This window comes from Mesorhizobium sp. B3-1-8, assembly GCF_006439495.1.
Taxonomy (GTDB): domain Bacteria; phylum Pseudomonadota; class Alphaproteobacteria; order Rhizobiales; family Rhizobiaceae; genus Mesorhizobium.
This window is the reverse complement of record NZ_VFTK01000042.1, coordinates 1-55906: the sequence shown is the minus strand read 5'-3', so window position 1 is coordinate 55906 and position 55906 is coordinate 1. Positions and strand designations below refer to the sequence as shown.

General features: G+C 63.6%; 57 protein-coding genes. 15 read left to right on the top strand and 42 right to left on the bottom strand.

From position 1 onward, the window contains the following. The first annotated feature begins 301 nt into the window (after positions 1-301). Entirely contained in the window at positions 302-1144 is an 843-nt protein-coding gene (locus tag FJ424_RS28880; RefSeq protein ID WP_140657263.1) for an alpha/beta hydrolase, read from the top strand. 51 nt (positions 1145-1195) lie between these two features. Further along, on the top strand, positions 1196-1606 hold the full coding sequence (locus tag FJ424_RS28875; protein ID WP_246677371.1) for a methyltransferase domain-containing protein: 411 nt from the start codon (positions 1196-1198) through the stop codon (positions 1604-1606). Here the strand turns inward: FJ424_RS28875 and FJ424_RS28870 are convergent. From FJ424_RS28870 to FJ424_RS28850, 5 genes are all read right to left on the bottom strand, one after another. Then, on the bottom strand, positions 1603-2013 hold the full coding sequence (locus FJ424_RS28870; protein ID WP_140657261.1) for a hypothetical protein: 411 nt from the start codon (positions 2011-2013) through the stop codon (positions 1603-1605). The genes FJ424_RS28875 and FJ424_RS28870 overlap by 4 nt on opposite strands. A gap of 3 nt (positions 2014-2016) precedes the next feature. Beyond that, a complete protein-coding gene (locus FJ424_RS28865; protein ID WP_140657259.1) occupies positions 2017-2892 on the bottom strand; it encodes an aldose 1-epimerase family protein in 876 nt (291 codons plus the stop codon). A gap of 182 nt (positions 2893-3074) precedes the next feature. Then, on the bottom strand, positions 3075-3791 hold the full coding sequence (locus FJ424_RS28860) for a Bax inhibitor-1/YccA family protein (RefSeq protein WP_140657257.1): 717 nt from the start codon (positions 3789-3791) through the stop codon (positions 3075-3077). A 35-nt stretch (positions 3792-3826) separates the two neighbouring features. Next, positions 3827-4600 carry an anti-sigma factor gene (locus FJ424_RS28855; protein ID WP_140657255.1) on the bottom strand — a complete coding sequence of 258 codons (774 nt, stop codon included), beginning with the start codon at positions 4598-4600 and terminating at the stop codon, positions 3827-3829. Beyond that, a complete protein-coding gene (locus tag FJ424_RS28850; RefSeq protein ID WP_246677370.1) occupies positions 4597-5118 on the bottom strand; it encodes a sigma-70 family RNA polymerase sigma factor in 522 nt (173 codons plus the stop codon). Before FJ424_RS28850 ends, FJ424_RS28855 begins: the two co-directional genes overlap by 4 nt. A gap of 146 nt (positions 5119-5264) precedes the next feature. On the opposite strand from FJ424_RS28850, the gene FJ424_RS28845 reads away from it, so the two are divergent. Both FJ424_RS28845 and mazG read left to right on the top strand, forming a co-directional pair. Beyond that, a complete protein-coding gene (locus FJ424_RS28845; RefSeq protein WP_140657251.1) occupies positions 5265-6449 on the top strand; it encodes an amino acid aminotransferase in 1185 nt (394 codons plus the stop codon). Positions 6450-6519: 70 nt separating this feature from the next. Continuing rightward, positions 6520-7356, top strand: a complete 837-nt coding sequence (mazG, locus tag FJ424_RS28840) for a nucleoside triphosphate pyrophosphohydrolase (RefSeq protein WP_140657249.1) — start codon at positions 6520-6522, stop codon at positions 7354-7356. Here mazG and hflX read toward each other — a convergent pair. The 8 genes from hflX to dusB form a co-directional block, all read right to left on the bottom strand. Further along, a complete protein-coding gene (hflX, locus tag FJ424_RS28835; protein WP_140657247.1) occupies positions 7353-8738 on the bottom strand; it encodes a GTPase HflX in 1386 nt (461 codons plus the stop codon). The two genes, mazG and hflX, sit on opposite strands and share 4 nt — an antisense overlap. After that, the gene (gene hfq, locus FJ424_RS28830; RefSeq protein WP_006202172.1) at positions 8739-8984 is read right to left on the bottom strand and encodes an RNA chaperone Hfq; all 246 of its coding nucleotides are present in this window, start codon (positions 8982-8984) and stop codon (positions 8739-8741) included. It lies immediately after the preceding gene. 143 nt (positions 8985-9127) lie between these two features. Then, positions 9128-9991: a D-amino-acid transaminase gene (locus FJ424_RS28825; RefSeq protein ID WP_140657245.1), complete on the bottom strand. Its 864-nt coding sequence runs from the start codon at positions 9989-9991 to the stop codon at positions 9128-9130. A 171-nt stretch (positions 9992-10162) separates the two neighbouring features. Then, entirely contained in the window at positions 10163-11524 is a 1362-nt protein-coding gene (locus FJ424_RS28820) for a sigma-54 dependent transcriptional regulator (protein WP_140657243.1), read from the bottom strand. Then, positions 11514-13805: a PAS domain-containing sensor histidine kinase gene (locus FJ424_RS28815; RefSeq protein ID WP_140657241.1), complete on the bottom strand. Its 2292-nt coding sequence runs from the start codon at positions 13803-13805 to the stop codon at positions 11514-11516. Before FJ424_RS28815 ends, FJ424_RS28820 begins: the two co-directional genes overlap by 11 nt. Before the next feature lie 121 nt (positions 13806-13926). Next, positions 13927-15387, bottom strand: coding sequence for a nitrogen regulation protein NR(I) (ntrC, locus tag FJ424_RS28810; RefSeq protein WP_140657239.1), 1461 nt, complete (start codon positions 15385-15387; stop codon positions 13927-13929). Next, on the bottom strand, positions 15384-16526 hold the full coding sequence (locus tag FJ424_RS28805; protein WP_140657237.1) for a nitrogen regulation protein NR(II): 1143 nt from the start codon (positions 16524-16526) through the stop codon (positions 15384-15386). The genes ntrC and FJ424_RS28805 overlap by 4 nt, the downstream gene beginning before the upstream one ends. After that, positions 16523-17551: a tRNA dihydrouridine synthase DusB gene (gene dusB, locus FJ424_RS28800; RefSeq protein WP_140657235.1), complete on the bottom strand. Its 1029-nt coding sequence runs from the start codon at positions 17549-17551 to the stop codon at positions 16523-16525. Before dusB ends, FJ424_RS28805 begins: the two co-directional genes overlap by 4 nt. A gap of 140 nt (positions 17552-17691) precedes the next feature. On the opposite strand from dusB, the gene FJ424_RS28795 reads away from it, so the two are divergent. Both FJ424_RS28795 and FJ424_RS28790 read left to right on the top strand, forming a co-directional pair. Continuing rightward, positions 17692-18921, top strand: coding sequence for a bifunctional 2-C-methyl-D-erythritol 4-phosphate cytidylyltransferase/2-C-methyl-D-erythritol 2,4-cyclodiphosphate synthase (locus FJ424_RS28795; protein WP_140657233.1), 1230 nt, complete (start codon positions 17692-17694; stop codon positions 18919-18921). After that, on the top strand, positions 18918-19406 hold the full coding sequence (locus tag FJ424_RS28790) for a CinA family protein (RefSeq protein ID WP_140657231.1): 489 nt from the start codon (positions 18918-18920) through the stop codon (positions 19404-19406). Before FJ424_RS28795 ends, FJ424_RS28790 begins: the two co-directional genes overlap by 4 nt. On the opposite strand, the gene FJ424_RS28785 is transcribed toward FJ424_RS28790, so the two are convergent. From FJ424_RS28785 to FJ424_RS28700, 19 genes are all read right to left on the bottom strand, one after another. Continuing rightward, positions 19403-19858 (bottom strand): type II toxin-antitoxin system RatA family toxin, encoded by a 456-nt coding sequence (locus FJ424_RS28785; RefSeq protein WP_140657229.1) that lies wholly within the window; start codon positions 19856-19858, stop codon positions 19403-19405. The two genes, FJ424_RS28790 and FJ424_RS28785, sit on opposite strands and share 4 nt — an antisense overlap. Before the next feature lie 6 nt (positions 19859-19864). Next, positions 19865-20830, bottom strand: a complete 966-nt coding sequence (lipA, locus tag FJ424_RS28780) for a lipoyl synthase (RefSeq protein ID WP_140657228.1) — start codon at positions 20828-20830, stop codon at positions 19865-19867. Positions 20831-20948: 118 nt separating this feature from the next. Then, on the bottom strand, positions 20949-21206 hold the full coding sequence (locus tag FJ424_RS28775; protein WP_140646236.1) for a GlsB/YeaQ/YmgE family stress response membrane protein: 258 nt from the start codon (positions 21204-21206) through the stop codon (positions 20949-20951). Between the two features lie 156 nt (positions 21207-21362). Continuing rightward, positions 21363-22829, bottom strand: a complete 1467-nt coding sequence (gene lpdA, locus FJ424_RS28770; protein ID WP_140657225.1) for a dihydrolipoyl dehydrogenase — start codon at positions 22827-22829, stop codon at positions 21363-21365. An 18-nt stretch (positions 22830-22847) separates the two neighbouring features. Next, positions 22848-23486, bottom strand: a complete 639-nt coding sequence (locus FJ424_RS28765) for an SGNH/GDSL hydrolase family protein (RefSeq protein ID WP_140646238.1) — start codon at positions 23484-23486, stop codon at positions 22848-22850. Next, positions 23483-23908 (bottom strand): hypothetical protein, encoded by a 426-nt coding sequence (locus FJ424_RS28760; protein WP_140657223.1) that lies wholly within the window; start codon positions 23906-23908, stop codon positions 23483-23485. Before FJ424_RS28760 ends, FJ424_RS28765 begins: the two co-directional genes overlap by 4 nt. Positions 23909-23922: 14 nt before the next feature. Beyond that, positions 23923-25299, bottom strand: coding sequence for a pyruvate dehydrogenase complex dihydrolipoamide acetyltransferase (locus FJ424_RS28755; RefSeq protein ID WP_140657221.1), 1377 nt, complete (start codon positions 25297-25299; stop codon positions 23923-23925). Positions 25300-25317: 18 nt separating this feature from the next. Next, entirely contained in the window at positions 25318-26712 is a 1395-nt protein-coding gene (locus tag FJ424_RS28750) for a pyruvate dehydrogenase complex E1 component subunit beta (protein WP_140657219.1), read from the bottom strand. A gap of 15 nt (positions 26713-26727) precedes the next feature. Continuing rightward, positions 26728-27765 (bottom strand): pyruvate dehydrogenase (acetyl-transferring) E1 component subunit alpha, encoded by a 1038-nt coding sequence (pdhA, locus tag FJ424_RS28745; protein ID WP_140657217.1) that lies wholly within the window; start codon positions 27763-27765, stop codon positions 26728-26730. Between the two features lie 175 nt (positions 27766-27940). Next, on the bottom strand, positions 27941-28264 hold the full coding sequence (locus tag FJ424_RS28740) for a septum formation initiator family protein (protein ID WP_140657215.1): 324 nt from the start codon (positions 28262-28264) through the stop codon (positions 27941-27943). Positions 28265-28419: 155 nt separating this feature from the next. Next, positions 28420-29694 carry a phosphopyruvate hydratase gene (gene eno, locus FJ424_RS28735; RefSeq protein WP_140657213.1) on the bottom strand — a complete coding sequence of 425 codons (1275 nt, stop codon included), beginning with the start codon at positions 29692-29694 and terminating at the stop codon, positions 28420-28422. 389 nt (positions 29695-30083) lie between these two features. Then, positions 30084-30449, bottom strand: a complete 366-nt coding sequence (locus FJ424_RS28730; RefSeq protein WP_095818099.1) for a PRC-barrel domain-containing protein — start codon at positions 30447-30449, stop codon at positions 30084-30086. A 70-nt stretch (positions 30450-30519) separates the two neighbouring features. Then, positions 30520-30726, bottom strand: coding sequence for a dodecin family protein (locus FJ424_RS28725; protein WP_140657211.1), 207 nt, complete (start codon positions 30724-30726; stop codon positions 30520-30522). Between the two features lie 86 nt (positions 30727-30812). Beyond that, positions 30813-31658: a 3-deoxy-8-phosphooctulonate synthase gene (gene kdsA, locus FJ424_RS28720; RefSeq protein ID WP_140657209.1), complete on the bottom strand. Its 846-nt coding sequence runs from the start codon at positions 31656-31658 to the stop codon at positions 30813-30815. Beyond that, on the bottom strand, positions 31655-32539 hold the full coding sequence (locus FJ424_RS28715; protein WP_140657207.1) for a VOC family protein: 885 nt from the start codon (positions 32537-32539) through the stop codon (positions 31655-31657). The genes kdsA and FJ424_RS28715 overlap by 4 nt, the downstream gene beginning before the upstream one ends. A 70-nt stretch (positions 32540-32609) precedes the next feature. Continuing rightward, entirely contained in the window at positions 32610-32900 is a 291-nt protein-coding gene (locus FJ424_RS28710; RefSeq protein WP_140657205.1) for a Dabb family protein, read from the bottom strand. 101 nt (positions 32901-33001) lie between these two features. After that, positions 33002-33130, bottom strand: coding sequence for a hypothetical protein (locus FJ424_RS34395; RefSeq protein ID WP_264296002.1), 129 nt, complete (start codon positions 33128-33130; stop codon positions 33002-33004). A gap of 143 nt (positions 33131-33273) precedes the next feature. Continuing rightward, entirely contained in the window at positions 33274-35262 is a 1989-nt protein-coding gene (locus FJ424_RS28705) for a bifunctional 2',3'-cyclic-nucleotide 2'-phosphodiesterase/3'-nucleotidase (RefSeq protein WP_140657203.1), read from the bottom strand. A 141-nt stretch (positions 35263-35403) separates the two neighbouring features. Continuing rightward, a complete protein-coding gene (locus FJ424_RS28700) occupies positions 35404-36669 on the bottom strand; it encodes an NAD(P)/FAD-dependent oxidoreductase (protein ID WP_140657201.1) in 1266 nt (421 codons plus the stop codon). Between the two features lie 173 nt (positions 36670-36842). Here FJ424_RS28700 and FJ424_RS28695 point away from each other — a divergent pair, with 173 nt between their 5' ends. Next, positions 36843-37499: a 5-formyltetrahydrofolate cyclo-ligase gene (locus tag FJ424_RS28695; RefSeq protein ID WP_140657199.1), complete on the top strand. Its 657-nt coding sequence runs from the start codon at positions 36843-36845 to the stop codon at positions 37497-37499. Here FJ424_RS28695 and FJ424_RS28690 read toward each other — a convergent pair. Next, entirely contained in the window at positions 37496-37969 is a 474-nt protein-coding gene (locus FJ424_RS28690) for an Lrp/AsnC family transcriptional regulator (protein ID WP_140657197.1), read from the bottom strand. The genes FJ424_RS28695 and FJ424_RS28690 overlap by 4 nt on opposite strands. Before the next feature lie 203 nt (positions 37970-38172). On the opposite strand from FJ424_RS28690, the gene ald reads away from it, so the two are divergent. Continuing rightward, the gene (gene ald / locus FJ424_RS28685; RefSeq protein ID WP_040982961.1) at positions 38173-39288 is read left to right on the top strand and encodes an alanine dehydrogenase; all 1116 of its coding nucleotides are present in this window, start codon (positions 38173-38175) and stop codon (positions 39286-39288) included. Between the two features lie 425 nt (positions 39289-39713). Here ald and FJ424_RS28680 read toward each other — a convergent pair whose 3' ends face one another. The 6 genes from FJ424_RS28680 to FJ424_RS28655 form a co-directional block, all read right to left on the bottom strand. Next, positions 39714-40181, bottom strand: coding sequence for a DUF1203 domain-containing protein (locus FJ424_RS28680; protein ID WP_140657196.1), 468 nt, complete (start codon positions 40179-40181; stop codon positions 39714-39716). A gap of 143 nt (positions 40182-40324) precedes the next feature. Then, positions 40325-40882, bottom strand: coding sequence for an OmpA family protein (locus tag FJ424_RS28675; protein ID WP_140657195.1), 558 nt, complete (start codon positions 40880-40882; stop codon positions 40325-40327). A 129-nt stretch (positions 40883-41011) separates the two neighbouring features. Next, positions 41012-41575 carry a GNAT family N-acetyltransferase gene (locus tag FJ424_RS28670; RefSeq protein ID WP_140657273.1) on the bottom strand — a complete coding sequence of 188 codons (564 nt, stop codon included), beginning with the start codon at positions 41573-41575 and terminating at the stop codon, positions 41012-41014. Beyond that, positions 41575-42426 carry a 3-mercaptopyruvate sulfurtransferase gene (sseA, locus tag FJ424_RS28665; RefSeq protein WP_140657194.1) on the bottom strand — a complete coding sequence of 284 codons (852 nt, stop codon included), beginning with the start codon at positions 42424-42426 and terminating at the stop codon, positions 41575-41577. Before sseA ends, FJ424_RS28670 begins: the two co-directional genes overlap by 1 nt. 32 nt (positions 42427-42458) lie before the next feature. Further along, positions 42459-43202: an alanyl-tRNA editing protein gene (locus FJ424_RS28660; protein WP_140657271.1), complete on the bottom strand. Its 744-nt coding sequence runs from the start codon at positions 43200-43202 to the stop codon at positions 42459-42461. Then, positions 43202-44236 (bottom strand): cysteine synthase A, encoded by a 1035-nt coding sequence (locus FJ424_RS28655; RefSeq protein WP_140657193.1) that lies wholly within the window; start codon positions 44234-44236, stop codon positions 43202-43204. Before FJ424_RS28655 ends, FJ424_RS28660 begins: the two co-directional genes overlap by 1 nt. Positions 44237-44427: 191 nt before the next feature. Here FJ424_RS28655 and FJ424_RS28650 point away from each other — a divergent pair, with 191 nt between their 5' ends. Both FJ424_RS28650 and FJ424_RS28645 read left to right on the top strand, forming a co-directional pair. Continuing rightward, positions 44428-45276, top strand: a complete 849-nt coding sequence (locus FJ424_RS28650) for an SDR family NAD(P)-dependent oxidoreductase (RefSeq protein ID WP_140657192.1) — start codon at positions 44428-44430, stop codon at positions 45274-45276. 69 nt (positions 45277-45345) lie between these two features. Further along, positions 45346-46335, top strand: a complete 990-nt coding sequence (locus tag FJ424_RS28645) for an alpha/beta fold hydrolase (protein WP_140657191.1) — start codon at positions 45346-45348, stop codon at positions 46333-46335. Between the two features lie 72 nt (positions 46336-46407). On the opposite strand, the gene FJ424_RS28640 is transcribed toward FJ424_RS28645, so the two are convergent. Beyond that, entirely contained in the window at positions 46408-47832 is a 1425-nt protein-coding gene (locus FJ424_RS28640) for a DEAD/DEAH box helicase (RefSeq protein ID WP_140657269.1), read from the bottom strand. Between FJ424_RS28640 and FJ424_RS28635 the strand changes: the two genes are divergently transcribed. From FJ424_RS28635 to waaF, 4 genes are all read left to right on the top strand, one after another. Next, complete coding sequence (locus tag FJ424_RS28635) at positions 47831-48178, top strand: hypothetical protein (protein ID WP_140657190.1); 348 nt, start codon at positions 47831-47833, stop codon at positions 48176-48178. The genes FJ424_RS28640 and FJ424_RS28635 overlap by 2 nt on opposite strands. Before the next feature lie 63 nt (positions 48179-48241). After that, entirely contained in the window at positions 48242-49774 is a 1533-nt protein-coding gene (locus FJ424_RS28630; protein WP_140657189.1) for an acyl-CoA carboxylase subunit beta, read from the top strand. Positions 49775-49832: 58 nt separating this feature from the next. After that, positions 49833-50774, top strand: a complete 942-nt coding sequence (locus tag FJ424_RS28625; protein ID WP_140657188.1) for a glycosyltransferase — start codon at positions 49833-49835, stop codon at positions 50772-50774. Positions 50775-50834: 60 nt separating this feature from the next. Further along, a complete protein-coding gene (gene waaF / locus FJ424_RS28620; RefSeq protein ID WP_140657187.1) occupies positions 50835-51854 on the top strand; it encodes a lipopolysaccharide heptosyltransferase II in 1020 nt (339 codons plus the stop codon). A gap of 1 nt (position 51855) precedes the next feature. Here waaF and FJ424_RS28615 read toward each other — a convergent pair whose 3' ends face one another. Together FJ424_RS28615 and FJ424_RS28610 are read right to left on the bottom strand one after the other, a co-directional pair. Further along, positions 51856-53862 (bottom strand): hypothetical protein, encoded by a 2007-nt coding sequence (locus FJ424_RS28615; RefSeq protein WP_140657186.1) that lies wholly within the window; start codon positions 53860-53862, stop codon positions 51856-51858. Next, positions 53859-55376, bottom strand: coding sequence for an NAD(P)H-hydrate dehydratase (locus tag FJ424_RS28610; RefSeq protein WP_140657267.1), 1518 nt, complete (start codon positions 55374-55376; stop codon positions 53859-53861). Before FJ424_RS28610 ends, FJ424_RS28615 begins: the two co-directional genes overlap by 4 nt. A gap of 348 nt (positions 55377-55724) precedes the next feature. On the opposite strand from FJ424_RS28610, the gene FJ424_RS28605 reads away from it, so the two are divergent. After that, a partial coding sequence (locus tag FJ424_RS28605; protein WP_140700325.1) for a P-II family nitrogen regulator occupies positions 55725-55906 on the top strand: 182 nt, incomplete at its 3' end.

Below are 55906 nucleotides of genomic sequence, written 5' to 3'. Positions count from 1 at the left end.
TACGTCGACGCCAAGAAGCGCATCACTGTCGCATTTCTAACTGGCTGGCGGTGTCGCGTCTCTAAATCGCTTTGACATCTGATATGGCAACGGAGATGCCGAGAGCGCGATGTCACACAGCGCTGCTCGCCAGCCGCACGGAGTTGTTGCGCATTCGCACGCCGTCACCTTCCATTTCAAACACGCCTTCGTATTCCTGACGGGTACGAGCACAAGTCGGCCATCGTTGCGGCAACATCTCTGTTCGGAACTCAACCGCCGAACCTCGCGTTGGCCTGGTGAGCGGTTTGAGGACCTTTGCATGCGTTCACGGCTTGAGTTGGCGAGCGGCACGGAATTGTCTTTCCTCACGGCTGGAGAGCCCTCCAAACCGGCTCTTCTGTTTCTTCACGGTTTTCCGAGTTCCTCCAGGACCTTTCGCCACGTTATTCCCGCATTGTCGAAGGTGGCTTATGTGGTTGCTCCTGACATGCCTGGGTTCGGCATGTCCGATGCTCTGCCCGAGCCGTCTTTTGATGGTTTTGCCGATGCGATCTCGGAGTTGCTCGGCCACCTCTCGGTCGGCTCGCGCTACATCTACCTGCATGACTTTGGCGCGCCGGTCGGCCTGCGGATAGCCATGCAGGCTCCCGATGCGGTGTTGGGCTTGATCATCCAGAACGCCAACGCGCATCGGAGCGGAATGGGGCCATCATGGAAGGCGACGCAGGACTTTTGGGCCAATCCGAACCGCGACAATGAAGCGAAAGCCACCGCGCATCTGACCTTCGAGGGCACGCGCGATCAGTATGTGGCAGGTGTTCCCGACGATGTGGCCGCACAAATTCCGCAGGAGAACTGGGAGGAAGACTGGCGCGTGATGCAGCGCCCCGGAGGCATCGAGACGCAGCGCGCGCTTATTGCGGACTATGGCAACTACGTCGCTGGTTTCGACGCGATTGCCGACTATCTGCAGCGCCGGCAGCCTCGCGCCCTGATGCTGTGGGGTCGGCATGACACGTTCTTTGACCTGGCAGAGACGCTATCATGGATGCAGGCCCTGCCGAGGATGGAAGCACACATTCTCGACGGGCCTCATTTCCTGCTGGAAACGCATGCCAACCAAGCTGCGTCGTTGATGGTCGACTTCCTGGAACGGCAATAGAACAGTCCTTGAGGTCTGGCCGGCCCGAACGCGGCCGACGCCTGGGCTACATTGTCCGGCATCAATGTTCTGGCCACTGCCTGTCGGCCATTTCCGCTCGGCACCGTCTCGCTTGCCTGGCGCAGACCAGATTGGGTAATTTATTTCATGGCTGCCGGAATCTCAGATCGGATATCCGCCTTCGTCGAAGCGCTCCCATTGAAGCCGGGACTTCGCGTCCTGGAGATCGGATGCGGTCCCCGCGTTGCCGCTCGCAATGTCGCTTGCCGCATCGGCGATGGCTTCATTCTGGCCATCGACCGTTCGGAGAAGGCAATCCGATTGGCGCGGACGGGATCGGCGAATGAGATAGCTTGGGGCTGCCTCGATTTCAGGCATGCGGCAATCGAAGACTTCGCATTGAATGCTGACGAGGCTCTTTTTGACATCGCCTTCGCCATGAGATCCGATGGGGTGGTCTAGAAAAAGCTGTTCAGAAATGCCGATGCCTCGTCTGAAACACCAACGATCTTGTTGGTCGCCTGGCGGTAGAATTTGAAGTTGAGCTCGGTCTCGGGCCGGCCGTCCTGCCAATCCTTGAAGCGCTTGAGATCATCGCGACCCAAATGCCTCGTCGCCAAGGCGATGCGGCGGACGGAGATGCTGACCCGCGGCGTCTGCCGTACGAGATCGGAGCGTCTTGGGATAGCCGCCGAGGACGTCACGACGCCGCGGGCGACAAGCCCCTGCCCGCCTTCGTTCTCGCTGGCGAACAGGAAGACGACGTCGCCTTCAGCAATGGCCTTGCCGCCATACATGGTTTTCTGGGCGGCGAACACGAACGTCTCCGCCGCCGGGTCCTCGATCTGGGTCTTGATGGCGTATGCCATGCCCTACGGTTCCCGGCTGAGGCCTATCCGGTAACTCAGCACGCGCCGGCCGGCCGGCTCGATCAGCATGACGCCCGGCTTGTCGGCGAATTCGCCGTCGAAATCGACGGGACTGGCGATGCCGTGCCAGGGCTCGATGCACAGGAAGGGCGCGCCGCCGGGCTTGGACCAGATGCCCAGCTCGTTGAAACCCTGCCAGGACACCTCGATCGCCGGCCCCCGCGCCGCGGCATAGCGCACACTGGTGCTGGCCGGCTTGTCGAGGATGACGGCGTCATCGTCGAACAGTTTTTCGGAAAGCGGCAACGTCTTTCCCTCGATCGGTGTCGGTTGCAGGTCAGGCAGCAGCAGGCCGTCCTTCAGGCGGCGGACCGGCGCCGGCTCATCGTCTGCGAAGGTCAGCCGGTAGGCCTCCTTGGGCAGTTCCGGCAGCAGCGGCCAGTTGAACGCCGGATGCGCGCCGATCGAGGCGGGCAGCGGCTCGTCGCCCGTGTTGGCGATCTCGAAGGTCACGCCGAGCTGCCGGGGTTTCAGCTCGTAGCCGATGGCGAGGCGAAAGGCGAAAGGGTAGTGCGTCCGGGTCTCGGCGTCATCGGTCAGCACCAATGTGCAGGCGGACGGCCCCTGCTCCGTCCAGGCGAAGCTTCTGTCGCGCGCGAATCCATGCTGGGTCATCGGATAGGTTTGGCCGCGATGCCGCAGCTGGTCGCCCTTGAGCCGGCCGACGATCGGGAACAGGACGGGCGAATGACGGCGCCAGACGGGGCCTGCCTGCCACAGAAGCTCGGTGCCGTCGGCATCGCGCAGCGAGACCAGCTCGGCCCCCTGCCCGACGACGGTCGCCGAAATGCCGTCAGCGTGAAGCGTCAGTTGTTCCATTGCGTCCTCGCGGCTGGCTGGTCTGGCGGGCAGGCTAGCAAAAGGCCGCGCGTGAACTCAAGCGCGGCGGGCATACCGCGCCTCACCTTGCCCGTGAACGCCTCGATGCAGAGTCGAAAAAATGGCCGGAGGTTTCCCTCCGGCCATGCCGAGTTGAGCAGCGTTGCCTGCTACGGTCCGGCCTATTCGCGCTCGCCGGTGAAATTCAAGAGCAGCTGGAAGATGTTGATGAAGTTCAGATAGAGCGAGAAGGCGCCGAAGACAGCGAGCTTCTGCTGCGATTCCGCGTCGAAATTCTCCGCATACTGCTCCTTGATCGTCTGCGTGTCCCAGGCGGTCAGGCCGACGAAGACAGCAATACCGATCACCGAGATGGCGAACTGCAGCGCGGTCGAGCCGAGGAACAGGTTGACCAGGCTGGCGATGACCACGCCGATCAGGCCCATGATCAGGAAGGACGAGAACTGCGTCAGGTCGCGCCTGGTCGTGTAGCCGTAGAGGCTGGTGGCGCCGAACATCGTGGCGGCGATGAAGAAGGTGCGCGCGATGCTGGTCGAGGTGAAGACCAGGAACACCGAGGCAAGCGACAGGCCCATCACGGCGCAGAAGGCCCAGAACATCGCCTGCGCGCTCGCGGCCGACATGGTCTGCATCCTGAACGAGAAGAGCATGACGAAGGCGAGCGGCGCCAGCATCACCACCCATTTCAGCGGGCTGGAGAAGATCGGCACGTAGAGCGCGGGCGTCGAGGCCACGAAGAAGGCGACGAGGCCGGTGACGACGAGGCCGAGGCCCATATAGTTGTAGACGCGCAGCATGTGCTTGCGCAGGCCCTGGTCATAGACGGCTCCGGCCTGCACGCCGGCGCCCGTTCGGTATCCCAGATTGGGGCTGTTCATTTGGTTCTCCTTGGTTCTCAGTAGAGGGTCTGTTTTCAGTAGAGCGTTCTGGCGAGTTTCTCGGCGGCATGGTCGAGATTGCCGGCGCCGCTGCGTCCGACCACGGCATAGGCGACCTCGCCGATCTGGAAATACGCAGTCGAAATGTCATTGGAGGGCGCGACCGTGGGCTTCACGACGTCGAACGTGCCGGGTCTGATGGCGAACAGCGAGATGAGACCGAGATCCTTGGTCTCGACCGCCACCTCGACGCTCGGCCCGAATTGCGAGGGGTAGACCTGGACATCGCGGATTTTCCAGTCGTCGGGCAGCGACGGCATGACGATCGCGGTGGCGGCGCGGATCTCGTCGGCATCGTAGCCCGGCGCCTCCTGCTGCGACGGCATCGTCTCGCGCACCAAAGTCGTGCGGTGCGCCCTGACCGCATCCTCGACATAGGCCGGCGGCTGCGTCGAGGCGACCACCTTGGTCACCGCGATCGGCCCGAAAATGCCGTTGGCCAGCCAGCCCGCCGCGACCAGCACGGCCGCGGCCGCGGCCCGCTGCAGCACGACAAGGATACGTCCCCTGGCAAGTGCCCTTTCCAGCCGCCGCGCCGCTTCTGTCGTGGCCGGACGCGCCATGCCGATTGGGCCCGCAAGCGCGACTCGCAGTTCGTCGCGTGTCCTCAAATCGGACATCACGCGCGCCGCCGCTTCCGGGCGCGCGGCGAGGAACGCCTCGACCTCGATGCGGCGGGCGACATCCAATTGGTCGTCGACATAGGCGTCGAGGTCGGCATCGGTTACGGGGTCGACAATGGCGGTCATTGATCGTCTCCCACGATCCTGAGATGAGGCCTGGCCTTCGGCGCCGCGCCCTCTTCCACCTCGCGCAGCGCGGCACGCGCGCGGCCGATGCGCGACATCAGGGTTCCGAGCGGGATACCGATGACTTCGGCGGCCTGCTGATAGGATAGCCCTTCGATGGCGACGAGGTGCAGGGCGGAGCGCTGTTCCTCCGGGAGCGAGAGAAACGCTTCCCGGACCTGGGACAGGCGCACCGCATGGTCCTGCGATGCCGGCATGCTTTGGTCGGCAACGAAGCCGGCCTGTTCGATGCGCGCCGCCTCGGAGCGGCGCGAGCGCATGCGGTCGATGAAGATGTTGTGCACGATCGCCAGAAGCCAGGCACGCAAATTGCCGCCCGAGCGAAAGGTCGCGCGTCGCTCATAGGCGCGCACCAGCGCGTCATGGACGAGATCCTCGGCGTCGGCGCTGTCGCGCGTCAGCGAGCGCGCATAGCGCCGCAGCGACCCCAACTGCCCGACGATGTCGAAGCGTGCCATCGACCGTTTCATGCCCTGTTTACGGAGCATGTAGGGATTTTAATCCCCTGCCCGGCATTTCTTTTCGTGCCGCCCGTGTCTGAGGAAACCGCTGGCGCGGCGGGGTCGATTTGCGTATCACTCCGCCGCCATTGGAGTCCTTTTCGATGTTCGAGACCCTGCAGCCTGCCCCCGCCGACAAGATCCTTGCCCTGATCGGCCTCTATCGCAACGACCCGCGGCCCGGCAAAGTCGACCTCGGTGTCGGCGTCTACAAGGACATCGACGGCAGGACGCCGGTGATGCGCGCCGTGCGCGAGGCCGAGAAGCGGCTGCTGGCCAGCCAGGACACCAAGACCTATCTCGGCCTTGCCGGCGATACCGGCTTCAACGCCGCCATGATCAAGCTCGCCTTCGGCGAGAAGGCCGACCCTTCGCGCATCCGCGCGGCACAGGCGCCGGGCGGATCCGGCGCGCTCAGGCTGGTGGCGGAGCTTCTGCAGCGCACGCGCGCCGGCGCGACGGTCTGGCTGTCCGACCCGACCTGGCCGAACCATCTGCCGGTGATGCGCGCCGCCGGCCTGCAAGTCCGCGACTATCCTTATTTCGATGCTGCTTCCGGCGCTGTCCGCTTCGACGAGATGCTGGCGACGCTCAGGACGGCCAACAGTGGCGATGTCGTGCTGCTGCATGGCTGCTGCCACAACCCGACCGGCGCCAATCTCAATGCCGCGCAGTGGGCCAAGGTCGCCGATGTGCTGCTGGAGCGCGGCCTGTTGCCCTTCGTCGACATTGCCTACCAGGGTTTTGGCGAGGGCCTCGACGCAGACGCCGCCGGTCTGCGGCTCTTGGCCGGCAAGGTGCCGGAAATGGTCGTCGCCTCGAGCTGCTCGAAGAATTTCGCCGTCTATCGCGACCGCGTCGGCGCCGCGATGATCATGGCCAAGGACGGCGCCCAAGCCGACGTGGCGATGAGCCAGATGCTGGCGGCGGCGCGCGTGCTCTATTCGATGCCGCCGGACCATGGCGCGGCAGCCGTGCGCATGGTGCTGGAGGACGCCAGCCTGAGAAAGGATTGGGAGACGGAGCTCGAGGAGATGCGGCTGCGCATGCTCAGGCTGCGCGTCGCCTTCGCCGAAGCCCTCAGGCGTCAGTCCAACTCCGATCGCTTCGATTTCGTCGCCAGCCATCGCGGCATGTTTTCGCGGCTCGGCTTGACCGAGGCGCAAGTCGAACGCCTGCGCACCGAGCACGCCGTCTATATGGTCGGCGACAGCCGCATCAACGTGGCCGGCCTGCCGGAGGACGGCATGGACGACCTCGCCAAGGCGATCGTTTCGGTGCTTGACTGAGGCTGTGGACAACTCGTTTCAGTGTCCGGCCAGGATTGGTCGGACGCTGACCGCAGGATAGGCTCAATTCATGAAGCCCTCCAAGGACATTTCCCGGCTGATCGAGATCATGGCAGCGCTGCGAGCGCCGAAGACCGGCTGCCCCTGGGATATCGAGCAGAATTTTACGACCATCGCGCCCTACACGATCGAGGAGGCCTATGAAGTGGCCGACGCGATCGCGCGCGGCGATTTCGACGATCTGCGTGAGGAATTGGGCGATATGCTGCTGCAGGTCGTCTACCATGCGCAGATGGCCGAGGAGATCGGCGAGTTCGCTTTCGGCGATGTCGTCGAGGCCATCACCACCAAGATGATCCGCCGCCATCCGCACGTCTTCGGCGACGAGAAGGCGCGCAGCGCCGGCATGGCCAAGGGCATGTGGGAGAAGATCAAGGCGGTTGAAAAAGCCGAGAAGCGCGACGCCCGGCTCGCGCGCGGGCTCGATCCGGAAGATCACGGCAAAGGCTATCTCGACAGCGTCCCGGTCGCGCTCCCTGCCCTGACGCGCGCCCTGAAGCTGCAGGAGAAGGCAGCGCGCGTCGGCTTCGACTGGAGCGAGGCAGCCCCGATCCTCGACAAAATAGAGGAAGAGATCGGCGAATTGCGCGAGGCGCTCGCCACCGGTGACGCGGCACCGATCAAGGACGAGTTCGGCGACATGCTGTTTGCCGTCGTCAATCTCGGCCGCCACCTCAAGCTCGATTCGGAAGCGGCGCTCAGCGGCACCAACGACAAGTTCCGCTCGCGCTTTCACTATCTCGAGCAAGCTTTGGAGGCTTCGGGCGGTTCACTGGAGAAGGCAACGCTCGACGAAATGGAAGCGCTCTGGCAGCAGGCCAAAAGCGCCAAGGAATCAGCCGATTAGCTGCCCTTGCGATGCAGGCGGCTCTCGATTTCCCGCCTGGCGCTATGCGTGGCCGTGAGCGAGAGGGTGACGCTGCCGTCCTCATTGTCGGTGCGCGAAACGACGTCGCCGTTGCGGTAGAGCCAGTCGACCTGGCCGAGTTGAGCCGGGCTCAACGTCACGGCCATCGTTTCCAATTCGCCCGACACCCGCGTTTCGATGAGCGCTTTCAGCGTGTCCAGTCCTTCGCCTGTCACCGCTGAAATGGCTATCGGCGGAGACTTGCCGCTTGCCCCTTCGTCAAGCAGCCGCTCGCGATTACCTTCGTCGAGCAGATCGATCTTGTTCCAGACCTCGATCACGCGGTTCGCGTCGGCGGCGTCGACACCAAGATCGCCGAGGATGCGTTCGACGTCCTCGGCCTGGGCGGCCGTGTCCGGATCGGAGATGTCACGCAGATGAAGCACCAGATCCGCCTCGACGACTTCTTCCAACGTCGCCCGGAAGGCTGCCACCAGATGCGTCGGCAAATCGGAGATGAAGCCCACCGTGTCCGACAGGATGACCGGCGTGCCGTGCGGCAGCCGCACGCGCCGCAACGTCGGATCAAGCGTTGCGAACAGCATGTCCTCGGCCAGCACCCCTGCCCCGGTCAACCGGTTGAACAGCGTCGACTTGCCGGCATTGGTGTAGCCGACGATCGCCACCACCGGGAAAGGCACCTTCTTGCGCTTGGCGCGGTGCAGGTCGCGTGTGCGCCGCACCGTTTCCAGCTCGTGCTTCAGCTTGGTGATCTTGTCCTGCAGGATGCGACGGTCGGATTCGATCTGGGTTTCGCCGGGACCGCCGAGGAAGCCGGCGCCGCCGCGCTGCCGCTCGAGGTGGGTCCAGCTCCGCACCAGGCGGCCCTTCTGGTAGTTGAGATGGGCGAGCTCGACCTGCAGCGTGCCTTCCTTGGTGCGCGCCCGCTCGCCGAAGATCTCGAGGATGAGCCCGGTGCGATCGAGCACCTTGGCGTTCAGTTCCTTTTCGAGATTGCGCTGCTGCACCGGGGTCAGCGGATGGTCGACAATGACCAGTTCCGCCTTGCGTTCCTTCACGATATCCGCGAACTCGGCCACCTTGCCGCTGCCGAGCAGCGTGGCCGGCCGCGGATCGGCAACCGTCACCACCGCGGTGTGAACCGGGTTGAGATCGATGGCGCTGGCAAGGCCGACCGCTTCGTCGTGGCGTGCATCCGCCGAACGGCTCAGACGCGGGCGACTCGACTCATCGTCGCCGCGTGGCTGGCGGGTAAGCACCGGCACAATGACAACGGCCCGGGTCGGATCCTTGGATTCCGGCCCGAGTTGATGTCCTTGTTTCCCGCGAACGCTGCGGTCCGCGTCCTTATCACGTGCCAATCAGGCGCCCTGGCTTTCCTCGCCATCGAACATCTGAACCGGCTGGCTCGGCATGATCGTGGAAATGGCGTGCTTGTAGACGAGCTGGGAGTGCCCGTCACGCCGCAACAACACACAAAAATTGTCGAACGAAGTGACGACACCGGTCAGCTTCACGCCGTTGATGAGGAAGATGGTAAGTGGATTTTTGCTCTTGCGAACTGAATTCAGGAACAGGTCCTGAAGGTTTTGCGATCGTTCCGCCATTTTTCTTGTCTTTCGCCGATCCCCTTCGGTTTGCGGGCCAATGCGCCAAATTACGCGGCACCTGTCAAGCGAGCAAACCCCCTCTTGCCGACACAATGGCAAGCAGAATGAGATAGTTGAGGTTAATTCCAGTTGTGCGGTTATCAGGCTGGACTTTTTTCCGCAACGTCAAAAAAGGCCTGCCGCAACGAAAGTGTCATGGAACCAGGATGTCCATTTGCGATCGGCGCGCCGTCAATTTCGACCACCGGCATGGCGATTGTCGTCGCCGAACTGATGAACGCTTCCCTGGCCGCCTTGGCCTCGGTGACCGAAAAACCACGTTCTTCGATCTTGAGGCCGAGCTTTGCGGCGACGTCGAAAAGCGTCGTGCGGGTGATGCCGCGCAGGATGCCGTGCTCGGCCGGCCGGGTCACCAAGACGCCGTCCCGGGTGACGATCCAGGCGTTAGACGAGCCGCCTTCCTTGACGTTGCCGTCGGTGTCGACGAACCAGGCTTCCTGGGCGCCGGCTTCCTTGGCCTTCTGCTTGGCGAGCACATTGGGCAAGAGGCCCGTGCTCTTGATGTCTACGCGGTCCCAGCGATTCTCAGGCACCGTGATGACCTTGATGCCGGCTTCCACCCGCTTCGCCGCCGCGGCCGGATCGGCCTTTCTGGCGGTTATGACGAGGGAAGGCCTCGTGCCTGCCGGCGGAAACACGAACTCACGGCTGGCGACGCCGCGTGTCACCTGCACATAGACAAGGCCGTTGATAACGCCGTTGCGATTGACCACCTCGCGCAGCAGCATCGGCAGAACGCCTTCCGAGACCGGCCAGGCGATCGACAGTTCCTTCAGCGAGCGACTAAGCCGGGCAAGATGACGCGGCATGTCGACGATATGGCCGCGCGCCACTTCGCAGACCTCATAGACGCCGTCCGCGAACTGGTAGCCACGGTCCTCAATATGGACGCTGGCTTGGGCATGGACGACGTAACGCCCGTTGACATAGGCAATGCGCGGCATGGGCATCCTCAGGGAAATATCTGGCTTTCTTAGGCGATTCCGCCCCCGCCGTAATGAACAATCGCGTGGGCCAAGCCGGCCCTGGGGAGTCTTACGCAATTCCGGACGGACTGCTACGGCTACGGCGAAACCGCCGAGCCTAACCGCTGCGCACCTTTCCTGGAATTGCTTTTACACACCCAGCGACTTCAGCTTGCGGTGGAGCGCCGAGCGTTCCATGCCGATGAACTCGGCCGTCTTCGAGATGTTGCCGCCGAAGCGGTTGATCTGGGCGATCAGATAGTCCTTCTCGAATTGCTCGCGGGCCTCGCGCAACGGCAGCGCCATGATGTGCTGGTCCGACTGGTTGGGCGTGCGTGGCATCACGTCGCCGATCTCGGAGGGCAGAAGATCCGCGGTGATCGGCGCATCGGCCTCTTCGCCGCGCGCCAGAATCATCAATCGCTCGACATTGTTGCGCAGTTGGCGAACGTTGCCCGGCCAGTTATGCGCCTGCAGCACGGCCAGCGCATCGTCGCCGATGCGGCGCGGCTTGATGCCGGCCTGGCGCGCGATCTGTTTCATGAAATTGTCGACGAGATAGGGAATGTCCTCGCGCCGCTCGGCGAGCCCCGGCACGATGACCGGAACCACCGCCAGGCGATGGTAAAGGTCCTCGCGGAAGCGGCCGTCGGCGATCATCGCTTCGAGATTCTGCGAGGTCGAAGAGATGATGCGGACATCGACCTTGACGCGCTTGGTGCCGCCTACCCGCTCGAATTGCTGCTCGACCAGCACGCGCAGGATCTTGTTTTGCGTTTCGCGCGGCATATCGGCGACTTCGTCGATGTAGAGGATGCCGCGATGCGCCTCTTCCAGCGCGCCGACCTTGCGCTCGGTGCCGTTCGATTCTGTACCGAACAGCTCAACCTCCATGCGTTCGGGCGTGATGGTGGCCGCGCTCAGCGTCACGAACGGACCGGTCTTGCGCGACGAAAGCGTGTGGATGGCGCGCGCCGTCAGTTCCTTGCCGGAGCCTGAGGGACCGACGATCATGACGCGGCTGTTGGTGGGCGCGACGCGCTCGATGGTCTGCCGCAGCTGGCTCATCGCCGACGACATGCCGATCAGGTCGAAGGTCTCGCCGCTGCGCTGCTTGAGGTCGGAAACCTCACGCCGCAGCTTGGACGTCTCCAGCGCGCGCTCTGCGACCAGGATGAGGCGATCGGCCTTGAACGGCTTCTCGATGAAGTCGTACGCGCCGCGCCGGATGGCCGACACCGCCGTCTCGATGTTGCCGTGGCCGGAAATCATCACCACAGGCATGTTCGGGTGCATGGTCTTGATCTCGTCGAGCAACGCCAGGCCGTCGAGGCGCGAACCCTGTAGCCAGATGTCGAGGAAAATCAGCCGCGGCGCGCGATCGGCGATCGCCGCGAGCGCGCTGTCGGCATCATGCGCCGTGCGTGTTTCATGACCCTCGTCGCTCAGGATACCGGCGACAAGTTCGCGGATGTCTTCCTCGTCATCGACGATAAGAATGTCAGACGCCATTACCGACCTTTTCAGTTTCTCTTTCGTGTTCGCTTCGACCTTCACCGCGTGGCGGCGCGGCTACGATCATCGCCGGGGGCAGGATGATCGAGATCATCGCGCCCCGGCCGCCATGGAAATCCGCTGGCGCGTCGTGCAATTCGAGATGGCCGCCATGGTCTTCCACGATCTTCTTGACGATAGCGAGACCAAGCCCGGTGCCCTTCTCGCGTGTCGTCATATAGGGCTCGAGAAGCCTTTGGCGATTCTCGCGCGGCAGCCCCTTGCCGTTATCGATAACGTCGATTCGTATGGCGCCATCTTGGCGCCCGGCCTGAATCCGGATTGTGCCGTCCGAACGGTCCTGCGCATCAAGTCCGTCGATCGCCTCGGCCGCGTTCTTGATGACGTTGCCGAAGGCCTGCGCCATGAGGCGGCTGTCGAAAGTGCCTTTCAACGGCTCGCTGCCGAAATCACGTTCGAAGGCGATGTCGGAGCGGCTGACCTCGACCAGGAAGGACGCCTCGCGCAGCGATTCACGCAGGTCGATAGCCTTCATCTCGGGCTTCGGCATGCGGGCAAAGGCCGAGAATTCGTCGACCATGCGGCCGATGTCCTCGACCTGGCGGATGATGGTATCAGTGCACTGGTCGAAGACCTCGCGGTCCTCGGTGATGACCTTGCCGTAGCGGCGCTTGATGCGCTCGGCCGAAAGCTGGATCGGCGTCAGCGGGTTCTTGATCTCATGCGCGATGCGCCGCGCGACGTCGGCCCAGGCCGACGAGCGCTGCGCCTGGACGAGATCGGTGATGTCGTCGACCGTGACCACATAGGATTTCTCTTCCTCGCCGTCGTCAGCGGCTTCGACGGTGACCTGGACATTGAAGGTGCGCTCCAGACCGCTGCGGAAGAAGGTCACCTGCTCGCGATAGACCGGCTTGCCGGACTGCCGCCCGATCTCGAAGACGCGGCCGACAAGCGGCAGGACCGCCGAAAGGTTCTGGCCGAGCGTCGCATTTGCCGAAATCGCCAGCATGGTTTCGGCCGAGCGATTGACGATGGTGATGATGCCGTAAGGGTCGACGCCAATGACGCCGGCGGTGACACCGGCCAGCACGGCCTCGGAGAAGCGCCGCCGCTCGTCGATCAGATCCTTGGCCGAGAGCAGCTCGTTGCGCTGCGATTTGAGCTCCAGGATCATGTTGTTGAAGGTCTCGCCGAGCGAGGCGACGTCGCCATCGGACTGGCGCACCGGAACGGCTACGTCGAGATTGCCGGTCGCCACCTCATCGGCGGCGCCGATCAGCTGGCGGATCGGCCGCACGATCCGGTCGGCGACCGCGATGCCGGTCCAGATAGCCGAGAGCGTGATGATCAGCGTGAGCGACAGATAGGGCAGCGCGAAGGCGACCTGCGAGGTCCGGCGGTTGTCCTCGAGATTGCGGTATTCGTCGGTGTTGGACCTGACGATCTGGCGCGCCTTGATCACGTCGGGATCGACGAGCCGGATCGTATACAGGTAAAGCCCTTCGATCTCCCGCAGCTTGATGATGGCGCCCATGATGTTGCGGGTGCGCGGCTCGATCAGCACTGGCTTGCCATCGGACGCGGTGTCGACAGCGCCCGAGGGCGGCTCTGGCATGGGGAAATCGGCATCGGTCTTGGCGTTCATGACGAACGAGCCATCCGGCTTGATCAGGGCCGCATGCGCCAGTCCGCGCCCGACGGCTTCCTTGTTCAACAGGTCGAGGAAACCGCCCCGGTCGAGGCCGTAGAGCGTGCGCGAGGCGTCGAGATCGTACGCCATGGACAATGTCGTGCCCTGCAGGTTGCGCGCGTTCTCCTGCACATAGGCGTCGGCAATCGACAGCGACGAGTTGACGATCGTCTTGGTGCGGATTTCGAACCAGCGGTCGAGGCCGATGTCGAGCGTGATCGAGGCGATGATCGCCACCATGATGGCCGGAATGGCGGCAACCAGCGCGAACATGGCGACTATGCGCACATGCAACCGCGAGGCGGCCCTGCCGTGGCGCCGCGCCAGGACGATGCGGCGCACCTCGCGGGCGATCAAGGCGATGAGGAACAGGACAAAGACGGCATTAGCCGCGATCAAGGCCCAGGTCGCGTGGGCCGTCGGCGCGATCGGCGTTGCGCCGACCAGGATCGCGAACGAGATCGCCGCCGTGATCATCGCGCCGGCAATCGCGACGACGCCGGGCAACGCCAGCAACCGTCGCCCGTCGCGCGCGCCGGTCTGGTTGAAAAGCGGTTGGTTCAGGGTCGGAGCCTCAGCTGCCATGTCGCGGTACAGAGTCGATCATCGCGTCGGATGTATGCAACGCATTGTGGCGATTATGCAACAAGTGTGGCCGGGAAGATAATCTTTCCCAGACAAAATTCACCGAAGGGACGAGGTGACGCTACGGCTGCCTGGCCGATTTGTAGACGTTGACGCCGAGTTCGCGGATCTTCTTGCGCAGCGTGTTGCGGTTGAGCCCCAAAAGTTCCGCCGCCTTGATCTGGTTGCCGCGCGTCGCCGTCATCGAGGCCAGCACCAGCGGATACTCGACCTCGGCAAGAATGCGCTGGTAGAGCCCGGCCGGCGGCAATTCGCCGGCGAAGGAGGCGAAATATCGCTGCAGGAAGTGCTCGACTGCCTGGCCGATCGACAGATCGTCGGGGATGAGCGCGCCGCCGTCGGGCACGACCGGCCTTTCGCCGGTTTTCAGCTCGGATTCGATGATTTCCGACGAAATTTCGTCCTGCGAGTAGAGGGCGGCCAGCCGGCGCACCAGGTTTTCCAGCTCGCGCACGTTGCCCGGCCAGGGGTAGCGCTTCATGAGCTCGATGCCGCCGGACGAAATGCGCTTGGTCTGCAAGCCCTCGCTGGCGCCCTGCTTGAAGAAGTGCCGCACCAGATCGGGGATGTCCTCGGAACGCTCGCGCAGCGCCGGCAGCCTCAGCGGCACGACATTGAGGCGATAGAACAAGTCCTCGCGGAAGAGGCCCTGGTTGATGAGCGTGCGCAGATCCTTGTTTGTAGCCGCGACGATACGCACGTCGGTCTTGATCGGCGTGCGGCCGCCGACCGTAGTGTATTCGCCCTGCTGCAGCACGCGCAGCAGCCGGGTCTGCGCTTCCATCGGCATGTCGCCGATCTCATCGAGGAACAGCGTGCCGCCCTCGGCCTGTTCAAAACGGCCGCTGGAGCGGTTCTGTGCCCCGGTGAAGGCGCCCTTCTCGTGGCCGAACAGTTCCGATTCGATCAGGTCGCGCGGAATCGCCGCCATGTTGATGGCCACGAACGGGCCGCCGCGGCGGCGGCCATATTCATGCAGCGCGCGCGCCACCAGCTCCTTGCCGGTGCCGGACTCGCCGCTGATCATGACCGTGAGGTCGGTCTGCATCATGCGCGCCAGCATGCGGTAGATATCCTGCATGGCGGCGGAGCGGCCGACCAGCGGCATCGTCTCCGGCTGGTCTTCCGCGCGGGCATCGAGCTTCGGCCGCTTCGGCTCGGCCAGCGCCCGGTTGACGATGTTGAGCAGCTCCGTCAGGTCGAACGGCTTCGGCAGATATTCGTAGGCGCCGGTCTCGGAGGCGCGGATGGCGGTCATGAACGTGTTTTGCGCGCTCATGACGATGACCGGCAGCTCGGGCCGCGCCTTCTTGATGCGCGGCAGCATGTCGAAGGCGTTTTCGTCCGGCATCACCACATCGGTGATGACGAGATCGCCCTCGCCCGCCGCAACCCAGCGCCACAGCGTCGAGGCATTGGAGGTGACGCGCACCTCGTGGCCGACCCGCGACAGCGCCTGGTTGAGCACGGTGCGGATGGCCGCATCGTCGTCGGCGACGAGAATATTGCCGCGAGCGGTCATGTGCGGTCTCCTTCAGCTTCCTCGCCTGCGCCGGGCGCGGTCTCCTTCCAGGCCGGAAGCAGGATGCGGAATGTCGTCCCGCGCGGCGTCGAATCGCATTCGATGATGCCGCCATGCTCGCCGACGATCTTGGCTACCAGCGCCAGCCCAAGTCCTGAGCCATTGGGTTTGGTGGTGATGAACGGATCGAACAGGATCGGCAGGATGTCCTCGGAGACGCCGGGCCCGTTGTCATGCACGCAGAACTCCAGCGGCAACGAGACGCGGTCCTGCGTGCCGGGCACGGAAACGCGGATGCCAGGGCGGAAAGCCGTCGAGAGCATGATCTCGCCCTGCGGGTCGGCGCCGATCGCCTCGGCGGCGTTCTTCACCAGATTGAGGAAGACCTGGATCAGTTGGTCGCGATTGGCGAAGACCGGAGGCAATGACGGATCATATTCCTCCAAGATCTTGATCCGCCTTGCAAAACCATTCTTGGCAATCGCCTTCACATGATCGAGCACGACGTGGATGTTGACCGGATAGCGCTCGATCGGCCGCTCGTCGGAAAACACCTCCATGCGGTCGACCAGCGAGACGATGCGGTCAGTCTCGTCGGTGATCAGGCGGGTCAGCGCGCGGTCCTCGTCGGAGGCCGACAACTCAAGCAATTGAGCGGCGCCGCGGATGCCGGAGAGCGGGTTCTTGATCTCATGCGCCAGCATGGCGGCCAGGCCGGTGACGGAGCGCGCGGCACCGCGATGCGTCATCTGGCGATCGATCTTGTCGGCCATCGACCGTTCCTGGAACATGACCACGATCGAGCCGGGAAACTCCGTCACCGGCGCGACATAGAGGTCGACCATCTTCTCGATGCCGAGGCGCGGCGACGAGACGTCGACGCGGTATTCGTTGACCGGCGCGCGGCGTTCGCGCACCTGGTCGACCAGCGTCAGCAGCGGGCTGCCGAACGGCACCAGCTTGGACAGCGTGTTGCGGGCAAGCATGGTCGCGCTGGAGCGGAAGAAGTCTTCGGCATCGGCATTGGCAAAAGTGATAAAGCCGTCGGGGTCGACCATGATGACCGGGCGGCGGATGGTGTTGAGCACGATATTGGCGGCATCCGCCATATCGGCCGGCTGGGGAACGTTGGCCTTCATGCCGCGCTCCGCAGGCTGATCGAGGACAAGCTGTCAGTGAACGCGCGGCGCAGCTCGGCGACGACTTCCCGCGGGTCGAAGGAAGTCAGAATGCGTTTGCGCTGCTCGGCTGAGACATCGGCCGTATGGCGGTCAAGATACCAGCCGAGATGCTTGCGCGCCTGGCGCAGGCCGCTTTCGATACCGTAGAGCGAGAGCATGTCCTCGTAGTGGGACACGACGTAGTCGGCGAGCGCCCGCGGCATGCGCGGAATTGCTTGCGCGCTTGCACCGGCGGCGGTTGTGGCAATGTCGCCGGCGATCCATGGTGCGCCATAGTGCGCGCGGCCGATCATCACCGCGTCTGCTCCGGACTGTTCGAGGATTGTCGCCGCCTCTTCCGGCGAGCCGACATCGCCATTGGCCACCACGGGTATCGATACAGCTTCCTTGACGCGCGCGATGGCGCGCCAGTCGGCCTTGCCCTGGTAGAACTGGCAGCGCGTGCGGCCATGCACTGTCACCATCTTGACGCCGGCCTGTTCGGCGCGGCGGGCCAGCATCGGCGCGTTGAGCGCGCTTTCGTCCCAGCCGAGCCGCATCTTGACCGTCACCGGCACCGAGACGGCGCCGACCACCGCCTCGATCAGCGACAGCGCATGGTCGAGGTCGCGCATCAGTGCCGAACCGGCATAGCCGCCGGTCACCTTCTTCGCAGGGCAGCCCATGTTGATGTCGATGATGTCGGCGCCCTCGCCCGCCGCTATGCGTGCGCCCTCGCCCATATGGACGACCTCGCGGCCGGCCAACTGAACCATATGCACCGGCAGGCCGGAATGGCGGATGCGCAGGTCGCAGCCGGCCCTGCCCTTGGCCAGTTCGCCGCCTGCCACCATTTCCGACACGACCAGCCCCGCGCCATGCGCGTGGGCGCGCTGCCGGAACGGCTCGTCGGTGATGCCCGACATCGGCGCCAGGAAAACGCGATTGCGGATTCTTACGCCGCCGACATCGAGTGGCGATGCCAAAGTGGTCAGTTCAACCATGCACAAAAACCAAGCATGCTCAATCGTTGCACATTCTCTAGCCAGAAGTGTGGCATTGTGCAACGCGCAATGACGTCACATTAAGGCGCATTTTGGAAAATGCTGGCCTTCGGCCATCACGCCGACTAGGACCGATCGGAATGAGCGAGGCAAGCGAAAAACAAGCGGCGGGCCCAAGCGGTGGGATCGGGGTGGTGATCGTCGCCGCCGGACGCGGCGCGCGCGCCGGACAGGCCGACGGTCCGAAGCAATATCAGCGCATCGGCGGCCGTGCCGTCATCGCGCATACATTGGATATCTTCCTCTCGCATCCAATGATCGGCCCGGTGGTCGTGGCGATCCATGCCGACGATGCCGAACTCTTCCAACGCGCGGCCGAGGCGCATGGCGATCGTCTTGTCGCCGTGATCGGCGGCCCTTCGCGCCAGGCTTCCGTCCGGCTCGGCCTCCTGGCACTGAGGGAGCAGGCACCCGCAAAAGTGCTGGTGCACGATGCCGTACGCCCGTTCGTCGACGCCGGGCTGATCGACCGCACCATCGAGGCGATCGGCGAGCGCCAGGGCGCGCTGCCGGCGCTGCCCGTCGCCGATACGCTGAAGCGGGAATCGGCTGCCGGTATGATCGATGAGACGGTGTCGAGAGCCGGCCTTCATGCGGCGCAGACGCCGCAGGGCTTTCCGTTCTGGCCGCTGCTCGCCGCGCACGAAAAGGCGCATCATTTGGGGAAAACGGAATTCACCGACGACGCGGCGATCGCCGAATGGGCGCAGATACCGGTCAAGATCGTTCCGGGATCGCCGGACAACGTCAAACTCACCTGGGCAAGGGATATTGCATTGGCCGACCAGCGGCTCTTGAGCGCGCAGCAGCGCTTCCCGGATATTCGCACCGGCAATGGCTACGACGTGCATGCCTTCGAGCCCGGCGACCATGTAACGCTCTGTGGCGTCGCCATTCCCTACGAGCGAAAACTGTCCGGCCATTCGGACGCCGATGTCGGGCTGCATGCGCTGACCGACGCGTTGCTTGCCACCTGCGGCGCCGGCGACATAGGCACGCATTTCCCGCCGTCCGACCCGCAATGGAAGGGAGCGGCCTCGAAGATCTTCGTCGAGCATGCGGCAAAGCTGGTGCGCGAGCGTGGCGGCCGCATCGCCAATGCCGACATCACGTTGATCTGCGAGGCGCCGCGCGTCGGGCCGCATCGCGCCGCGATGACGGAGGCGCTTTCGGCCATGCTCGGCATCGCGCGCGAGCGTATTTCGATCAAGGCGACAACCAACGAGAAGCTGGGCTTTGTCGGGCGTGGCGAAGGCATCGCCGCGATCGCCACCGCCAGCGTCGTCTACCCGGGAGAGGTGCCGGCATGAGCAACGCCGAACTCGCAAATGCCCTGCTCCAGGCCTGTCAGCAGCGCGGCATCATGCTGGCGACGGCCGAAAGCTGCACCGGCGGCCTTATCATCGCGGCGCTGACCGACATCGCCGGGTCCTCCGCCGTGGTCGATCGCGGCTTCATCACCTATTCCAACGAAGCCAAGATGGAGATGCTCGGCGTCTCCGCCGCCACGCTTGAGGCACATGGCGCGGTCTCGCGCGAGACGGTGCTTGAGATGGCGGCAGGCGCCCTGGCGCATTCGCAAGCCAGCCTGTCGCTCGCCGTCGCCGGCATTGCCGGTCCGGGCGGCGGCTCGACAGACAAGCCGGTCGGCCTTGTCTGGTTCGGGATCGCGCTTGCCGGACAGCCGATCGTCGCGGAGCGGCAGTTGTTCGGCCAAAAGGGCCGTGAATTCATCCGGCACGAGACGGTGCGACACGCGCTGCAGCTTGGGCTGCGCGCGCTCGGTGAGCGTTAGACTTGCTTCACCCCATAGATGACGTCTGCCCGTTTCTCGAAGGCTTCCGAGAACATGCGGAAGGCGCGATCGAACATCGTGCCCATCACCGCGCCCAGGATGCGGCTCTTGAATTCGTAATCGATGAAGAAATGCACCTCGCAGCCGCCGCCAGCGGGATCGAAGCGCCAGATATTGCTGAGATATTTGAACGGACCGTCGATGTATTTGACATCGATGGCATGCTCGGCCGGATTGAGCAGCACCTGCGTGGTAAAGGTCTCGCGGATCGCCTTGTAGCCGATGCTCATGTCGGCAACCAGGATGGTGCGGCCGTCGCGCTCCTTGCGAGAGCGCACGGTGAGCGACTCACAGAGCGGCAGGAATTGCGGATAGGCTTCGATGTCCGCAACCAGCGCGAACATCTCTTGCGGTGTATGCGCGACGCGGCGTGTCGCCTCGAATTTCGGCATTGAAGGTCAGCTGGCCTTCGCGAGCTGCGCCTCGCGCGCCGCGCGCAACCTGGCGAAATCCTCGCCGGCGTGATGCGAGGAGCGGGTAAGCGGGCTCGAAGCCATCAGAAGGAAGCCCTTGGTCTTGCCTATCGTCTCATAGGACTTGAACTCGTCCGGCGGGATGAAGCGGATCACCGGATGATGCTTCTTCGAGGGCTGCAGGTACTGGCCGATGGTCATGAAGTCGACATTGGCCGAACGCAGATCGTCCATCAATTGCAGCACCTCGTTCCGCTCCTCGCCGAGGCCGACCATGATGCCGGATTTGGTGAAGATCGACGGGTCGAGTTCCTTGACCCGCTGCAAAAGCCGGATCGAATGGAAATAACGCGCGCCGGGACGGACCGTCAGGTAATTCGACGGCACGGTTTCGAGATTATGGTTGAAGACGTCGGGCTTGGCCGCGACGACGATCTCCAGCGCGCCGTCCTTGCGCAGGAAGTCGGGCGTCAGGATCTCGACCGTCGTCGAGGGCGTCGCCGCGCGGATGGCGCGGATGACGTCGGCGAAATGCTGCGCGCCGCCATCGGCCAGGTCATCGCGATCGACGGACGTGATGACGACGTGGCTCAGCCCCATCTGCTTGACGGCGTGCGCGACGCGCGCCGGCTCATCCGCATCGAGCTCGGTCGGGATGCCGGTCGCGACATTGCAGAAAGCGCAGGCGCGAGTGCAGATCTCGCCCATGATCATGAAGGTGGCGTGCTTCTTGTCCCAGCACTCGCCGATATTCGGGCAGCCGGCCTCCTCGCACACCGTCACCAGCTTGTGCGACTTCACGATCTCGCGCGTTTCGGCATAGCCCTTGGAAACCGGCGCCTTGACGCGGATCCAGTCGGGCTTGCGCAGCACCTCCTGGTCGGGCCGGTGCGCCTTCTCGGGATGCCGCGGGCGCGGCCGGTTGGCGATCGTGTCTACGACTGTGACCATCTCAAACCCTTCGCGGCCGCGATTTCGCCAGCCACCTGTCTTTCGTCATCTAGGACTTTTCGAGGCAAAGAAAAAGGCCGTGGCAGCGCATGCCGCCACAGCCTTTTCGCATAGCGGTTCAGCGGCGAACGAGCCGTCCGACGAAGATCAGCAGGCAGGCACCTATGAAGCCGGTGATCAGATAGGCCACCCAGCCGGCACCGAAGGCCCCGATATTGAGGGCCTGCAGGATCGCGTTCAGCACCACGGCGCCGACAATGCCCATGATGATGTTCATGACGATGCCGGTGTTGCTCTTCATGACCATCTCGGCGAACCAGCCCGCCAGACCGCCGACGATGATGGCTGTAATCCAGCCGACGCCATTCATATGCATATGCCAATTCCTCCTCGATCAGGTGAAGATGCATCCGGATACGAACTGCCTTGCCGTCAGCTTTCTCCGGCTGCCGCGAGTGAGTCTCGCCCAACCAATTTAGCATGGATTGACCGTCTATCACCGATTGGTGATCTGTCACCGGTTGGTGACTTGTCATGCGTTCAAAGCGCGGCCATAGGCGTCGAGCACGCTCTCCTTCATCATTTCCGACAACGTCGGATGCGGGAAGATCGTGTGCATCAGCTCTTCCTCGGTGGTCTCCAGGTTCATCGCCACGACAAAACCCTGGATGAGCTCGGTCACCTCGGCGCCGACCATATGCGCGCCGAGAAGCTGGCCCGTCTTCTTGTCGAAGATGGTCTTGACGAAGCCCTGGTCCTCGCCGAGCGCGATGGCCTTGCCGTTGGCGCTGAAGGGGAAGCGGCCGACGCGGATATCCTTGCCTTCAGCCTTGGCCCTGGCTTCCGTCAAGCCGACGGACGCAACCTGCGGGCTGCAATAGGTGCAGCCGGGGATCTTCAGCTTGTCGATGGCATGCACGCCCGGGAAATTGGCTATTTTCTCGATGCAGACGACGCCTTCATGCTCGGCCTTGTGGGCAAGCATCGGCGGTCCGGCGACGTCGCCGATGGCGTAGACACCGGGCACATTGGTCTTGCCGTAGCCATCGACGACGACGCAGCCGCGGTCCGTCTTCACGCCGAGCGCTTCCAGGCCAAGATTTTCGATGTTGCCCTGCACGCCGACGGCAGAGATCATCCGGTCGGCGGTGATCTTCTCGACCTTGCCGTCCTTCATCTCGACATGCGCGGTGACCGAATTGGCGCCCTTTTCGACCTTGGTTACCTTGGCCTCGACGAGTATCTTCATCCCCTGCTTCTCGAACTGCTTCTGCGCGAATTTCGAGACCTCGGCGTCCTCGACCGGCATCACCGCTGGCAGCAGTTCGACCACCGTCACATCGGCGCCCATGGTGCGGTAGAAGGAAGCGAATTCGATGCCGATGGCGCCCGAACCCATCACCAGTAGCGATTTCGGCATTTCCTTCGGCACCATCGCCTCGAAATAGGTCCAGATCAGCTTGCCGTCCGGCTCGATGCCGGGCAGCGCGCGCGGCCTTGCGCCGGTCGCGAGAATAATATGCTTGGCAGTGTAGGTGCCCTCGCCCTTGACGCCTTTTGGCACCGGCGGCTGCGGCTCCATCGCCTTCTTCGCGGTCTTCGAAACGACGACCTCGCCCGGTTTGTCACCGGCAGGAGCCTTCGAAAGCTTCGCCTCGCCCCAGATCACGTCGACCTTGTTCTTCTTCATCAGGAAGCCGACGCCGGTGTTCAGCCTGAGCGACACTTTTCGCGAACGGTCGACCACGGCTGATGTGTCGGGGCTGACCTTGCCGCCTTCGAGCTTCAGGCCGTAGTCCTTGAGGTGGTCGGAATAATGCATGATCTCGGCCGAGCGCAGCAGCGCCTTGGTCGGGATGCAGCCCCAGTTCAGGCAGATGCCGCCAAGATGCTCACGCTCGACGATCGCCGTCTTGAAGCCGAGCTGGGCGGAACGCACCGCCGTGACATAGCCGCCGGGACCTGAGCCGATGATGATGACGTCGTAGGATTCAGCCACGGGTTTTCTTTCTAAGGGTTAGAGTGAGAGCATGATGCGCACGAGCGGCGCCAAAGCCCGGCCGATCCGCCGCGTGTTTTCCGCATCGAGATGGACGCCGTCGAGCGGCGTGGTGGCAGCGACGGTGCCGGCATCGAAGAAGCCGCAGCCGGCCTCGTCGGCAAGTGCCGAATATTGCGGCGCCAGCCGCTTGGAGGCGTCGTCGCCGCCGGCGAACATTTCCTTGAATTCCGCATTGTCGGTGCGCGTTACCGCCGGCGGAGCGACGATCAGAATCTGCGGCGTATCCCAGTCGAACGGATAGTCGTGGCCACGCACGATATCGATCAGGCGCTGCATGCCCTGCTTGGCGGCGACCGGATTGCCGTGGATCCACGGCTTCATGTCGTTGGAGCCGAGCATGATGATGACGAGATCGAGCGGCGCATGGCTGGTCAGGACCGTCGGCAGGACGCGGGCGCCATTGCGGTCGGCGCCGGCCAGATGGTCGTCGAAGGCCGTGGTGCGGCCGTTGAGGCCTTCGGCGATGACCTCGACGTCGTCGCCGAGTTCAGCGCCAAGCACGCTTGGCCAGCGGTCTGCCAGCGCATGGCGGCCGAGACTGGCGGCGTCGTAGCCCCAGGTCAGGGAGTCGCCGTAGCACAGAATTGTCTTCACGCCTTCGCCCCGCCTCTACCAAAACCTGTTCGGACATGCCCCACCCGCCAGCGCACGAAGAGCCACTGCACGATGATCGTGACGATGCCTGGCAATATCAGCCCGGCCACCATCGGCCCGTCGCGCTTCATCACATCCTTGCTGGCATCTGTATGGAGCACCAGGCCGACCAGCAGGATGAGCAACACGGCGAACACGATCAGGGACCACTTTCCCGCCTTGGCGACGGCCATGACCGGATCGACCATGAACTGCGCCATGAAGAAGACGACAGTGACGACAGCGGTCACCAGCACCGAGACCATGAAAACGACGATGTATTCTTCCTCGGCACCGGTGGCGACGGCGAGTTCCTGAGCCACCAGCCCGCCGGCAAAGCCGGAAAGGACGAAGGCGAAAAGGCTGGTGAAGAATTTCCGCACCGCCTTTTCCCTTCTTACACCAGCATGCCCATCGGGTTTTCGATCAAGCGCGTGAAGGCACCGAGCAATTCCGCGCCAAGCGCGCCGTCGACCGCGCGGTGATCAGTCGACAGCGTCACCGACATCACGGTGGCTATTCTGATCTCGCCCTTCTTCACCACCGCACGCTCCTCGCCGGCGCCAACCGCCAAGATCGTCGCATGCGGCGGGTTGATGACGGCGGCAAAGTCCTTGATGCCGAACATGCCCAGATTGGACACAGCGGTCGTGCCGCCCTGATACTCTTCCGGCTTCAACTTGCGGCTCCTGGCGCGGCTCGCCAGGTCCTTCATCTCGTTGGAGATGACCGACAGCGTCTTTTCGTCCGCATGCCGGATGATCGGCGTGATCAGGCCGCCGGGGATCGACACGGCGACGCCGACATCGGCGTGCTTGTGCTTGACCATGGCGCTCTCGGTCCACGACGCGTTGGCGTCCGGCACCGCCATCAGCGCCATGGCCATCGCCTTGATGACCATGTCGTTGACGGAGAGCTTGTAGGCCGGCGCTTCGCCCTTGTCGGTCTTCCTCATCGGGGCCGCGGCATTCAACTGCGTGCGCAGTGCCAGCAGCGCATCGAGCTCGCAGTCGAGCGTCAGGTAGAAATGCGGGATGGTGGATTTCGCCTCGACCAGGCGGCGCGCGATGGTCTTGCGCATGTTGTCGTGCGGCACAAGCTCGTAGGAGCCTTCGGCGAACAGCTTCAGCACCTGGTCATCCGACATCGGCTTGGGTGCAGGAGCTGGAGCGGACGGGGTGCCGGCAGGCGCCTTCGCAGCCGGTGCGGCCTTGGCGCCGCCGGAAGCGATAGCCGCCTCGACGTCGACCTTCACCACGCGGCCATGCGGGCCGGTGCCTGTCACAGCGGACACATCGACGCCGGCATCCTTGGCGATGCGGCGAGCCAGCGGCGATGCGAAGACGCGATCACCGGCGGCGTGGCCGTTGGCGACGGGAGCCGCCTCGGCCTTCGCCGGCGCGGGCGCCGCGGCCGCCGCTGCCGGCTTGGGTGCTTCCTTGGGCGTTTCGGCTTTCGGGGCGTCCGCCTTCGGCGCTTCGGCCTTTGGCGCGGCGCTGCCGCCGCTCTTGGCCGCGGCCGAGGCATCCTCGCCTTCACCAGCCAGGATGGCGATCAGTGCGTTGACCTTGACGCCTTCGGTGCCGGCCGGAACCACCAGCTTGGCGACGGTGCCTTCATCGACGGCTTCAACTTCCATCGTCGCCTTGTCGGTTTCGATTTCGGCGATCACGTCGCCGGGCGAAACCTTATCGCCTTCCTTGACCAGCCACTTGGAAAGATTGCCCTCCTCCATGGTTGGAGAGAGCGCCGGCATGGTGATGTTGATTGGCATGTTGTCCTCCCGACCGGCTCAGCGATAACTGACGGCTTTGACGGCCTCGATGACTTCGCCGACATTTGGCAGCGCCAGCTTCTCGAGGTTCGCCGCATAAGGCATCGGCACGTCCTTGCCGGCGATGGTGATCACCGGCGCATCGAGGAAGTCGAAGGCGCGCTGCGAGACCTGGCTGGCGATGTGGTCGCCGACCGAGTTCTGCGGATAACCTTCTTCCACCACCACGAGACGGTTGGTCTTCTTCACCGAAGCGATGATCGTGTCGAAGTCGAGCGGCCGAATGGTCCTGAGATCGATGATCTCGGCATCGATGCCCATGCCGCGCAACTCGGCCTCCGCCTTGACCGCATAGGTCATGCCGATGCCGAAGGAGACGAGCGTGACGTCCTTGCCTTGCTTGTGGACACGCGCCTTGCCGATCGGCAGCACGAAGTCATCAAGCTTCGGCACATCGAAGGAATGGCCGTAGAGGATCTCGTTCTCGAGGAAGATGACCGGGTTCGGATCACGGATCGCCGCCTTGAGCAGGCCCTTGGCGTCGGCAGCCGTGTAGGGCATCACCACTTTCAGGCCGGGGATATGGCTGTACCAGGCGGCATAGCACTGGGAATGCTGCGCGGCGACGCGGGCGGCCGCGCCGTTAGGACCGCGAAACACGATCGGCGCGCCCATCTGGCCGCCGGACATATAGAGCGTCTTGGCGGCCGAGTTGATGATCTGGTCGATCGCCTGCATGGCGAAGTTGAAGGTCATGAATTCGACGATCGGCTTCAACCCGGCCATCGCGGCGCCGACGCCGACGCCGGCAAACCCATGCTCGGTGATCGGCGTGTCGACGACGCGCCGCGGCCCGAACTCCTGCAGCAGTCCTTGCGTGATCTTGTAGGCGCCTTGGTATTCGGCGACCTCCTCGCCCATGACGAAGACATCGCCGTCGCGGCGCATCTCCTCGGCCATGGCGTCACGCAGCGCTTCGCGCACAGTGGTGGAAACCATCTCGGTGCCGGCGGGAATATCCGGATCGGCGGCGATCTCCGCCTTCGGCGCGGCGGCGACCGGCGTGGCAGCGTCGCTCTTGGCCGCGGCGGGGGCCGGCGCCGGTGCAGCTTTTTCGGCCTTGGCTGGCTCTTCTTCACCGATGCCTTCACCAGCCTTGTCGACGTCCTCGCCGTCGACGGCAAGCACGGCGATGACCGCGTTGACCTTGACGCCTTCGCTACCGGCGGGAACCACGATCTTGGCAAGCGTGCCTTCGTCGACGGCTTCGACTTCCATCGTCGCCTTGTCGGTCTCGATCTCGGCGATGACGTCACCGGCGACGATCTTGTCGCCTTCGTTCTTCAGCCATTTGGAAAGATTGCCCTCTTCCATCGTCGGCGAGAGCGCGGGCATGAGAATTTCGATCGGCATGTCCTTGCCCTCTCCTTAGAGTACGATGTCGGTCCAGAGCTCGGACGGATCCGGCTCGGCGTCGTTCTGGGCGAATTCGGCGGCGTCGGCGACGATGTCGCGGACTTCCTTGTCGATGGTCTTGAGCTCGTCCTCGGTTGCCCACTTCTTGTCGAGCAGCCGCACCCGGACCTGCTCGATCGGGTCATGCTCGGAGCGCATCTTCTGCACTTCCTCCTTAGAGCGGTATTTTGCCGGGTCGGACATCGAATGGCCGCGATAGCGGTAGGTCTGCATCTCGAGGATCAGCGGACCGTTGCCGGACCGGCACCATTCGGTGGCCAGATCGGCCGCCGACTTCACGGCGCGGACGTCCATGCCGTCGACCTGGATGCCCGGGATCTTGAAGGAAGCGCCGCGATGCGAGAAGTCGGTCTCGGCCGACGAGCGCGATACGGACGTGCCCATGGCGTAGCGGTTGTTCTCGATGATGTAGATCACCGGCAGCTTCCACAGCGAGGCCATGTTGAAGCTTTCATAGACCTGGCCCTGGTTGGCGGCGCCGTCGCCGAAATAGGTCAGCGAAACGTTCTTGTTTTCGCGGTAGCGGTTGGCGAAGGCGAGACCGGTGCCGAGCGACACCTGCGCGCCGACGATGCCATGGCCGCCATAGAAATGCTTCTCCTTGGAGAACATATGCATGGAGCCGCCCTTGCCCTTCGACAGGCCGCCGCGGCGCCCGGTGAGCTCGGCCATGACGCCGCGCGGCGACAGCTCCATCGCCAGCATGTGGCCATGATCGCGATAGGCGGTGATCATCTGATCGCCTTCGACGAGCGCCATCTTCATGCCGGTGACGACGGCCTCCTGGCCGATATAGAGGTGGCAGAAGCCGCCGATGAAGCCCATGCCGTAAAGCTGGCCGGCCTTCTCCTCGAAGCGGCGGATCAAAAGCATGTGCCGGTAGGCGGAAAGCTCTTCTTCCTTGGTGAAATCGGCCGGCTTGGGCGCTGACAGATTGGGCTGTTTGTCGGATCTGGATTTGGCGGGCGCTTTTTTGGCGGCGGTGGCCATGCGTCACTCCCTGTTGGCGTCTCTTCGCGGACATTCAGGGAGATCGATCGTCTCCCCACCGATTTGCGAGAAGCTAACACGCAAGAATGCATTGCGCCATGCTGAAAAATGCATGGCTGGCATGCATCTAAGCGATTAGAATCATTGAAAATAAAGACGATTAACCGAAATTCGGTTATTTCGTCGGGACGGGCAGCATAATGGTGATTTCGTCGGGATGGGACAGATTGAGCGCCTTTCGGGCCTGCTCGTCAAGCATATCCTTCTCCAGCGTGCCTTCATGCATCAACTGGACACGACGCTCGAAATCGATCCGGCGCGCCTTCACGGCATCGAGCTGGGCCTGCAATTCAACCGCCCGGGCCTGCAGCCGATATTTGGAATAGATGCCGAATTCGCCGTGATAGGCATGGAAGCCGAAATAGGCGAGGAAGAGCACGCAAAGCGAGGGGATGATCAGCCTGCCGGTGTTTCTCTGCTTGTGCTGACGTGTCCACATGACCCGAACCCTCGCGGCCGCGAACGCAAGCGGCCATGAGTCGTATTTCGCCCGATTGTGCTTAATGGACGGTTACGGGCGGCCTTATCGAGGATCGCCGGAACAAAAAAGGGCGGGAATGACCCGCCCTTTTCAGACTGTTCGAACGGGCTGGGTCAGCCCTTGACCACCGACTTGCCGGCGTAGCGCGCCTGCTTGCCGAGCTCTTCCTCGATGCGGATGAGCTGGTTGTATTTGGCGGTGCGGTCCGAGCGCGACAGGGAGCCGGTCTTGATCTGCCCGCAATTGGTGGCGACCGCGAGGTCGGCGATGGTCGAATCCTCGGTCTCGCCCGAGCGATGCGACATGACGGCGGTGTAGCCGGCCTTGTGCGCGGTCTCGACGGCATCGAGCGTCTCTGTCAGCGAGCCGATCTGGTTGACCTTGACCAGGATCGAATTGGCGACGCCCATGCGGATGCCATCGCGCAGCCGCGCCGTGTTGGTGACAAAGAGATCGTCGCCGACGAGCTGGGTCTTGTTGCCGATCAGATCGGTCAGGATCTTCCAGCCTTCCCAGTCGTCCTCGGCAAGGCCGTCCTCGATGGTGATGATCGGATAGTCGGCAGCAAGCTTGGCAAGGTACTTGGCCTGCGCCTTCGGATCACGGGTCTTCTTCTCGCCCTCATAGACGTAGTTGCCGTCCTTGAAGAACTCGGTCGCCGCGCAATCGAGACCGAGGGCCACGTCCTCACCAGGCTTGAAGCCGGCCTTCTCGATCGATTCCATGATGAAATCGAGCGCCGAAGGCGCGCTCTTCAGGTTGGGAGCGAAGCCGCCCTCGTCGCCGACATTGGTGTTGTGGCCGGCATCCTTGAGCTTCTTGCGCAGCGTGTGGAAAATCTCCGAGCCCCAGCGAACGCCGTCGCGCAGCGTCGGCGCGCCAATCGGCAGGATCATGAATTCCTGGAAATCGATCGGATTGTCGGCATGCGCGCCGCCATTGATGATGTTCATCATCGGCACCGGCAGGATGTGCGCCTTGGTGCCGCCGACATAACGGTAGAGCGGCAGGCCCGCGGCTTCCGCCGCGGCCTTGGCGACCGCCAGCGATACGCCGAGGATGGCATTGGCGCCGAGGCGGCTCTTGTTCGGCGTCCCGTCGAGCTCGATCATCGTCTGGTCGATATGGATCTGGTTCTCGGCTTCCATGCCGCCGATCGCCTCGAACAGCTCGCCGTTCACCGCTTCGACGGCGCGCTGAACGCCCTTTCCGAGATAGCGCGGCCCGCCGTCCCGCACCTCAACCGCCTCATGCGCGCCGGTCGATGCGCCAGACGGCACCGCGGCGCGGCCCATCGAGCCATCTTCCAGCACCACGTCGACCTCGACGGTCGGATTGCCACGGCTGTCCAGGATTTCACGCCCGACAATGTCGATGATGGCGGTCATTTGCGATGTCCCCGATTGATCGATTGAAGCGTCGCGCCCCTCTTAGCCAAAGCGGCGCAAAAGGCAATCGGCGCCGCCGCAAATATTGCCGCGGGCAAGAGTCACGAAGCGCAAATTTCTGTCATCATAAGTCATGCGCGTTGCGTGGCCTTCTCATCTATGGTCGCGTTCGCGCGGGGCGAAACAGGAGGAGTTTCGCCATGTCTCAGTTGAGCGGTATTGTGAGTTTGTTCCTGATCGCGGCGGCGTTCCTGACGTCATGCGACGATCAGAAACCCCAGCAGAGTTCGGCAGAGCTATCGACTCTCAACGCAGCGGAGTAGGTAAACGTCAAAGGCCCCCGGCTTTATGTCGGGGGCCTTTCGATTTTCAGCTTGCCGATCGTGCGATCAATGCCAATAGGGCTTCACATGGTAATACTGGAATGAAGCATCGCGGGCGGCTTCGCCGTCGGCGCCGGTCAGCTCGTCGATCGAATATGCAGGCGCCGCCTGGAGCTGCTCCTTGGTGAACGGCACGACGTAGCCGCCTTGATCCTCGTCATAATCGAGCGTCGCCCACGGAACGGCGTGGTACTTCTCGCCCATGCCAAGAAAGCCGCCGAAACCGATGACAGCGAACATGATGCCGTTCGACATCTTGTCGAGCATCACGTCCTCGATGCTGCCGATGCTCTTGCCTTCGGTGTTGTAGACAGACGTGCCGATGACACGTGAGGCGGCGATGGCTTCGGTATGCCCGGACGGGGTGGTCATGATGGTTCTCCTCTCGTTGAATGCATGCATTGACAATGAGAGGAGCGCACTAAGGTTCCCGACGACTTGCTCAGCTGTCGGTGAGGATGAAGGTGACTTTCATATTGACGCGGTAAGCGGCGATCTTGCCGTCTTCGACGACGATCTTCTGGTCCTGGATCCAGGCGCCCTCGACGTTCTTCAGGGTTTTTGCGGCGCGCGCGATGCCCTGCTCGATGGCATCCTGAAAGCTCTTCGTGGACGACGACGTGATTTCGGTGACGCGGGCAACGGACATGGCTTCCTCCTGCCAAAACGCTCAGTTACGAAACGAGCGTAGTCCCGGCCCGGTGCAACCACAAGCCGGCGCAGGATCGGGTCGGATCAGTGGCCCTTGGCGATCCGGTCGAAGGCCATCAGCTTTTCCAGCAACGCCGGCATGTCCCTGAGAGGCACCATGTTGGGGCCATCCGAAGACGTCGAATTGTCGGGGTCCTGATGGGTTTCGATGAAGACGCCGGCGACGCCGACGGCAACGGCCGCGCGCGCGAGCGTCGCGACGAAGCGCCGTTCACCGCCCGAGGAGCCGCCCTGCCCGCCCGGCTGCTGCACCGAATGGGTGGCGTCGAAGATCACCGGGGCGCCAATCTCAGCCATGAGCGGCAGCGCACGCATGTCCGAGACCAGCGTGTTGTAGCCGAAGGAGATGCCGCGCTCGGTGGTGAGCACATTCGGGTTGCCGGAGCCGGTGATCTTGGCGACGACGTTCTTCATGTCCCAGGGCGCGAGGAACTGCCCCTTCTTCACGTTGATGACCTTGCCGGTCCTGGCGGCGGCGACCAGCATGTCGGTCTGGCGCGAAAGGAAAGCCGGGATCTGCAGGACATCGACATGCGGCGCGACGATCGCACACTGCTCCTCGGTGTGGACGTCGGTCAGCACCGGGAGCCCAAACTCCTTGCGCAGATCGTCGAAGATCGGCATCGCCGCATCGAGCCCGGCGCCGCGCGTCGCCGACAGCGAGGTGCGGTTGGCCTTGTCGTAGCTGGTCTTGTAGACGAGGCCGATACCCAGACGTTCCGTCAGTTCCTTAAGCGCGCCCGCCATGTCGAAAGCATGCTGGCGCGATTCAAGCTGGCACGGGCCGGCGATCAGCGACAGCGGCGCATTGTTGGCGAAGACGACCTTGCCGACGGTTATCGATGAATTGGGCGCCAGGGGCTTGCTCATGGGATCTCCCGGAAAATGAAGGCGGCACCCTGCCCGGGCGCCGGCGGAACGAGGACATCATTGCCGCTCATGTTGTGATCGACGGCGCCGGCCGCAAGCACGTGCGCAACTGAAGCTTTGTCGCGGATCGAGAAAACAATCGCCTCAAACCGGAAATGCGACGACGGCTTGGCCGCCAGGCCGAAGCGCCGCGCGTAGGTTTCAGGCGTGACGACGCTCAGGATCGCGTTCGGCAGCCGCACTGCGTCGCCCGCCCCAAGGTCGTCGGCATTCGCGCCGGCGGCGATAGAGATCAGCCCGATCTGCGCGGAAGGCGCGTCGCTGACCGCAACCACTTCGACGATGCCGGTCACGCCATTGGCATGCGCCTGAAGCGCCGTGCGATCGATCTTCGGCGCGTTGACGCGCTCGCAGGCGAAGAGGAAGGCGTCCGGTGCCTCCTTGGCGGCCGCGAAGGCCAGCTTGAAAGACGCCGTATCGCTCTTTCCGTTCGTGTCGGTGAACACGCGTGAGAAGCTAAGCATGTCGCCGGCCGACAGGCCGGCTTCGACAAAGCGCGCATGGTCGGCGTCGGCATTGCCGGCTCCAAGCACGACGGCCGAAAAACCCTCCTCGCCCAGCCGCTCGCGATAAAGGCGGTCGCGCGCTATGAAGACATTGCCGGCCGCGATCGCTTGTCCTGCTGCCTGTTCATTTCCCACCGCCAGCGGCTCGAGATAGGTGCCGTCGGCGAAAAAGACGCAGGCATTCTCCGTGCCGAATGGGTGGATGCCCGTGGGCGCGACGACAAAGCCGAGCGAGGCCAGACGCGACCGCGCGGCATCGAGGCTTCCGGTAGGCAGTACGAGGTGGTCGAGCGGATGGGCGGAGCTTTTGATCATGCCGGCGCGGTGTGCCCCATTCCGGCCGGCTGTTCAAGAGCGGCGGACCGACGGAACGTGCTCTGCCGCTTCAGGCCGCGGCCACGACATCCGCCGAATAGCGCAGTTCGCGCAGCGGCTTCACCTTGCTGGTCGTGTCCGCATAGATCGGATCCGCCTTGTAGGCGGCAAGGGCCGCCTCGTCCTCGAACTCGGCATAGACGACGACATCGATCGCGTTGGAAAACAGATCGACCTTGGTGTTGAGCGTCACCTCGAAATGCTTCGAGTGCGGAATCTTGCCGAGCGCCAGCAGGCCCGAGCGCACAGCCTCGACGTCTTCGCTGCGCCGCACGCTGAAGAAAACGATGTGCCGGATCAAGCCAGCCTCCCTGGTCTTCGGTTCAGCGGTGTTTCTGTGGGAGCAACGCCCGGGCGTCAACCGGCAACGATGTCGCGCCGCGATGCGAAAGCGGCGAGACCTTACCCGGTGACGTAGCGCACGATGCGTGACACTTCCCGTACGGTCGCGTCGAGGTAGTGGCCGCGATTGTAGAGGCCGTCCCAGAACAGGAAGAAGGTGATGGCGGCGATGACGATCACATAACGCATGGCTAAAACTATCCCATGCGGACAGCCGGAACCAGAGCGGCCGGGGCAGCGATTTTGGCAGTTCACTGCTTTTTGCCTGAAGCGCTTTCCGTCAGCGGCGGCGCCGGCGGCCGCCCAGGCAGCTGCGTCGACGCGGCACGACGTCAAAGCGTGATGCGGTATCTGGCAAAGCCCGCCTCGCCATTGCCGGCAGGCTCTATCTTCAAGGATTTCACGTCGGCGATGAGATCCTTAGCGCCCGGTCCGGTCTCGAAGACGACGCTGGCGCCGGGCAGCGGCGCGAAGGACCAGTTGTCGTCCGCCGAAGGGTTGATCGTGCCCTCGCTGACGACGTAGCGCACGATCACGTCGCGGTTGGTGTCCGGCGCTTCGTAGATGATCTTCGAGGCGTCGATGTCGGGGAAATTGCCGCCGCCGCCAGCGCGGTAATTGTTGGTGGCAACGACGAATTTCGCTGCCGGATCAATCGGTTTCCCGTTGAATTTCAGGTCGGCGATGCGATTGGAACCGGCGTTCGCGACGCCGCCCTTGGCATCGTATTTCGGCGGCTGCGACAGGTCGATCCGGTAGGTGATGCCGTCGATGACGTCGAAATTATAGGATGGGAACTCGGTGTTGATCAGCGGCTGATCCGCTTTGCCCGGCTCGATATGGTTGAAGATGCCGGCGGACATCTCCAGCCATTCCTTCACCTCGGTGCCGGTGATTTCGACGGCGCGCACCGTGTTCGGGTAAAGATAGAGGTCGGCGACATTCTTGATGGCGATATCGCCCGCAGGAACGTCGGTATAGTAGTCGGCGCCGTTGCGGCCGCCGGCCTTGAAGGGCGCCGCCGCCGACAGGAGCGGCACGTCCTTCCACTCAGTGCTCTTCAATATACCCTTGAGATACCAGGTCTGCGCCTGGTTGACGATCTGCACGGAGGGATCGTCGGCCACCAGAGCGAAGTAGGAGTAGAGCGGCGCCGATGTCTTGCCGACGGGGCGGCGGACATAGGCAAGGGTTGCCTCGTGGTCCTGCTCGAGCGCCGCGATGATGCGCTTATCGTCGCCAACGGTCGCCTTGTTCTTGTTGTCGACGCGCTCATAGATCGGCCGCGCCTCGGAGGTGGCCGAGACGATCCGCCACTTCGAGCCGTCGCGCTCCAGAAGCAGGTCGATCAGACCCATATGCGAACCCCAGAAGCCGCCCATGACGGCCGGCTTGCCCTGCAGCGTGCCCTTCTCGGTGTCGACGCCTGCGAGCGCCTGGAAATCCTTCTTGCCGGGGAAGACCAGATGCTGGTGGCCGGTGAAGATCGCGTCGATGCCCTCGACGCCGGCGACGAAAAACGAGGCGTTCTCCATCTTGTCGCCCTGCTTGATGTCGATGCCGGAATGCGAAAGCGCGATGAGGATATCGGCGCCTTCCTCCCTGATCTGCGGCACCCAGGCCTTGGCCGCCTCGACGATGTCGCGCGTCTGGACGTTGCCTTCGAGGTTCTTCAGGTCCCAGACCATGATCTGCGGCGGCACGAGGCCGATGATGCCGATCCTGATCGATTGCTCGGCCCCTGACCCGTCCTTGATCTTCCTGTCGAGGATGACATAGGGCTTGAGGTAGAGCTTGTCGTCGCGCGGGTTCGCGGCAAGCGTGGTGCCGCGGATCAGGTTCGCGCAGACGAAGGGAAAGTTGGCGCCGGCCAACACCTTGTCGAGAAAGGACAGCCCGTAATTGAATTCATGGTTGCCGAGCGTCGAGCATTCATAGCCGAGCACGTTCATGCCCTTCATGACGGGGTGCAGATCGCCCTCCTTCATGCCTTTCTCGTAGGCGATGTAGTCGCCCATCGGACTGCCCTGCAGCAAGTCGCCATTGTCGATCAGCATCGAATTCACGGCCTCCTTGCGCACCGCGTCGATCAGCGAGGCGGTGCGCGACAGGCCCATCGTGTCGTTCGCCTTGTCGGCGTAGTAATCGTAAGGCAGCAGGTTCACATGGATGTCGGTCGTCTCCATGATCCTGAGATGCGCCTGATTGGCAGCGGCGCGGGCGGAGAACGGATGCAGCATGATCAGCGCGCCGCCGGCAGCGGCGCCAGCCAGGAATTCGCGACGGGAGAATTCGGGGCGGAAGACGGGCAGCCGTGACATTTTCTTCTCCTCTTCGACAACGCCACGACCCCTGCCCCAGGCATGGAGCATGGCGCTGATGAGGCTTCGAGTCCACGCGCGCGAAAGGCCTTTCGATCACGAGAAGGTGACGTCTCGATGAAGCCGATGACGGCGAGGAAATCAGCTCTTGTCGTCGTCGCCCTGCGTGATCAGCCGCGCGCTGCGCTGGCCGGTAAGATATATCCATAGCCAGCTAAGCGAGACCGCCAGGCGGTTGCGGAAGTCGATCAGGAAATAGATGTGCGCTATGCCCCAGAGCCACCAGGCGGGCCAGCCTGTGAGCTTGATCCAACCGAAATCGATGGCGGCGGCGCGCTTGCCGATCGTCGCCAGGTCGCCGGCATGCTTGTAGCGGAAAGGACGCGTCGCGGTGTCGCCGGCCAGCCGCGCCTTGATCGTCGCGGCGACGTGTTTGCCCTCCTGCTTGGCCGACGGCGCCACACCCGGTACCGGCTTGCCATCCGGCCGCAGCACATGCGCGGTGTCGCCGATGACGAAAATGTCTGGATTGCCGGGCACAGTGAGGTCGGGTTCGACCAGCACCCGGCTCGCCCGGTCGGCCGCCGCCCCCAGCCATTCGGCCGCGGGCGAAGCGGCAACGCCCGCCGCCCAGATGATCGTCCTTGCTGGCAGGTGCGCGTCGCCGAAGACGACGCCTTCGGCATCGAGTTTCGTGACAGGGCGCCCGAGCTCGACGGTGACGCCCAGCCGTTCCAGCGCCTTGCGGGCATAGTCGGAAAGCTGCGGCGCGAAATTGGCCAGGATCCGTTCGCCAGCCTCGATCAGCACGACGCGCGCCTGTCGGGTGTCGATGTTGCGGAACTCGCCGCGCAGCGTGTCATGCGCGAGCTCGACAATGGTGCCTGCGAGTTCGACGCCGGTCGGCCCGCCGCCGACAATGACCAGCGTCAGCAGGGCCTGGCGCTTGGCCGGGTCAGTTTCGCGCTCCGCCTGCTCGAAAGCCAGCAGGATGCGTCGCCGGATCGTCGTGGCGTCCTCGAGCGTCTTCAGACCCGGCGCGAACGGCTCCCACTCGTCATGGCCGAAATAGGCGTGGCGCGCGCCGGTGGCGAGCACCAGCGTGTCGTAAGGAACCGAGCTGCCGTCTTCGAGCAGCACGCGTTTGCCGGCGCGGTCGACGCCGGTGACATTGCCGAGAAGCGTCGTCACGTCCTTGCGCTTGCGCAGCAGATGACGGATCGGCCAGGCGACCTCCGAGGTCGCCAACGACGTCGTCGCCACCTGGTAAAGCAGCGGCTGGAAAAGATGGTGATTGCGCTTGTCGATCATGGTGATGCGCACAGGAGCTCCCGCCAGCGCACGCGTGAGTTCGAGGCCGCCGAAGCCGGCGCCGACGACAACGACGTTATGCTCGGTTTCGCTCATTTCATTCCGCCTCGCCAAGTGTAACCGTCACCCATGATGTAAGTATTTTTGTGCACTGCAACAATGCTGGATCGGGCAATAACCATGCCCGGGAGTCGTCGCGCGGCGTCGTGAATGCACATGCGACCGCACAGCCATGAGTATAGCGTGAAACAAATCGACAGGAGCCAAGCATGGCTGACACCCGTGACGACGAAGGGCCGGCGCAATACGCCTCGCCGCCCTGCTTCATGCATGAACTCGACCCGGAATACCGGGAGCCGTTCTCCGACTGGACGGATGTCAGACGCTGGCGCAAGGCCGAGCGCGAGCGGCTCATCGGCGCCCGCCTTGTCGTCTCAGCCGATGCGCGCGCGGCCATGTCTGCGCGCATCGCGGACGGCCTCGACGCGCTGATCGGAGACATAGCCGGCCGGATGGTCAGCCTCTACTGGCCGTTTCGCGGCGAGCCGGATCTGCGTGGCTGGATGGCCTCGATCAACGATCGTGGTGGCCGCACCGCACTGCCTGTCGTCATCGAGAAGGGACAGCCGCTGGTGTTTCGCGCCTATAGACCGGGCGACCGGCTGGAAAAGGGCGTCTGGAACATTCCGATCCCTGCCGAAGGCGATCCGGTGCTGGCCGACATCGTGATTTCGCCGATCGTCGGCATCGATCCCGGCAACTATCGGTTGGGCTATGGCGGCGGTTTCTTCGACCGCACGCTGGCGGCCATGCCGTTCAGGCCGCTCGTCATCGGCGTCGGTTACGAACTGCAGCGCATTGCGACCATTTACCCGCAGCCGCACGACATTCCGATGACGACTGTGGTTACGGAGGCTAGCGCTTAAGCCATCTCGGGCCGCAGCCCGACCGCCGTGCGATCGACGATCTCGCGCAGCGCGAAGGATGAGTTGATCTTCGTCACATGCGGCATGGCAGACAGCCATTCCTTGTGGATACGCTCATAGTCGACGAGATCCTTCGCCGCGATGCGCAGAATGTAATCGTATTCGCCCGACATCAAATGGCAGGAGAGCACGTTCGGGCAGCGCTTGATCGCCGCCTCGAAATCCGACAGCGTCTTTTCGAATTGCCCTGACAGCGATATGTGCACGATCGCCGTCATCTGGTGGCCGAGCGCGGAATTGGACAGCCTGGCGTGATAGCCGCGGATGGTCCCGGCTTTTTCCAAATTGTCGAGCCGCCGCGAACAGGCCGACTGCGACAGCCCGACCTTCTCGGCAAGCGCCGCATTGGGTATCCGCCCATCCTTCTGCAAAGTCTCCAGAATGGCGATATCAATCCTGTCGAGCGGCATTTTTCGTGGTTCCTGCGAATTTCTAGTGATTTCGCGCAACAATTATCGAAGAGCGACCGTTGCCGCAAGTGCATTCGCAAACACATACGGAACGATTCGTGGTTGACTGCGGTTACTGCGTGTCCACCTCCGAATTTGGAGCCGGTGGCATGCACCAATGACAGGGAGAGCGCCCCTTGAAGGGCGCGGACAGGAGAAAAAAGATGCGTGTCGGCTGCCCCAAGGAAATCAAGAACCATGAATATCGCGTCGGCTTGACGCCCGGCTCGGTCCGCGAATATGTCGCGCATGGCCACGAAGTGCTGGTCGAGACAGGCGCTGGCGCCGGTATCGGCGCCGACGACAACGCCTACCGCGCCGCCGGCGCGACCATCGCCAAGACGGCCGCCGACGTGTTCGCCAAGTCGGACATGATCGTCAAGGTCAAGGAGCCGCAGCCCAACGAATGGGTCCAGTTGCGCGACGGCCAGATCCTCTACACCTATCTGCATCTCGCTCCCGATCCGGAGCAGACCAAAGGTCTTCTTGGCTCGGGCGTGACCGCGGTCGCTTATGAGACCGTAACAGACGATCGCGGCGGCCTGCCGCTGCTCGCCCCGATGTCGGAAGTCGCCGGCCGCCTTTCGATCCAGGCCGGCGCGACCGCACTGCAGAAGGCCAATGGCGGCCGCGGCGTGCTGCTCGGCGGCGTGCCCGGCGTGCTGCCCGGCAAGGTCACCGTGCTTGGCGGCGGCGTCGTCGGCCTGCATGCGGCCAAGATGGCGGCCGGCCTCGGCGCCGATGTCACCATCATCGACCGCTCGATCCCGCGTCTGCGCCAGCTCGACGACATTTTTGGCGGCCGCGTGCATACGCGTTACTCGACCGTCGAAGCGCTGGAGGAAGAATGCTTTTCGGCCGACGTCGTGATCGGCGCCGTGCTGATCCCGGGCGCCGCCGCGCCCAAGCTCGTGACCCGCGAAATGCTTTCCGGCATGAAGAAGGGCTCGGTGCTGGTCGACGTCGCGATCGACCAGGGCGGCTGCTTCGAGACCTCGCATGCCACGACGCATGCCGATCCGACCTATGAGGTCGATGGCGTGATCCACTATTGCGTCGCCAACATGCCCGGCGCCGTGCCGGTCACTTCGGCGCACGCGCTCAACAACGCGACACTGCATTACGGCTTGCAACTCGCCGACAAGGGCCTCAAGGCGCTGGTCGACGACCATCACCTGCGCAACGGCCTCAATGTCCATAAGGGCAAGATCACCAACCGCGCCGTCGCCGAAGCGCTCGGCTACGAAATGGTCGAACCGAAGGCGGTTCTTGCCGCCTGATAAATTCGCAGAGATTTCCTTCAGTCGCCCGCCGGGTCACTCCGGCGGGCTTTTTCTTGAGCGCAAACTGGTCGCGTCAAGAAAACCGGGCAACAAAAAAGCGGAGCAAAAGCCCCGCTTCCTCGAATGTTGCGACCTGCCGCCGGTCCATCCGCGGTCGGCAAATCATCAACAACTGCTTTCTAGCGCAGTAGTGCGACGGGGATACGACAGTCTTGAAATGCGCCTTTTCTCGTCTTCCGCCAATATGCGCCCTTGTGTGAAATGCTTCACATTCGCTCGACAAGAAAGACGCCTAGAGACGGACCGTTACTGGCGGCCTGAGCCTGCCGGGTCGGACAAGTCCGGCCCGGACAGCACTGGCCGACAGCTTCTGTCAGACCCTCCAACGGGCCCGCCCGACCATCGGCGGGCTTTTTTTTGGGTCATGCCCGCTCGATGCGGCATTGATAGCAATTGTTCCGGGCCGAGCGGACATGGATGTAGGCGATGTCGTCGCGCCCGAACAGCGTCCGCGCCCGGGCGGCAATCTCGCCGGTCGGCGTGACGGCGCCGCTGCCATAGACGATGCGATCGTCCTCGCCATAGCCCCTAACGATATAGTCGCTGCTTTCGAGCATCTCCGGCAGCGCATCGCCCTCGGCGGCGCGCTCGCATTCCTCGGCGTGCAGGAAGATCGGGCCGGTTTCGGCATAAGGTTGCAGTTGCGGGAACGGCCGGTAAGCCACGATCAGGTAGCCTTTGCCCGCGGCGACATTCTTCATGCAGTGCCTGCAGGGTACGCCGTCGCCATCGGAGATCCGGTGCTCCGGGGTGCGGCCGTAGGCGTCGGGCCCTCCTCGCTGCAGGGCACGCACGGCTTCGGTCGGCAAGGCTTTGAACTGGATGCCCATTGCAATCTCCGGTGTCGATTTCCGGAAATTATGCCTGTGCGACGGTGTCTTCCACCCGATTCCTGACTGACGCCGCGCACAAGTGAAAGAGCCCGGCCGCCTTGAACAGGCCGGGCTCCGTTGTCGGTATTATCGGCTCAGCTTCACCGCACGAAATCGTCGAAGCGGCGCAGCGTCACGCGCCGGTTGCGCCAGTTCTCCTGTTGGGTCTGCACAAGCAGGAATTCCTCGCCATAGCCGACGGTGTCCAGCGCGAAGGCGGGCACGCCGAACTCATCCACCAGCGTCCGCTTCAGCGACGCGGCGCGGCGTTCGGACAGGACCTGGTTCGATTCGAAAGAACCCACGGCGTCGGTATGGCCTTCGATCAGGATGCGGGCGCCGCGGTCGCGCCGCAAGATGCGATGGAGCGCGTCGGCAATGATTTCGACCTTGCCGTATTGCGAAGGGGCGATGGCGGCCGAGCCGAATTCGAAATTGATCGACTGGATGTCGATCGAGCGCGCCATGCGCCGCAGATCGGGCCGGCGCTTGAACTCGCGAATGGTGACGCGCTCGTTCGGGCGTAGCTTCTTCCTGGGCGCGGCGTCAAGCTGGCGCTCGATCGTGGCAGCCGAAGGCGTGGTCGCCTGCGCGGATGCCAGGCTCGGCATGGCAATTGCCGCGATCATGGCTACGGCGAATGTACGTCGGGTCAGCATGTCTTTTCTCCTACAAGCCCGGCCTCGTAATGCGGCCGGGACAATGGCAAAGACAGTCTGAAGCGGCGATGAACGAGGCGTTCAGGCGGTGAGACGTTATAGCTTGCCGTTCGGAATTGCTTGAACGGCTTAGCCTCGCATGACGCTGGCCGAGCGCTCGGCGAAGCTCAGCGGATGCACGACCTCCTTCTTCTGCGCCACCGGCGTGAAGCCGAGCTTCTGGTAGAGCGGGAGCGCCGCCGGATGGTCGAGGGTACAGGTCTGCACGGTGACGCGCTTTGGCCCATGCGCCCAGGCGGCCGAGATCGCGGCGCCAAGGAACCAGCGGCCGATGCCCTGGCCGTGCGCATGCTCCATCATGCCGAAATAGGCGAGATCCACCTCGTCCGGCAGATGCGGCTTGAGGTCGAAGAAGCCGGCGGGAGCGCCGTCGAGATAGAGCACCCTGATGTCGCGGTCCTCGCGGTGCAGACCGGCGGCAAGCTCCTCGTCGCTCAGCCTCAGCACATTGACCCAGTGCCATTTTCGCCCAACGCGATCCATCAGATAGCGGTAGAAATGGAGCGGGATATCTTTCGTCTTCAGCAGCGCGATCTGGCGGTTGTAGGGGATTGGCGGCGAAACCGCCGGCGCCGCATGCATCTCCAGGAACGTGACCGTGACATCGATATCTTGCAGCGCGCCGTTTTCCATCATTCTTTCCCCGTCACCACCGGCGTGTCGCCGAGACCGCCCCATTCTGTCCAGGAACCATCGTAAAGCCGGTTGTCGGTATGGCCGAGCGTCTCCAGCGCCAGCGTGATCGCCGCCGCGGTGATGCCCGAGCCGCAGGACGTGACGACCGGCTTCGACAGGTCGATGCCGGCGCCCTCGATCACCTTGCGCAAGCGATCCTTGGGAAGCAGCTCGCCATTCTCGGCAAGCGCCGTGATCGGAACATTGCGCGCGCCAGGCATATGGCCCGAACGGACGCCTGCGCGCGGCTCCGGATCGGTGCCGGCAAAGCGGCCTGAAGAGCGCGCGTCGGCGATCTGGCTCTTCCGGCCGCCGACGATCCTGCGCATCTCGTCGAGCCCGACAACCCGGCCCGCGTCGAAATCGGCGTGGAAGACGCTTGGCGCGATCTTCGTCGGCTCAGCCATCACGGGTCGCCCCTCGGCCTTCCAGCGGTCGATGCCGCCGTTAAGGATGTAGATCTGGAAGACGCCCATGACGCGGAACATCCACCAGGCGCGCGGCGCCGAGAACAGGCCTGGACCGTCATAGACGACGATCGTGTCGTCGGCCGAAACGCCCATGGCGCCGACATATTGGGCGAAGTGCTGTGGCGAGGCCAATGTGTGCGGCAGTTTCGAATCCGGATCGGAAACCGCATCCTGGTCGAGGAAGCGCGCGCCGGGAATGTGAGCGGCATCGTATTCGGCGCGAGCGTCGCGCTTTTGCGCCGGCAGGTACCAGGAGGCGTCGATGATGGTGAGGCCTGGCTCGCCAAGCTGCTTTTCCAGCCAATCGGCGTCGACGATGAAAGGGCTGTCCTGCGCCATTTTTGTTCTCCCTGCCCCGCCTCGCCTCAACGTCAATTCGCCGGTATCGATCCGAAGCGGATACGGAAGCGCCGGTTCTCGCGGCCTTTCTTCTCGATCTTGCCGATATGTATCTCGCCGACCTCGCCTGTCGACTTCACATGTGTGCCGCCGCAGGGTTGGCTGTCGATCGAGCCGTTGTCGCCGATGCAGACCAGACGGATTTTTCCTGTACCGACGGGTGGGCGGACGTTCTTCGATTTCACCAGGCCGGGATTGGCGGCGAGTTCCTCGTCGGTGATCAGCCTTGTGAAGATCGGATGATCGGCGCACACCAGCTCCATCAGCCTCGCCGTCACATCCTCCTTGGTGAAGCCGGCGTCGGGAATGTCGAAGTCGACGCGGCTGTCGTCCTCTGCGACCGCTGCCCCGGTGATTGGGAAAGGGCAAACGACAGTCAGCAGGTGACAGGCGGAGTGCATGCGCATCAGGAGGTGCCGCCGCTCCCAGTCGATCAGGAGTTTCAGCTTTTCGCCGACCGCGGGCAGCGCCTGCTCCGGTGCCGGCACATGGACGATCTCGTCCTTGGTCTCGCCGGTGATGGTGGCGGCGATCGCGATGCGGCCGCCATCGGCGCGCTCAAATATCCCGGTGTCGCCCGGCTGCCCACCGGACGTTGCATAAAAGACTGTCCGATCGAGGAGGATGCCGCCACGATCGTTGATCGCGACGACCTCGGCCTCCGCCGTCTTCTGATAGGCGTCGTCGCGAAACCGCGCCTCGGTTTTGTACGCCATCATGCCACCTTTTCGAACGGCACTGAAATATCGGCTTTTTCTTCCATCCAGCCCGGCACCGGAAGATTCTTGCCGCGCAGGAACTCCGGATTGAAGAGCTTGGCCTGGTAGCGCGTGCCGTAGTCGGCAAGGATCGTCACGATGGTGTGGCCTGGTCCGAGCTGGCGCGCCAGTCGGACGGCTCCGGCGATGTTGATGCCGGTCGAGCCGCCGACGCAGAGCCCCTCTTCCTGGATCAGGTCGAAGATAATCGGCAAAGCTTCCTCGTCCGGGATCTGGTAGGAGAAATCCGGCGTGAAGTCTTCCAGATTGGCGGTGATGCGGCCCTGGCCGATACCTTCGGTGATCGAGCTGCCATCGGATTTCAGCTCGCCGCTGGTGTAGAAACTGTAGAGGGCGGCACCCAGCGGGTCGGCGAGCGCGATCTTGACGTCCTTGCTCTTGCCTTTGAGCCCGAGCGCGACACCGGCGAGCGTGCCGCCGGAGCCGACGGCCGAGACGAAGCCATCGATCTTGCCGTTGGTCTGAGCCCAGATTTCCTGCGCGGTCGTGCGGATATGGCCGTCGCGGTTGGCGACATTGTCGAACTGGTTGGCCCAGATCGCGCCGTTCGGCTCCGAGCGCGCCAGTTGCTCGGCAAGGCGGCCGGACAGTTTTATGTAATTGTTGGCGTTTTTGTAGGGCACCGCCGGCACTTCGATCAGCTCCGCGCCCAGGATCTTGATCGTGTCCTTCTTTTCCTGGCTCTGCGTGTCGGGGATGACGATGACGGTGCGGTAGCCAAGCGCCTTGGCGACCAACGTCAAACCGATGCCGGTGTTGCCGGCAGTGCCTTCGACGATCAGCCCCCCGGGCTTGAGCAGGCCGCGCTGCTCGGCATCGCGGATGATGAACAGGCCGGCCCGATCCTTCACCGATTGGCCGGGATTCATGAACTCGGCCTTGCCGAGGATCTCACAGCCGGTCGCTTCCGAAGCTTTGTTGAGCCGGATCAGGGGCGTGTTGCCGATCGCTTCGATCACAGAACGGGGCATGCGGGATTCCTTCATGTGTGCGGCGAGACCCTAAAAACCGGAAGCCGCGGTTTCAAGGCAAGATTTTGCCTGGTCCAGTCGCATTCCGGATGGTGCAATGCTCGCGATCATTTCAACGTCATGCGCAAAACCGCTCTTTTCAACCGATTTCTCCGCCGCTAGAGCAAACCGGAACATTCGCAGGACATCCCATGGCACTCTACCGGGCCAATCCGAAAGACGGTGTCGCCTGGATCACGGGCGGCAGCAGCGGCCTTGGCCGGGCGTTGGCCAAGGATCTCGCCAATCAAGGCTATGCCGTCGCGGTGACGTCGCTGCCGGAAGATCCAGCCGACACGCTGATCGTCGAAACGGCGCAGATGTCCGGACATGTGAAGTCCTTTCCCTGTGACGTGACCGACGAGCAGGGCATGGCGCGCGCGGCCGCCGCGATCGAAGAACAGATGGGGCCGATCGTGCTTGCCGTCTTCAACGCCGGCAACTATATCGCCACACCCGGCGAGAACCTGGTGGTGCGCGATTTCCATCGCTCTTTCGCCGTGAACTATTTCGGCATCGTCAACGGCGTGGTGCCGGTCGTCGAGCATATGCGCGTACGCGGACGCGGCCATGTCGTCCTGGTCGGATCGGTCACCGCCTATTGCGGCTGGCCGACCACGGCGGCCTATGGCGGCACCAAGGCCGCGATCAACATCCTGGCGGAGTCGCTGAAATACGACTTCGACAAGATGAACATCCGCGTTCAGGTCATCAATCCGGGATTCGTCGACACGCCGCTGACCGAAAAGAACAAGCTGCCGATGCCGGGCCTCATGCCTGTGCATCGCGCGTCACGCCGCATGGCGCGCGGCATCAGGAAGGGCGGCTTCGAAGTCACCTTCCCGTACCACGTAAGCTTGCCCCTGAAACTGCTCAGCCTGCTGCCGCGGCCGATCTGCCGGTTCGTCATTGGTCTCACCACCCACTGGTGGGGGCGGCCATTGCATTTCGACCGCAGGCTGCCCGGCAAAAAAGATCCGCCCGGCGACAAGGCGACATAAGCCGGCGAAACGGCAATTGCCTGCCGGCGGGGACGGCCATAGGTTGAGAATCATTGCTTGGAGACTGTAATGGGGCGGCGGATCGTGCTTGCAGTGTTTGGCCTTGCAGTCGTCCTGGTCGCCGGTTTCGTCCTTGGCCCGCGCGTGTCGGTCGATACGACGATCCGTTTCAATCCGTCGGCGATCGGCGACGATCCGCAGGCCTATCTGGCGCGTGAAGAGGCTGCCGTGCCCCACATCCGCGACGGGCTCGACAAGGAGATCATCTGGGCGAACCCGATGGTCCATGCCAAGACGCCCTTGGCCATCGTCTATATCCATGGCTTTTCCGCCTCGAAGGGCGAGGTCCGCCCCTTGCCGGACGACATTGCGGATGAACTGGACGCCAACCTCTTCTACACGCGCCTGACCGGTCACGGTCAGGACGGCGCGGCAATGGCGCAAGGCAGCGTCAATGCCTGGATCAACGACTATGAGGAGGCGTTGGCCATCGGCCGCGCCATCGGCGACAAGGTGATCGTCATCGGGACCTCGACCGGCGGCTCGCTCGCGGCGTGGGCCGCAACGCAGCCGGGCGCTTCGGACGATGTCGCCGCGATCGCGTTCATATCGCCCAACTTCGGCGTCAAGGCCTCCGGCGCCGAGTTGCTGACCATGCCCTGGGGCGGGCAACTCGCCGATCTCGTTGGCGGCAAGGAGCGCAGTTTCCCCCCGCGCAACGCGCTCCACGAAAAATTCTGGACCACCAGATATCCGATGAAGGCGGTGCTGCCGATGGCCGCGCTCACGGAACTCGCTTATGGCGCGCCGGTCGAGAAGGCGACGATCCCGGCCCTGTTCATCTTCTCGGATTCCGACAAGGTGGTGCGACCCGACCGGACGCGCGAGATTGCCGGACGCTGGGGAGCTCCGCACGAGCTGGTGCCGGTCGACGATACCGGCGATCCGGACAATCACGTCATCGCCGGCGATGTGCTGTCGCCGCAGACCACGGCCTTTCTCACCCAGCGCATCTTGGTGTGGGTGAAGGCGCTGATGCAGCAGCAGTCAGGCGAGTGAAGTCAGGCCAGTGAAATGAAAAACGGCCGAAGCATCGCTCCAGCCGTTCCTGTTCGCGTGGTTCTGCTGGGCTCAAGCAGCCCGGTTCGCCGGACGCTTGCCGCCGAAGCGGCGCTTGCTGTTGCCCTTGAAGCGCTTGAAGCCGTCAGGCTTGCTCGAGCCATTCGGCTTGGCGGCAGCCGGGCGTTCGCCCTGCGGCTTCGGGGCGCGTTCGCCATGAGGCTTGCCGCCGAAACGCTTGTTGTCGCCACCGTTGCCAGGGCGGCGGCCATCGCGGCGGGCGCCGTGATGCTCGCGATCATTGGCCGGTTCGAAATGACGCTCGGTCTTTTCCCTGGGGTCGCGCTGCGGATCCGGGCTGCCGAGATGGTCGGCAACAACCGGCAGCTTCATGCGGATGATACGCTCGACCTGCCGCAGCTTGGCGTTCTCCGAAGGATCGCAAAGCGTGATCGCAATACCGTCCCTGCCGTTGCGGCCGGTGCGGCCGATGCGGTGGACGTAGCTCTCCGCCTCGTCCGGCAGGTCGAAATTCACGACATGGCTGATGCCGGGCACGTCGATGCCGCGCGCCGCGATGTCGGTGGCGACCAGGATGCGAACCGAGCCGTCGCGGAAATCGTTGAGCGCCTTCTGGCGCGCATTCTGCGATTTGTTGCCGTGGATGACGGCAGCCTCGAAACCGTCACGGGCCAGGTCCTTGGTGACGCGGTCGGCGCCATGCTTGGTGCGCGAGAACACGATCACCGAGCGCATTGCCTCGTCGGCCAGCATCTTGGACAGCACCTGGCGCTTCTGCTTGGTGCGGGCGAGCACCACACTCTGCACGATCTCGGCTGCCGCGGTGCTTTGCGGCGAAACTTCGATGCGGACGGGGTTCTTCAGCAAGCCCTTGGCAAGCTCTGCGATCTCATCGGGCATGGTGGCCGAGAACAGTGCCGTCTGGCGGTCCGGCGCGGTCGCCTTGGCGATGCGCTTGACGTCGTTGATGAAGCCCATGTCGAGCATGCGGTCGCCCTCGTCGAGGACGAGCCATTTGGTGTCGGCGAGGATAAGGTCGCCCTCGCGCACCAGGTCGGTCAGGCGGCCGGGCGTGGCGATCAGAATGTCGACGCCGGGCGCAACCTTCTTCACCTGGCTGAAGCGCGAGACGCCGCCCAGAACCAGCGCGGTCGAGACATGCGCGCCCTTGGCGAGGATCTTGATGGTATCCTCGATCTGCACGGCGAGTTCGCGCGTCGGCGCCAGGATGAGCGCACGCGTCGTCTTCGGCCGGCGCTTGGTGCCGAGCCCGATGATCTTGGACAGGATCGGCAACGCAAAGGCCGCGGTCTTGCCGGAGCCGGTCTGGGCGATGCCAAAAATATCGCGGCCTTCCAACTGCGGCGGGATCGCCTGCATCTGGATCGGCTTGGGATCGGCGAAGCCGGCGGCATGAGTGGCCTTCAGCAACGCGCCCGAAATTCCAAGTGCGGCGAAACCGTTCAGTTCCGCCATGTTTTCGTTGGTCAAAATATTCTTCTTTCACGCGGCCTTGTGGCCGCAAACATCAATGGCGGCAGGGCGCAACCTGCCGTCGGATAAATTATCAAGGAACGACAAGGCGGCGGACGATCGTCCGCGCGGCTGCGCTGTCGTGCCCGCAAGCATCATGCCTCGGGGCTTTTTCGCCAGCTTGCCGATCGACCAGGGCCGATTTGCCGGAAAGAGGGAAAACAGACGCAACCAGTCTCATTCGTCGAGAAGGCCGGATTCGTTCCCGGCCCAAGCGCCTATGCCGCTGCATATGGCCGAGTCCGGCCCGAAATGCAAGAGGCTTCATGTTGCAGTGCAACAAAAATGAGGGCGCTTGCGCTCTCCTATCCCGGCGATTACCACAAATCACTTATCCGTTTTGGGGACAGCGATGAAAGACGTGCTGAAGGAACTCGAGCGCCGCCGCGAGATTGCCCGCATGGGCGGCGGCAAGGACCGCATCGAGGCGCAGCACAAGAAGGGCAAGCTCACCGCTCGCGAGCGTATCGAGGTCTTCCTCGACGAGGGCTCGTTCGAAGAGTTCGACATGTATGTTGAGCACCGGTCGACCGATTTCGGCATGGAGAAGACCAGGATCGCCGGCGACGGCGTCGTCACCGGCTGGGGCACCGTCAACGGTCGCCCGATCTATATCTTCGCCAAGGATTTTACCGTGTTCGGCGGCTCGCTGTCGGAGGCGCATGCGGAGAAGGTCATCAAGGTCCAGGAGATGGCGCTGCGCAATCGCGCGCCGATCATCGGCCTCTATGACGCCGGCGGCGCGCGTATCCAGGAAGGCGTGGCGGCGCTCGGCGGCTATGCCGAGATCTTCCAGCGCAACGTGCTCGCCTCCGGGGTCATTCCGCAGATCTCGCTGATCATGGGTCCCTGCGCCGGCGGCGATGTCTACTCGCCTGCCATGACCGATTTCATCTTCATGGTGCGCGACACCTCCTACATGTTCGTCACCGGGCCGGACGTGGTGAAGACGGTGACCAACGAGACGGTGACCGCCGAAAGCCTCGGCGGCGCTTCCGTCCACACCACCAAGTCCTCGATCGCCGACGGCGCCTATGACAACGACGTCGAGGCGCTCTTGCAGATGCGCCGGCTGGTCGATCTGCTGCCGGCCTCCAACACCGCCGAAATTCCCGAGATCGAGTGCTATCAGTCGGTGACGGATCACGACCTGTCGCTCGACCGGCTGATCCCGGACAATGCCAACAAACCCTATGATATCAAGGAACTGATTCTGAAGGTTGCCGACGAAGGCGATTTCTTCGAGATCCAGCAGAGCTTTGCCAAAAACATCGTCACCGGCTTCGGCCGGGTCGACGGCCGCACGGTGGGCTTCGTCGCCAACCAGCCGATGGTGCTGGCAGGCGTGCTCGATTCCGACGCCAGCCGCAAGGCGGCGCGTTTCGTGCGCTTCTGCGATTGTTTTTCTATTCCGATCGTCACCTTCGTCGACGTGCCGGGCTTCCTGCCGGGCACCGCGCAGGAATATGGCGGGCTGATCAAGCATGGCGCGAAGCTGCTCTTCGCCTATGCCGAGGCGACCGTGCCGAAGATCACCGTCATCACCCGCAAGGCCTATGGCGGCGCCTATGACGTGATGGCGTCGAAGCATCTGCGCGGCGACATGAACTATGCCTGGCCGACCGCACAGATCGCCGTGATGGGCGCCAGGGGCGCGGTCGAGATCATCTATCGCAAGGATATCGGCGACCCGGAGAAAATCGCCGCGCATACAAAGACTTACGAGGATCGCTTCCTGTCGCCTTTCGTCGCCGCCGAACGCGGCTATGTCGACGAGGTGATCATGCCGCATTCGACCCGGCGCCGCGTCGCGCGGGCGCTGCGCATGTTGCGCAACAAGGACATGCAGAATCCCTGGAAGAAGCACGACAACATTCCGCTGTGAGAATGCCTCCTCCATCAGCCGAGAGGAAAACAACCGCTAGCATGAGCGCGGAGACGAAATGCGAATAACACTTGCGGCCCAGGGCCTTATTCCGTGCAAGGGCTATGGCGGCATCCAGCGGCAGGTCGAATGGCTGACCACGGAAATGGTCAAGATGGGGCATCAGGTGACGCTGATCGCCGGCCCGGGGTCGTCGCATCCGATGTGCGACGTCCGCCACGCGGTCACCAATGACGAGTGCCGCGCGGCCGTTCCCAAGGACACTGACATCGTCCATCTCCATGCCTGGAAGGTCGAGGTCCCCTTTCCGACGCTCAATACCGAGCGCGGCCACCTGCCGGACTATCCGAGGCCGCAGCCGAACTGGAGCTTCATCAGCGCCCGCCATGCCGAGCTGCATGGCCGCAAGACCTTCGTCTACAACGGCTTTCCGGTCGATGCCTATCGCCTGGCGCCGTCGAAGAACGAACATCTGTTTTTCATGGCGGCCATCGCGCGGGCCGGAAAGGGTCTCAACCGCGCGGTGGACCTCGCGAAAAAATACGATTTCAAGCTCGATATCGCCGGCGGCTCGCGCTGGAAGCTGCTTGGCCGCAGCAAGACCCGCCGCGAGGGTGTCTTCTTCAAAAGCCTGTCGTCGCGCTTCCGCTATCACGGCATGGTCGATGGCGAACCGAAGGTGCGCCTGCTGGGCGAGACCAAGGCCTTTCTGAACCCGATTTCGTGGGAAGAGCCATTCGGCAATGCGCCGGTCGAATCGATGCTGTGCGGCACGCCGGTCCTGACGACGGCACGCGGCGCGCTGCCCGAAACCGTCGATGCCGACACCGGCCGTTTCTTCGGCACGGATGAGGAGTTTGCGCGCGGTTTCGGCGAAATTGGCGGTTTGCCGGCACAAAGATGCCGCGAATCCGCGGCAGACAGGTTTCCGATCGAGAAGGCCGCAAAAGCCTATGTCGAGCTCTACCACCGCATTCTTGATGGCGAAGCGCTTCCGTGACAAATCATGCGGGCATTTCCCGTCGGCGATGGCCATTCCGGATCGAGAAGGTATCGCGCATTGCGTCCCATCCTGGTTTTCTGTCTGCCGGCGATCGGTGACTTCATCCGCTGCCACGCGGCTATCCAGATCATCGCCGAGAGATTCCCCGGGCAGCCGATCGATATCATCACCTCGAGGATCGCCGCGCCGCTGGCGCGGCTGATGCCGCATGTTCGCACGGTCTGGATAGCGGAGAAGGACTGGAAGCCAGGGCTGAAAGAGCGGGCGCGCCTGGCGCGAAAACTGCGCGAAGAGGATTATCAGGCAGCCTATATGCTCACCAGCAGCACCAAGACTTCGCTGGTGCCGTGGCTTGCCGGAATACCGGAGCGCGTCGGCTATCCGCGCGAGTTCCAGTTCGGCATCGTCAACCGCCTGCCCGCCGGCTGGCTGAAAGCGATGGTGGCCTTCGGTCCGCGCAAGACGCGGCTGGCGGAACAGGTCTGCGCAATCGCACGTCTCGGCAAAACGCCGGCCGAAGACGGGCCGTTGCCGGCTCCGCAATTGGTTGTTTCCTTCGAAGAGCTTTCCGGTTGGCGTCGGCGCAACGGCGTCGACCCGGATAGGCCGGCGCTCGCGCTCTACACTTCGGATTTTGCCAACAAGCGCTCATGGCCGATCGAACGCTTCGTCTCGATCGCGCGCGACCATGCTGCCCGCGGTTGGTCGGTTTGGCTGATCGGCGGGCCGCGCGAGCGGCAGGCCGCGGCGGAAATAAAGGCGCGACTGCCTGAGGCGATCGATTTCACCTCCACACCCGATATTGCGGAAGCGATGTGCCAGATCGCGGCCTCGACCGTCTTTCTCGGCGTCGACGGCGGCATTTCCCATGCCGCCGGCGCGCTGGGCGGTCCGTGCGTGCTCATCTACGGTTCGAACCGAGCCTATGTGCACGGTCCGGTCAACGAGCAGGTGATTTTCCTCGAGCCGCCGATTTCGACACCGGGTTGGGTGGAGAACACGCACGCAGTGACCGAAGACAGGGTTCGCGAGGCGCTCGCGGCGGCGGTCCGAAAAAACGCGCCGCAATTCGCCTGACCTATTCCTCGGCCGCCGCGCCGAAACCCGCGCCCAGGCTCGCGCGAGCCGTGGTCGTCCAAGGCGTGGCGTGGTTGTCGATGCGCATCTGGAAAATGAAATAGGTCGGCGAGCAGAAACCTATGCCTTTGACCTTGGCGGCGCCTGGCGTGTCCGCCGGCAGCGACTGGCACATATAGTCCTCGCGGCAGAAATGATCGGCCGAGCAAGCTGGGCGGTTGCCGCGGTTGACGGCGCCGCCAAGACATTGGTCGAAATTGTTGGTGGCCACGCAGATGTCGAACTTCTTGCCGCCGACCAGTCCGCAGATCTCGCTGGGCATCGGCTTGCCGGGTTTGAAGGCGGCGAAGGCGCGATCCTTGTCATCGCAGGCGCGATAGGCGAAGCCGCCTGGAACGCCGATCTTCGGCGGCCGGCAGGTATAGGCGGTGCGCGAGATCGCCGGCGCGAAGGCGGCGAACTGGCCGGTGATCTTGTATCGGTCGTTGAAAGGCTGTGCGCTGTTGCTGGCGATAGTTCCGGCCAGGCATGGGTGGCCGGAAAATATTTTGTCGCTCTCACTGGGCAGCAGGCATTGCGCCAATTTGGTTCTGACGCCCGAAGCGGTGGCGATCGGCATACAAACCGTGCCGGCGCCGCATTGCCAGGTGCCGCCGAAGCGACTTGCGTCTTCCGGCATCAGGCATGGCATCGCCGTTTCGGCCGGCGTGTAATCGACCTCTCCTGCATCTTTCCAGGCGGCTGGCGGGGCGAAGGAGAGCGGGCGGAAGCGGTTGGGCTCCTTGCCCTCGGCGGTCGCCTTGAGCCACGCCTCGCGGCGCGGGATCTCGGCATGCAGATGCGGCGAGATGCCGACCTCGAGGCGGTTCAACGGTGAGGTCGTGGCGTCGTCCAGACCGATGAAATGGAAGCCGGCGGTCGAGCCCGCCTGATGGCAGCCCTGACAGGCGCCGTTGTCGAGTCGCTCGACCAGAGCTTCCGGCGTGCGTACCAGTTTCAGATTGGAATAGTCGAGCCCGGCAAAGTCCTTCGGGTAGAACAACGGCGTGAACGGATGATTGGCTTGCCTGGCGCTGCCGAAGGTCGACCAGGAGATGACTTTCCGGGCGAGAAATTCATCCGGGATTTCGTAGACGCCGAGATCGACGGCCGCGGCACTGGCGCGAACATAGTCGGCAAGCCGTGCCTTGAGGCCGGCATCCTCGGCAAGCCGGGCCATATCCGGCGTATTTTCCAGCGGCTTCTCGCCGACCGTCGAACCGTCGATGCTGAAGATGCGCATCAGGTAAGCGGCCTGCCCGCCGAACTCGGTTTCCTGACCGGAAGGAAAGCGCGCAACCTGCGCGTTGAGCTCGAGCTGCTTGAAGGATAGCGAGACCTTCTCGAGCGGCCCGCCGGTCAGCCAGCCGGCATCGACCGTTTCGTCGAGCTGCGGCGTCCAGCGGCCGGCAGCGCCCACGCAGCCGCCATCGGCGTCTTGAGCGACGCGGTATATCGCGCTGAAGTTGAACGGCAGGCGCGAGGCCAGTTGCCCGCCGTTCTTCTTGAAGCTGTAGGCCAGGCGATAGATGAACCGCACCTCGCCGCAGCTCGTCTCGTTGCCAAGTGCTGCGAAATCGCGCCGGTCGAGCCGGTTGACGACGCCGACAAGGCGAAAGCGCGCGGCGTTCGTCTTCAGCCAGCGCATGTCGATGATGCGGCCGACATTGCCGTCGGTCACTTCATAGAGAGTGCGGCCGCCAGCCTTCATGTCGCCGCGCAACGCGGCGACGTCGCCGGCCACCGTGTCGACGATGGCGTGGTAGGCGGGCGCCTCGTCGTAGAGGGATTTCAGGTCGTCGCTGCCGTCGACGCCGAACAGGCCGGCGAAACCGTATCCCTTGGCGTCGAGCGTGGCGAGGATGCGCGGGTCGTCGACGATGGTGATCGGGCGGTCGGCGGCGCGCGCCGACTGCGTCGCGAATAGAGCCAGGAGAAGGACTACGATAGCGAGCACCAGCCGTTTCATCGGACAGCGCTCTCCGCCAGTTCGCGAAGAACCGGCACCATGGCCAGAGGCAGGTCCTCGGCTATCAAACCCGGCCCAAAACGGCTGCCGGCCTCGGCGTGGATCCAGACCCCGGCGCAAGCCGCTTCGAAGGCCGGCATGCCTTGCGCGAGAAGCCCGGCAATGATGCCCGCCAGCACGTCGCCCGAGCCGGCGGTGGCGAGCCAGGGCGCGCCATTGCTGTTGATCGCGGCGCGGCCATCCGGCGAGGCGATCACGCTGTCGGCGCCCTTGTAGACGATCACTGCGTTGGCGCGTCGCGCAGCTTCGCGCGCCTTGGCCAGCTTAGACAGAGCCTTGTCACCCGCAATGTCGGCAAACAGCCTGCCGAACTCGCCCTCATGCGGCGTCATGATCAACGCCGGTGCGTCCGGTCTGCCGGCTGCCTCGAACAGCGTCGCGGCCGCGTTGCGAAAAGACGTGATGCCGTCGGCGTCGAGCACGAGGCCCTCGACGCCGCCGTCCTGGCGTTTCCTGGCGAGCACGGCAAGGGTGAAATCGCGCGCCTTGTCGCCGATGCCGAAGCCGGGGCCGAGGACGAAGGCGGATGGTCTGCGATCGCCGATAAGGTCATGCACATCTTCGATCGCATCGACCTTGCGCAGCATGATCGAGGTCAGATGCGCCGCGTTGATCTGCATGGCGTTCGCCGGCGAGAGCACGGTGACAGCCCCTGCCCCGCTTCGGGCTGCCGCAAGCGCCGAAAGGCGCGCCGCGCCGGTCGCGGATGGTCCGCCTGAAAAGACGCTTGCATGGCCGCGCTTGTACTTATGCGAGTCGACGGCGGGAGCGGGAAAGTTCGCGAGCCAGAGTCCTGGCCGATTCTCGAAGGTGCGCGGCGCGACCTCGTCGATGATCTCGTCACGGATGCCAATGTCGGCCAACACGATCTCGCCGCATCGCTCGCGGCCAGGCAGAAGCAGGTGCCCGGGCTTCTTTCGTGCGAAGGTCACCGTGAGAGCCGCGCGAAATGCCGAGCCGAGGACTTCGCCGCTTTCGCCGGAAACGCCCGAAGGCAGGTCGATCGCGACAACCGGCAGGTTCATCCCGGTCACGATGTCGATCGCGCCTTTGGCGTCGCCGGACACCGTCTTCGACAAGCCTGCGCCATAGATCGCATCGACAACCAGCGAGCCAGTCTCTGCGGAGAAGGCCGAAAGCAGGTGCCGTTCCAGAGTGCAGTCAGCCGCCGCAAGCGCGGCATCGCCGCCTGCCCTCGGTTCGCCGGATGTCCACAGGGCTACATCCACGCCCGCCTCGGCCAGCAGCCGCGCCACGACATAGCCGTCGCCGCCATTGTTGCCGGGGCCGCACAATACATGCACCCTCGTTGCGGCCGGATAACGCGCCAGCGCGACGGCAGCGACCGCCTCGCCGGCACGTTGCATCAAGCGATAGCCGTCGAGCGGACCGGCCGCGATTGCCAGTCTGTCGGCTTCGGCCATTTCGGCCGGCGATAGAAGTTCATTGTACATGGGATTGCCGATCTCCATGCGATCAAGCATTGTCCAGTTTTCGGTTCGAAGCAAACCAGCGCGACCGCGCATCTGTTGCGCATCCGGTCGCATCCGGGAGGGGTTCCTGCCTGCAAATTGCGCTGGCTGCCTGTTTTTTGTGCGGACGTGAGGAGGGGTGATGTATAGGGTTTGGGCGTCCATGATGCATCCGATGCAGCGGATGACGCGAATGTGCATCCGGACGCGGCATGGGCTCGAAAACACCCCTCGCCGCCTGCGCTCCTCAGGATTGGCACGGTTCGTGCTTGATGGAGGCGCAAGCGGGGCACACAACCCGTCTTCTTGGCAGTGGAGGCCACTTTTTACATGAAAAAGATCGAAGCGATCATCAAGCCATTCAAGCTGGACGAAGTGAAGGAAGCGCTTCAGGAGGCCGGATTGCAAGGCATCACCGTCACCGAAGCCAAGGGCTTCGGCCGCCAGAAGGGTCACACCGAGCTTTATCGCGGCGCCGAATATGTCGTCGACTTCCTGCCCAAGGTGAAGAT

Excerpts from the sequence above, each read along its gene's own strand:
- FJ424_RS28880 (WP_140657263.1), top strand. The coding sequence starts at position 302 with ATGCGTTCACGGCTTGAGTTGGCGAGCGGCACGGAATTGTCTTTCCTC.
- FJ424_RS28870 (WP_140657261.1), bottom strand. The coding sequence starts at position 2,013 with ATGGCATACGCCATCAAGACCCAGATCGAGGACCCGGCGGCGGAGACG.
- FJ424_RS28865 (WP_140657259.1), bottom strand. The coding sequence starts at position 2,892 with ATGGAACAACTGACGCTTCACGCTGACGGCATTTCGGCGACCGTCGTC.
- FJ424_RS28860 (WP_140657257.1), bottom strand. The coding sequence starts at position 3,791 with ATGAACAGCCCCAATCTGGGATACCGAACGGGCGCCGGCGTGCAGGCC.
- FJ424_RS28855 (WP_140657255.1), bottom strand. The coding sequence starts at position 4,600 with ATGACCGCCATTGTCGACCCCGTAACCGATGCCGACCTCGACGCCTAT.
- FJ424_RS28850 (WP_246677370.1), bottom strand. The coding sequence starts at position 5,118 with ATGGCACGCTTCGACATCGTCGGGCAGTTGGGGTCGCTGCGGCGCTAT.
- FJ424_RS28845 (WP_140657251.1), top strand. The coding sequence starts at position 5,265 with ATGTTCGAGACCCTGCAGCCTGCCCCCGCCGACAAGATCCTTGCCCTG.
- mazG (WP_140657249.1), top strand. The coding sequence starts at position 6,520 with ATGAAGCCCTCCAAGGACATTTCCCGGCTGATCGAGATCATGGCAGCG.
- hfq (WP_006202172.1), bottom strand. The coding sequence starts at position 8,984 with ATGGCGGAACGATCGCAAAACCTTCAGGACCTGTTCCTGAATTCAGTT.
- FJ424_RS28825 (WP_140657245.1), bottom strand. The coding sequence starts at position 9,991 with ATGCCGCGCATTGCCTATGTCAACGGGCGTTACGTCGTCCATGCCCAA.
- FJ424_RS28820 (WP_140657243.1), bottom strand. The coding sequence starts at position 11,524 with ATGGCGTCTGACATTCTTATCGTCGATGACGAGGAAGACATCCGCGAA.
- FJ424_RS28815 (WP_140657241.1), bottom strand. The coding sequence starts at position 13,805 with ATGGCAGCTGAGGCTCCGACCCTGAACCAACCGCTTTTCAACCAGACC.
- ntrC (WP_140657239.1), bottom strand. The coding sequence starts at position 15,387 with ATGACCGCTCGCGGCAATATTCTCGTCGCCGACGACGATGCGGCCATC.
- FJ424_RS28805 (WP_140657237.1), bottom strand. The coding sequence starts at position 16,526 with ATGAAGGCCAACGTTCCCCAGCCGGCCGATATGGCGGATGCCGCCAAT.
- dusB (WP_140657235.1), bottom strand. The coding sequence starts at position 17,551 with ATGGTTGAACTGACCACTTTGGCATCGCCACTCGATGTCGGCGGCGTA.
- FJ424_RS28795 (WP_140657233.1), top strand. The coding sequence starts at position 17,692 with ATGAGCGAGGCAAGCGAAAAACAAGCGGCGGGCCCAAGCGGTGGGATC.
- FJ424_RS28790 (WP_140657231.1), top strand. The coding sequence starts at position 18,918 with ATGAGCAACGCCGAACTCGCAAATGCCCTGCTCCAGGCCTGTCAGCAG.
- FJ424_RS28785 (WP_140657229.1), bottom strand. The coding sequence starts at position 19,858 with ATGCCGAAATTCGAGGCGACACGCCGCGTCGCGCATACACCGCAAGAG.
- lipA (WP_140657228.1), bottom strand. The coding sequence starts at position 20,830 with ATGGTCACAGTCGTAGACACGATCGCCAACCGGCCGCGCCCGCGGCAT.
- FJ424_RS28775 (WP_140646236.1), bottom strand. The coding sequence starts at position 21,206 with ATGCATATGAATGGCGTCGGCTGGATTACAGCCATCATCGTCGGCGGT.
- FJ424_RS28755 (WP_140657221.1), bottom strand. The coding sequence starts at position 25,299 with ATGCCAATCAACATCACCATGCCGGCGCTCTCTCCAACCATGGAGGAG.
- FJ424_RS28750 (WP_140657219.1), bottom strand. The coding sequence starts at position 26,712 with ATGCCGATCGAAATTCTCATGCCCGCGCTCTCGCCGACGATGGAAGAG.
- pdhA (WP_140657217.1), bottom strand. The coding sequence starts at position 27,765 with ATGGCCACCGCCGCCAAAAAAGCGCCCGCCAAATCCAGATCCGACAAA.
- FJ424_RS28740 (WP_140657215.1), bottom strand. The coding sequence starts at position 28,264 with ATGTGGACACGTCAGCACAAGCAGAGAAACACCGGCAGGCTGATCATC.
- eno (WP_140657213.1), bottom strand. The coding sequence starts at position 29,694 with ATGACCGCCATCATCGACATTGTCGGGCGTGAAATCCTGGACAGCCGT.
- FJ424_RS28730 (WP_095818099.1), bottom strand. The coding sequence starts at position 30,449 with ATGACCACCCCGTCCGGGCATACCGAAGCCATCGCCGCCTCACGTGTC.
- FJ424_RS28725 (WP_140657211.1), bottom strand. The coding sequence starts at position 30,726 with ATGTCCGTTGCCCGCGTCACCGAAATCACGTCGTCGTCCACGAAGAGC.
- kdsA (WP_140657209.1), bottom strand. The coding sequence starts at position 31,658 with ATGAGCAAGCCCCTGGCGCCCAATTCATCGATAACCGTCGGCAAGGTC.
- FJ424_RS28715 (WP_140657207.1), bottom strand. The coding sequence starts at position 32,539 with ATGATCAAAAGCTCCGCCCATCCGCTCGACCACCTCGTACTGCCTACC.
- FJ424_RS34395 (WP_264296002.1), bottom strand. The coding sequence starts at position 33,130 with ATGCGTTATGTGATCGTCATCGCCGCCATCACCTTCTTCCTGTTCTGG.
- FJ424_RS28705 (WP_140657203.1), bottom strand. The coding sequence starts at position 35,262 with ATGTCACGGCTGCCCGTCTTCCGCCCCGAATTCTCCCGTCGCGAATTC.
- FJ424_RS28700 (WP_140657201.1), bottom strand. The coding sequence starts at position 36,669 with ATGAGCGAAACCGAGCATAACGTCGTTGTCGTCGGCGCCGGCTTCGGC.
- FJ424_RS28695 (WP_140657199.1), top strand. The coding sequence starts at position 36,843 with ATGGCTGACACCCGTGACGACGAAGGGCCGGCGCAATACGCCTCGCCG.
- FJ424_RS28690 (WP_140657197.1), bottom strand. The coding sequence starts at position 37,969 with ATGCCGCTCGACAGGATTGATATCGCCATTCTGGAGACTTTGCAGAAG.
- ald (WP_040982961.1), top strand. The coding sequence starts at position 38,173 with ATGCGTGTCGGCTGCCCCAAGGAAATCAAGAACCATGAATATCGCGTC.
- FJ424_RS28680 (WP_140657196.1), bottom strand. The coding sequence starts at position 40,181 with ATGGGCATCCAGTTCAAAGCCTTGCCGACCGAAGCCGTGCGTGCCCTG.
- FJ424_RS28675 (WP_140657195.1), bottom strand. The coding sequence starts at position 40,882 with ATGCTGACCCGACGTACATTCGCCGTAGCCATGATCGCGGCAATTGCC.
- FJ424_RS28670 (WP_140657273.1), bottom strand. The coding sequence starts at position 41,575 with ATGGAAAACGGCGCGCTGCAAGATATCGATGTCACGGTCACGTTCCTG.
- sseA (WP_140657194.1), bottom strand. The coding sequence starts at position 42,426 with ATGGCGCAGGACAGCCCTTTCATCGTCGACGCCGATTGGCTGGAAAAG.
- FJ424_RS28660 (WP_140657271.1), bottom strand. The coding sequence starts at position 43,202 with ATGGCGTACAAAACCGAGGCGCGGTTTCGCGACGACGCCTATCAGAAG.
- FJ424_RS28655 (WP_140657193.1), bottom strand. The coding sequence starts at position 44,236 with ATGCCCCGTTCTGTGATCGAAGCGATCGGCAACACGCCCCTGATCCGG.
- FJ424_RS28650 (WP_140657192.1), top strand. The coding sequence starts at position 44,428 with ATGGCACTCTACCGGGCCAATCCGAAAGACGGTGTCGCCTGGATCACG.
- FJ424_RS28645 (WP_140657191.1), top strand. The coding sequence starts at position 45,346 with ATGGGGCGGCGGATCGTGCTTGCAGTGTTTGGCCTTGCAGTCGTCCTG.
- FJ424_RS28635 (WP_140657190.1), top strand. The coding sequence starts at position 47,831 with ATGTTTTCGTTGGTCAAAATATTCTTCTTTCACGCGGCCTTGTGGCCG.
- FJ424_RS28640 (WP_140657269.1), bottom strand. The coding sequence starts at position 47,832 with ATGGCGGAACTGAACGGTTTCGCCGCACTTGGAATTTCGGGCGCGTTG.
- FJ424_RS28630 (WP_140657189.1), top strand. The coding sequence starts at position 48,242 with ATGAAAGACGTGCTGAAGGAACTCGAGCGCCGCCGCGAGATTGCCCGC.
- FJ424_RS28625 (WP_140657188.1), top strand. The coding sequence starts at position 49,833 with ATGCGAATAACACTTGCGGCCCAGGGCCTTATTCCGTGCAAGGGCTAT.
- FJ424_RS28615 (WP_140657186.1), bottom strand. The coding sequence starts at position 53,862 with ATGAAACGGCTGGTGCTCGCTATCGTAGTCCTTCTCCTGGCTCTATTC.
- FJ424_RS28610 (WP_140657267.1), bottom strand. The coding sequence starts at position 55,376 with ATGTACAATGAACTTCTATCGCCGGCCGAAATGGCCGAAGCCGACAGA.